The sequence below is a fragment of the Spiroplasma kunkelii CR2-3x genome, from assembly GCF_001274875.1.
In the GTDB taxonomy this organism is placed as follows: Bacteria; Bacillota_I; Bacilli_A; order Mycoplasmatales; family Mycoplasmataceae; genus Spiroplasma; species Spiroplasma kunkelii.
In genome coordinates this window covers 1,384,112-1,441,782 of sequence record NZ_CP010899.1, presented here as the reverse complement: position 1 = coordinate 1,441,782, position 57,671 = coordinate 1,384,112, and the positions used below count along the sequence as shown (strand labels likewise).

Here is a 57,671-nt window from a genome sequence, read left to right as displayed (position 1 = left end):
TACCTTACCAGAGGTATTAGGTACTTCAATGTTCTGAGCTTTTGCGCGATGAGATGAATTAACTAATACATATTATTTAACTGGTTGTAATTTTAGCAATTATTTAGAAAAAATTTTATTAATTATTGGTCCTAATACTTCAATTGGAAAAGTAATCTTAGACTATGTTGAAAAAAATCATCCACAATATTATGAAATTGTTAAAAAAAACATTGGAAGTAATTGAAAGCAAAGGGAAACAATTTATTGATGGCTTTGTTCGTGAGATTTTTCCTAATTTGAATGAACATATAACTTGACCAAAATATAGTGCAAGAGCACAACAAGTAATTTGTGATTTAGCAAATTTAAATTCATCAATTTTTCAAGTTCCAGCTCATATTCAAGGTTACCAATATTGTAAATATGGAATTGGTTTAGGAGAATTTTTTATAGCGATTTCAATGTTAGTTGGTGTTTTAATGCAAACATTTATTTTTGATCGTACTTGTCGAACAAAACAAGCTTGTTGATATCAACACTATTTTTTCAAAATTGTTACTAATGTTAATTACAACAGTACTTCAAACTACAATTCTTGAATTTTCATTAGCGGCATTGGGTTACAGTCGCAGTCGCTTGGGAATTAGTTTTTGTTTATTGTATGCCCGATTATTATTTTGTAGTATTACTTTTACAATCATTGAACATGTAATATGATTTGCTCCTAGTGATAGGGATGTTGGAAAATATTTAATTTTTATTTATTTAATTTTAAATTTAACGACAGGTTGGGGAACTTTCCTAACCTTTATGCAAGGAACATTCTTCCATTTTATTTCGTTTATTACACCGTTTAAATATGCAATTCATGGAATGGAAAATATTATTTATAGTATTGGGACAGGTGAAGGTTCTTTAGTACAATATCAAACGGAAATTTTACAAAATGATGACATTTTATTAATTTGAATTCCAATTTTATTAATAATTAGTTTAGGACTAACTTATTTATGATGGCAAAAAGAATTATATGGAACTTTCAAATTGAAAGTTTTACAAACTGTTTTATTTGAAAGAAAAATTCCAATTCAGAAAAATATTAATTTTACTTTAAGAAGAGTATCAAATCAAGAAGTTGAAGAAATAAAAAAAACAAATTTTAATTGATCAACAAAATATTTTTGAAAAGCAGCAACTTAAAAAGATTGATAAAATGCAAGCAAAATTTTAAGCAACAAAAGATCCAAAATATTTATATCTAATTAAAAAAAATAAAGAAAAAACTTTTACTGTTGAAGTAGAACAAACGGACTGGTATAGATCCAGAGATTCTAGATCCAAATAATCCGGATAAAACTGTTCCAAATAATATTTATGTTTTATAAGTACATAAGTTTTCAATTTGAGTTAATTTATTTAGAATGATTTTCTTAAATGCAATTTTATTAATGACTGTTCCTGTTGTATTCTTAGCAATTGCAAGAGCTGTTTCAAAACCAGAAAAAGATGAATCTTCACGAAGAGGAACAATTATTACAATTACTATTTTATTATTAAATGTTGCAGCAATGTTTATTATTACATTATTTATTGGGATTGCATTTAATATTGGTAGTGGATTTATAATTTCCGGAAGTGGGAATTATGAAAAAGATGTATCAAAGCCATTGCCAAAAATTATTTGGAATTATGTTCTGTTTAATTTTATATAATCATTTCTTTTAGCAATAATTATTCCCGTAATAGTAATGGCTGGTTTAATTGGGTTAGCTGTTAAAAAATTAACTAAGCGACATCCAGAAGATATGGAAAAGATTCGTGATGGTTTTGACCGTTGATGAACAGTTATTGTGTCATGTTTAATGTTTTTTATTAAATTAATGCGATATCCTGGTAATGTCAATGATAACTTATGCTATTATTTCACGACCAATTGGATACTTAGCACACATTGGAATTATTGTTGGAGTTGGTTATTTATGTTTAATTATTGTTTTAATTTGGAATTCATTATTATTAACATTATAAGGAGTAAATCCATTTAAATGATGGAATTTTGCTATCAAACCGGTAATTCAGGGTTTTACAACTCAATCTTATAATGTAACCTTACCGGTAAAAATGGAAGTTTTAAAAGATGATATAAAAGTAAAAGAGAATCTTGTTGGAATATTTGCTCCTTTAACTACAACAATGGGGTTAACTGCTTGTACACCTGCACAATCAGGAATTATTGTTTCTTTTATTTCAACAGCTGGTTTATATTATTTAACTGTTGCTAATTTCTTTATTGTTTTATTGAAGATATTGCACATTTATTAGCAAATGCTATTAGCAATTGCACATTTATTAGAAAATGATTTAGAAAAAATGAATTAAAATTAAAACAAATACCAAAGTAACAGAACTTGTTGTTGAAAATAATAAGGTAACAAAAATTAAATTATCATCGATGGCATAAATTATTCGGTTGATGATATCTTATTCTAATAAATATTTATCTACTAAAATAGAATTCCTAAGAAAAAGATAAATTTATCTTTTTTAATTAATTTAATCATAACATAAAAGTAATAATTTACAATACAAAAAATAATAATTCGCAAATTATTTAATAAATTTATTTTAAATTATTGATTTTTACTTTAAATTTTAGACAAAACCTTGTGCTTGGTGAGCAACATTTTTATTTATTAAAAATTGCTGATTATGTTTATCTTCATTTTTAAAATAATAATTATATTCTTTTTCATTTTTTTTGTTTAATTTATTAAGATAAAACTCAATTAAATTAACACCATTTTCTTTTGCCATTTTTATTGCAATCATATTTTTAAAAACTTTTTCACTATATGATTTAGCACCATATCCTTTTAATCATTTTACATTATGCGAAATTTGTGGTTCAGTACAAGACCCCATATATCAATCCTCTTTATAAACTTTAATACCCTCAGAATTATTTTTGATATATTTAATGAAATCTTTGATTTTATCTTTTTTATCTTTTAATAATGGATATTCTTTAATATTTTTTCTTGTAATTAATTTTTTTAAATATTTTATTGCTTCATCAGGATCGCCATTTTTAAATAATTTATTCATATCTCAATAAATTTGTTTTCTTATTTTTTCATTATCGGTTAAATTTTTAGTAAGTTTTCTTCTTCGATAAGGAAATATTGTTTTTAATTCTTTCATTAAATGAAATTGATCTAAAATAAAAATTGCACCAATTTCATTAGCAAATTTTTGGATTCATTTTGCTCCATCACCTGCTAGAGTTAACTTACAATTTTCAATATTAAAATTTTGATTTAAAAAATGTAAAAATTCTTTTTTATATTTTTTAATAAGATAGTATTTATTTTTTACTGATTTCATAACAATAAAAATTTTTTTATCTTTTAGAACATTTTTATTTTTAGTGCTTTTTATTTCATCATACCCAGTATGAAAATATGCTGTTCTAAACATATTTTTTTCTATTTTTTTATATTTTGTTAAATTACTAAAAGAATCGTCAACTCCAGCATACAAATATGGTGTTTGGACAATTATTTTTTCAGTCTTTGTTTTTAATTGTTCTTTAAATAATTTAGCAAAATCAACCTCTTTATTAATGTTTGTGATTGTCATCTTAGATATATTTAATTTTGGGTACATATCCATAATATCTCTTTGTCTTTTAGCACTATCCATTAATTTTCAAATTGCTATTTTAACACTTAAAATAATTGTTTGATTATTTTTTAAACCAATTTTTTTATTTAATAAAGTTGTTGTTTTAAATTTATTTTCTTTTTTATCATAATAACGAAATCTAGAAGCTTTAATTATAATATTGCCAAAGGGAGTTTTCATCATTTTATTCTTTTTTCCTCACAAAATATAACCATTTTGGCCATTACGGTTTTGCTTCCTTAATTCTTGATCAAGTTTTTCATATTTTTCTTTTAATTTTTGTTTTCCTATTAAATTAACATCAATATTTATTTCTTCAACAAAGTTTATATCTTTAAAACTATTAAAAACATTTAACATATGCTTATATTCCTTTTAAATCATTGCATGATAGTAAAATTTTATACTGCTTAAAATAATTTGTCAGCAGTTTTATTACATTATTTATTGTTAGAAAAATAAAGAAATTAAGTAATTTTTTTTCTTGTTTTATTAAAAATAAAAATTTTATTTCTAAAAAATCTAAAAAATAGTTTTCATATATTTTTTTAATAAATTGTGTATTTTTATATTTATTTTATATTAGTCTCTTAGACACTTCTTACATTACCTAATTAATTGTTGTAAATATTATTTTATATTTTCAAAAAATGCTTATTTTAAAATTTTATTTGATTAGTTAAATTTTAAATTTTTATTATTTTGTAGGTAATGCAAAAGGCGTCTAATATATAAAAGTAGTTTAATTTTTAAATTTTTTTAATTTACAATTTACACAATTAAATTCTTTAATTCATTAATTATTTTATCTTCACCATTAATTGAAATTGTTTTAATTCTATAAATTTTAATTCCATTTTTTTCAAGTGCTTTATCTTTAACTTTATCTCTTCATAATTGAATTGATTTATTATGTTGTTGACCATCAACTTCAATTGCTATTATTGGTTTTTTTGAAATTTTATTAAAAATTAAAAAATCTAAATGTGACCAAGGATGATTAATAAATTGTTTTTCTCTATCATTAAATCCTTCTTGATTTTTAACAACCAATTTTAAATTGTAATGCTTTATATATTTAATATCTATAATTTGATTTATTAATTTATCTAAAATTTTTGAAAATATATATTCTGATGTTTCTCCAATAAATCCATTAAATTTTTTTTCTTGTGTTTCTATTTCATAATTACTAGAAGATAATGCAGCAAAAACACCGATTGTCTGTTTAAAGAAAGTTTTTCCTTTATATAAAACATTAATATAATTAATTAGCCTTGTAATATCATTGTTTTTATTAGTTTCACAAATTCTTTTATTAACTACAACAACAAGCTCATCTTTAGCACGTGATACAGCAACATTTACCAAATTAGAATTTGCTGAAAATTCTAAATTTGAAACTTTATCTTGCGTTATACAATAAATAATCTTTTTTTTATCTCTTCCTTGAAATTTATGAACTGTATTAATTTCAATATCTTTTGCAATTGATAAAATTAAATTTTTAATTTTCTTTGATTGTTCTGCATAAGGAGAAATAACACCAATATCATTATAATTATATTTATTTTCTTGTTCTAATAAATTAGAAACAATATGAGCCTCAGATTCTGAAACTCAACTTCTATTTTGTCTAATAGCTCCAGAATTTGATTCAACTTCAATAACGCTCATTGCTTCATAATTATCTGGATATAAATTATATGTCATTGGGATTAATTTATTTTCATAATAAATTTCATTACAAAAATTAATAATATCAGGATGACAACGATAATGTTCTTGAAGTATAACATTGAGAACCCGATTACCAAATAATGAAGAAATTGCATTAATTGGATTATTATTACTAATTAATAATTCTTTATTATGTGGTTGAATTTGACTTTCTAATAATTTTTTATCAATTCTTTTAAAGTTTTCATCATCGATTTGTTTTAATTGTTTTAGATCACCAACAATAATTATGTTTCTTGCTCTTGCCATTGCTGGTAAACAACTTAAAAAAGTTGCTTGAGAAGCTTCATCAATAATCAAATAGTCAACTGTTTTATAACTTAAATTTGAATAAGTACCAATAGAAGTTATTGTACTCAATAAGAATGGTGCATAATTAAAAATATAAGATGATAATGATTGAATTTTTTCTTTATTATTTAATTCAACAATTAAATTTTGTTTTATTTTTATATTTTCAAATCTATCCTTAATTTTTTGATTTAACTTATTCATTGATATTTTTTTAATATTTTTAATAATATCGTCATAATTTTGATCATTAAGTTTATTTTGTAGTTGATAAATAGAATTTATAGTTTTTTTTAAATTAAGTTCTGCAAGTTTATAATTAAACCATTCATTTAAATGAGTTTGTCCTAATTCATTTAAATTTTTAACTTTAATTTTAAAACTTATTTTTAAAAAAAATCTTTGAAAAAAACTTATTTTTTCTTTTTTAAATATTTTATTTTTAACTAATTTCAATTTTTGAATTTTATTTTCATTTAATATTTTTTTTATTTTTTTAGAATAAGTAATTTTAGAAATATCCATATTCAAAGATTGTAAAAAATAAAGTAAATTATTAAATTCTTTCTTTTGTTTTTGTTCTTCGTTTTTTAGTATATTCAATTCATTAAAATCTTTTAATAAATTAATATTTTCTGCAATATTAATTTCAGATAATGAATTAATTTTAATATTATTAATATAGTTATTTTTTAGGATTTCTCAAGAATCAAGAAATTTATTTTTAGATTTATTTATATTGTCACTATTCCCAGCAAATGTACAAAGAAAATCAAGTTTCATTTCTTTTAACTTATCATAAATGTTTTTGACAGCTTCATTATTATTTGAAACAACTGCAACAGTTTTGTTTTTATTTTCTAATAAAATATTAAATAAAATATTAATAATTGTTTGAGTTTTACCAGTTCCAGGAGGGCCTTGAATTATAGAAAAGCTATTTTTATAAATGTTTTTGACAGCTTCATATTGACTTAAATTAATACCAACAGGAAAAATTAAATCTTTTTTTAAATTTTTATCTTGATCTAAGCTATTTGAAAATATTTTATAAAGTATAGTTTGTTTAAAAAAACTAGCATTTATTTCATTTTTTAACTTTGAAATTAAACCATATTTGTCATTTAAAAAATCATCACTTAATACTTTGAAAAATAACTTTTCTTCTTCATTTTTATAATAATTTGATAACATATTTATAAAATTTTTAAAATATTTATAATTTTTTAAAAAAATATCATTCATTATTAAATTAACCTCCATTAAATATGAATTAATACATAATTCATATGAATTTTTTTTTAGATTATATCATATACAATATGGAAACTGATATTGTTAAATAATTATATAGTTCTTATAAAATTTTAGATAATTATTATTTAATTAATCAATTAAACTTTGTTTTATTTTTGTTAGATAAAGATAGAAAAATTAAGAAATCTTCTTTACTTTTTTTCTCTTATTTTTTCTATTTATCAAATAACTTTATTGTTTTTTATCATTTAGGTAGAGTTTCCCTTAGGTGTGGTTTAGTTAATCACTTGCGACTACTCTTCTGCCCCATGTAGTACTAATTTAATTATAGTTGATTAACCTTACAGATATCCTCCCACTTCGTTTATTTTTTAGTGTTCCAGCTTGACCACTTTGTGAAATCTTACTATTTATAAAAAATAATTATTCCTTTTCAGAATAATTATTGGTTTATTGTCTTTTGATTAATTCTATTTCAAGGTTTTTGATTTTTTGTAAAAGTAAATTTATCATTGTTTTATTTTGAATAGATTTGTAATTTGTATTTTCATACTCTCTTAATTGCATTTTTAAATTATTAATATTTGTCTTAATTTCTGTTGTTGTTAAATTGACAAATTCATTAATTTCATTTTCTTTTATTTCTTTTTTGTTATTTTTAATATCATAAAAATATTCTTTATTAAAATTTATATAATTAATTTCTTTTAATTGAAATATGTTTGTTTTTTCTAATAAATTTAAATCTTTTCATAGTTTTAAATTTATTTTCATTGGATTATAACGTGCTATTTTAACAATTCCTTGTCCTTGTTTTAAATTTGCTAACTCACTAGTTAACATTAACGGATGACTTTTTAAATTTTTTGAAACACTAATATTCCTTTTGCTTTCATTAATACTAATTTGTTCGATTGTTTTTGTACCAAATAATTCGCTATAATACTTAATTGTTTCTAAATCATTAGTATGTAAGAAAATATGCATCCCACAGTTATTTAAAATAATTTTTGATATTGTATCACCATAATTTAATTTTAATTGGTTAATATCTTGTAAAATAAATTCAAAAAAAATGTTTCTACTACGCGAAATACTAACTCATTTTTCAATGTTGTTTATTTTTGTTAAATTAGCAAATTCATCTAATATAAAATATACTGGTTTTTCTAATTTTTGTTCGATTGTTTCACTTGCTTTATTTGTTAAAAATTGATAAATTTGACTAATTAATATTGCTATTAATTTATAGTAATTATCATTTTCGTCACTAAATATGATGTACAGAACTGTTGGATATTTGATAAAATCATTGTAATTAATATCATTTTGTGATGTTAAATTACGAATAAAATCGTTATTAAATATTTCTAAACTTTTTGCCACAGTCATTAAAATAGCATCTAGTGTTCGATTTTATTTACTATCAATTAAAACTTGACTTGCTGTTATTTTGGCAATACTGTTATTTTTCCGATTATTAAGTCATTCAACTAAATCTTTTTTAAGACTAGCAACGCCAGCGACCGAAGCCATATTAAATTTGTTTAAAAATAATTTTTGGTTCAAAATTTCTTCGATTTCTTTTGTTAAATTATTTTTAATTATTTTATCTTCATAATCTTCTAATATTGCCAAAATAATTCCTTGAATAATCATACTTGCTGAATCATTCCAAAATTCATCTTCAATATTTTTGTTAATTAACATACGACTAAGTGATCTAATTTTATCTTGATACTTTATTTTTCACTTTATTTTATCTTTTTCATTATCTGTTATGATCATTTTAATAAAGTCATCATAAATTAATTTTAATGGATTTCAAGTATTTCCTTTCTTTAAATTACGAAAATCAATAACTTTTATTTTATAACCATTTTCTGCTAAAAATCCACTAGTTAAATTATATAATTCTCCCTTGGGGTCGGTTATGATCATAGTTGGTTTTGCGGTTGATTTTCCGTTTAAATAAATTGTTGGTAATACTATTCCTTGTGTTTTTCCGCTTCCTGTTGAACCAACAATAACACTATGAATATTATTTTTTAAGTTAAAAAATAAATCTTTTTTGTTTTTATTACAGTTAAAAACAAAACCAGTATTTTTATAATTATCTTTGATATTAACTTTATCACTAATATTATCAATTTCTTTTATACTTAATCATTTACTATCCCCAAAATCTATTTTATCGGTTGATTTGATTGCCGTTTCTTTACCTTTCACTTTACTAAATAAAACAAAATAAAAAAACCAGCAATAAAAACCTAAACTTAACCCAAGTGTTATTAATAATCCGTATTTATTTTTAATTATATAACTTCATCAGAATAATATTTTAAATTGCTTAATTTCATTGATAAATATTGTCATTTCTTTTCAATTAATAAAAATTGAATAACCCATTCCAAATAATGTTAAACAAAAAATAAAAATAATTGGAACAAAACATAAACCAATCAATAAACTTATTTTTTTCTTTTTAATTTTATTTCACATATTTTTATAACTCTCTTTCTATACTACTCACTAAATCATAACCTTTTTGCATAATAGGATTAATTTTAAAAACCATTTCATTAAATTCTTGTTCAATTAAACTCATATTTTTAAAATCTAATTCTTTTGTACTAGGAATGGTGGTGATAATTTTGTAATATTTCATTTTTTCTGCTAAATCTAAATATTTAGTTAATTGGTTTATTTCATAATCTGTAAAATTATTTTCATATCTTAAATATTGTTTAATTTCATAAATTAAACTATCATAATCATCATTAATACTTTTAATTTTGTTAAATTCTTTAATATTGTCTTTGGTAGACTTGTATTGATCAAATAGATTATTAATTTCATTTTCTAATTTATTTCGTTCAAATTCTTTAACTTCTCGAAAATTCATTGCATTATAACTACCTTTACCACCAATTTCACCAGGTTCTATTTCATAACCTGCTTTTGTTAAATAATTAGCATGGTAATTATTGAATTTTTGTAGTTGTTTTTTACCTCCAAAAATACGATTATTACTAATTATGTATCTTTCTTCATTAAGTTTTTTTGAAAAAACTTTACTAATTGGAATAAAACCAAAATGAATATGGGGTGTTGTTTCATCCATGTGAACTGCTGAATACAAATATCCCATATCTGTTTTAAGATTATTTTTCATTCATTGTTTCATAAAATTTATTTCAATATTAGCTCATTCATTTAATTTATGATAATTTATACTTTCAGGAATTAATTGTCCCATTTTGCGCTTATCCGTTTTTTTATCTCATACTTGAATATCTGTAAATTGACATATTCCCATTTTTTCAAATCATTCTTGTCTTGTTGCTGGCAAAACAATTTCTATATAAGTATTATGTTTATTACAAAACTCTTTAAAAGCTGATTTTTGTGCTTCACTATATTTTTGTTGTTGCTTATTTCAATCTTCTTCTATATTTTTTAATAATTCAAATCTTTTATTATTTGTTAACTGAAAACCTTTGTCATTGCTAATTTTTGCTTTTGTATCACCAACATAATAAAAATTATATTTTTTAAATTCAGGATTAACATTTTCAGGTATTCCGATTCTAAAATTATGTCTTATTAGTTTATTAACACTTTTACTACTATATTTTTTAAAAGTTGCAATTGGTGGTGATGACCTAAATTTATATTCTTTTTCCATCTTTTTATCCTCCTTTTTTGGAAATTTTTACCTTTTAAAATTTATTAAATTTAGAAAGCCAAAATGCTTGCTCATCATACATTTTGGCTTTGTCAAAATATTTCAAAAATTTCATTTTTATTTTGTCTAATTAATAATCTTTTTTTGGAAATTTATTACTATTAAAATATTTTAAATTTTCTTGGTATATTTGTTTTTGTTCTGCTTTTTTAATTAAAACTTGCTTATTCATTTCTAATAAAAAAGGGTGCAGTTTTTCTCAATTAGCCTCACCCTCAATTTTTCCATCTTTATTTTTAATATAAAAGTTTTGATTTTTAAAAATTGTAATAAAACAATAATCTTTGTTATATTGTAATTTAAAATATTTGCTATTTATATTAATGCTTGCATAAGGATACAATAAATTTTTTATCCTTAACTCAATTCATTTATTACCTTTAATATCATAATAAGGTTTTGTTAAAATTAAATTATTTGTCATAACTTGATAACTTATATATTTTTCTGTTTCTTTCATTTTGATAGTTCCTTTCTCTAAAAAATTATTTTTAATCTTTTTTTAATTTTTAATGTTATAAAATAGAAAATTGGTAAACATATTGTGTTCATAATTAATATTCCGATAATTATTTGTTCTATATTTAAAACACCAAGATTTAATCAAAAAAGAACAAAATCAATCGGAAGATAAATAATTATGTTTGCTAATAAAATAAGAATAATTTTAATACTATGATTTATTTTTATTCAATTAATTAGTTTAATTAAAACTGCTAATAAACCTGTCCCAATATTTCAGCATAATGATCCCAAAGTAAAACTTCATAATGTTAAATCTGATAAAAAATGTCCCATAATTCCAATTAATAAACACCAATATCAATTTAAAATAATTCTACTTATAAAAATAGGAATTAAAAATAATGGAATTGATGTTCTTGGAATAATTTGGATTCGCATAGTTTGCGATAATACAACCATCATTGCAATTAAAACAGCAATATAATTTATCTTTTTGATTAATTGAAAGTTATTCATTTTTTAAAAATTTAATTTAAGTTGTATTTTCTTTAATCGCTTTTGTACCATTGCAAAGTAATTATTATTTATTTCACAACCTAATCATTTTCGATTTAATTGTTCACAAGCAATCGCTGTTGTACCACCGCCCATAAAACAATCTAAAATTAAATCATTTTCTTTGCTATGTTTTTTAATTAAATCGTAAAATATATTTAGTGGTTTTTCTGTTGGGTGTTCTGTTATTTTGTGTCCGATTGGAAAATTAAAAATTGTTTTTTTACTTTCATAATTATTTTTATAATTAGGAATTTTATGTTTTTTAGAATAAATTATCATACAATATTCTTTATCTTGCAAAATAAAATTATTAGTTGGCATTGGATTTGTTTTTTCTCAAAAATAAAAATCAAAATTCATATTATTTTTATAAACTCAATCTAAATAATCTTTAATTTGTCATCTATTCATTCAAATTAACATAAATTTAGTTTTTGAAATTCGGTAAAACTCATCTAAATAAGTACTTATATCAAATGAATTATGCAAATTATTATCATAGATAGCATTAATATACTTATTTATACTTTTTGATATATTATTTTCATTTATTTGCTCGTTTTTTCTTTTTGGCAAATTATATAAATAGGGTGGATCAGTTAAAATTAAATCAACGCTATTATTTTCTAAACTTTTAATAAAAGTTAATGCGTCACCATTTATTAATTTTCCTAAATTTGTTTTTAACATTTTTATCCTTCTTTTTTGAATTTTTTTGTTGTTTTTTACTAAAAAAGCAAAAATTTAACAAAATTCTTCATAAAAATTAAAAAAACAAGTAAATTTACTTGTTTTTTTAATTATCTTTTTTTCCAAATCCTTCTTTTTCTTTTTTGTTTGATTGAATTTCAATCCGATATCTTTCAAATCCAGAAACAAAAAATAACCCTTGTCCTTTTACACTACGAGCAATATAATCTTTTTCTGCTGATGTTAATCCGCCATAACTTTTATATAAATTAATAACTTTTTCTAAGTCGTTAGGTTTTAACCCCATAATAAATGAATATTGACTATTATTAATAATTGCTGTGGTTTTCTTTAAAACAGTTTCATTTTCTACAAAATCAGCGATGTTTTGTGTTGCCACAACCAAAGCACCATTATATTTTCTAATTCGCTTTGTCATTTGATACATAAAATTTAAGGCAACTGGATTATCTTTATCGATTGCTAAATGAGCCTCATCAACAATTATTACAATTTCATTATTATCTTTAAAACGATTTTCTTTTACTTCTTTTTTAATAATATTTAGCATTAAAATTAATTGTGCTGCGTTTGTTTTTTTGTCATCTAAATCAAACAAATTATAAACATCATAAACAATAAAGTTATTATTAAATTTTATTGTTGTGTGACCATTTCAAAGTGCTTGATATTTTCCATCATTTAAAAAATCAGTTGCTATTAAATCTATAAATTCTTTTAAAAGTTGATTTTCATTGTTCTTATATTCTTTTTCTAATAAATAATAAAAATCATTCATAATTGGAAAATCATTATTATTAATTTTATTAATGTCAATATTATTTGTAATTTTAAATTGATGATATAATAATTTCAAATACTTTGTTAATAAATTAATTTCTCGCCCGTTAAAATCAGGATAAAGCGTTTTGAATCATTGTTCTAAAAATCGTAAATGATTTGATAGGGGCGAGGAATTGGTATTTTCTAATTCATCAATAAAGTTATTATCTAAAATTTGTAAAGGGTTTATTTTTCCTATCGAAGCATCTCCTGCATCAATTCAATTTCCATCATAATATTTACATAATTCTTGGTATTCACGCTCAGGGTCAATAACAATAACTTTTCGTCCCATCTTGATATGGTGATTTATTATTTTTTTTAACAAATATGTTTTTCCCATTCCTGATGCACCAATTATAAACATATTATGGTTTGTTCTTTTACTTGTAATTTTAAATTGATCTCACAATACAACATTTCCCATATTATTTGTTCCTAATCACATTCCTTGTTTATCATATAATCCACTATCAATAAACGGAAATGATGCTGCTAAGGTACTTGTTGGCATTTCTCGGCCATATTTTTTTATTATAACCTTATTGTTATAGGGTATAAAACCTTTTAAACCATTAAATTGTTGATATCACAATGGATTAGGTTTAATATCCATTTCTTTTAGTGCTTTTGTTAATCGTGTTTGTGCCTGTGATAATGTTTTTTTATTTGTTCCATAATTTAAAAATAAAATATTAACATTTTTTAATAATTCACCATCACCATTAACCTCATCAATTAAATGATAGTATGTTTCTAATTCATAGTTATTTTCATTTGTATTAACATATGATTTTGTCATTACTTGTCTTGTTTGGGTTGTTTGAATAGCGCTATTGATTGCTTTTTTTGTTTCATCATAATTTAAAGGATTTATATTTCAAATAATAGTTTGCTCATTTGAAAATAAACATGCTCCTCATAAATCATTAATAAATAAAGGGTAGTCCTGAATAGTATTAATTGAATAATATAAATCATTTGCTATAAAATAATTTTTTTTAATATTTAGGTATTTAAATTGCAATAATTTTGCTAAATTATCTTTATTTTTATTAAAATTTGTTTTATTTAATGGTTTTTCATACGGGTTTCACATTAATTTTAAGATTTTTGTTATTTCGTAATTAGATAAAGTATTGCAATTAATTTTTCCTTTATATAATTTATCTTCTAAAAATAATATTTTTTCATTTAAATCTTTTTGACTATTTCCATATACAAAAATAAAAAAACATTTTTCAGTTTTAATTTCATCGTTTATTTTAATTAATTCTTTTTTTAAAAAAGTAATATTATTTTTAATTTGTTTTGTAATTTTTACAAATTGATTAAAACTAATTTCTTTGTTTTTATAACGAATTTGCGTTTTATTAATTTGTTTTTGTAAATATTTAATGTTATCATCAAAATTTAATGGTAATTCTAACTTTAAAAAAGTTATTGGAAAATTAGAAAATTTAATAACTTCTTGCAAATCTCGTAATCTTAATATTTGCTCTTCGCTACTTAATAAAGTGATATCGAATCCCTTTATTTTAATTGCTCCAATTAAAGTCTTTTTTAAAGTACCTTTTAAAATTCCGTGTGTTGCAATATAATTATCATTAATAACTTTATTATATGGCACTAGTAAAGTTGTTTTATTTTTACTGTATTTCTTACAACTAAATAAATAATTAATTTTATAATATAAATATTGTCATCCTTTTAAATTAGTTTTTTTATTTGTAATAATTAGCGGTAAACTAATTAAAATCATTATTGATGATGCTAATAATTTTATTCATAGTTTTCATTGAAAACCAAAGATAAACAAAATTGTTAATCCAACTCAAACAGCAATTATCAAAACATCTGTTATTGTTATATTGCGTCAAAAGCGATATTTGGCATCTTTTAATTTTTTTGGTATTACATTTTTCATATTTTGCACCTCTTTCTTTGAAATAAAAAATGGCATTTAAAATGCCATTTTAAAAACTATTTTATTTATTATATTTTTTTATTTATATATAATAAAATAACTTTTCATATCTAATTTAACCCTTAAAACGCGTTTTAAGGGTATTTGAATAAAAAAATAAACCGATATTTTATCTTTTTTTGCCTTCTTTATCGCTTTTATTTTTTTCAACTTTTTACCCCCAATTTTTTTATTAAATTGGTTTTTCAAAATAATTCAGGTTATAAAACCACCAACTATCCCACAACTAATAAAAGTCATAAAAAACAAATTAACTGGTTTTTGCAAAAACTTTTTTCATCCTGTTTCATTATTCTCATTAAGATTGGGGTCTGGTAGTTTATTTGGTTTTTCTGGTTTATTAGGATTATTATTCTCTCCATTCCCATTATTTTCGTTATTTCCATTTGGTTTATTAGGAGCGTTAGGTATTATTCCCTCTGTTGAGGGAATTTCATTCGGTTTGTTGGGGGCATTTTCTGTTATTGGGTTGTTTATTAATTTATATGAAACATTTCCAACTGCTTTTAAACTATTATCCAAAGCATAAATAGTAATTTTTAACTCGCTATATTTATTTTCTTGAATTTTTTTCATAAATTCTTGTAATTCATTATCATTAATATTAATCTTTTGGCCATTTAATCCTTGTAATGATATTTGATAATCAATGTCTTGTTTTAAGATTTCATCTAATTTATTAATTTTAAAACCTTGCTTAATATATTCCATAATATAATTATTAAAAATATAATCTTTTGTTTTATCTTTAAAATTATATTCTTGATTTTGATATTTAATTTTACTTAAATCAATAACTTTATTTTCATCATAATTTAAGTTATTAATAACTTTAAATTGGTTTGTTTCACCAATTAACAACATTGATGTATTTAGTGCTTTGATTTTTAGCATTATTTCTTTTGTTTGTTCTTGTTGATTAGTTATTAATTGGTTTAAATCATCATCAGTTAATTTCTGTCATTGGCTATTTTTATATATTTGAATAATATAATCTTTATTTATTGTTGCTAATAAACTAAGTTTATTTATTTCTTTTCAAACAAAGTTTTCAATTTTATTTCTAATAGTTTTCATATCTTTGGCATTCATTTTCAAAGCACTAATATTTAAATCATTTAGTGATTTAAAATTATTGATGCTTTCATTAACTGCTAAATGATTGCGAATATCTGAAACATAATCTCGTCAATATGATAAAACTGCTTCATAAGTTAATTTTGATAAATCATTATCTGAATTTCACTTTTTATAGTTAATCATATAATTTTTTAAATGTTTTCCTTGTATTGTGTTTCAAAAATCATTAGCGTTTTTGCTATCAACTGAATTTAAAAAATATCCATAATTTGAACTTTTATTTTTATCAACATAAATGAATTTGTGTTGATAAAATGGTGTTTGTGTATTTCCGTTTAAATCATTAAAACGTTTTTGTTGAATAATAAAATGAAACCACCCAGCACTAGTATTAACATCTCCCGTTTTGTTTTTTTCTAATTGATAGCCATTTTCAAATTTAGTCTCTAAATTTTCATTCGATAAATAACGAATAACTTTTTCAATATTTTCATTATTGTAAAAGTTTTCAAATCCTGCTCCAACTGCACTTGCCTCTGCTAAATAACCAATATCGTAATCATTAATATTGCTACTTTTTATTAAATTTCCATCTCTGTCAACTGGATCTAACGGAAATGGAGTGTTAGAATGATGGTGAATTCATATTAATTGTTTTTTTGTCCCTGTTTCTTTATTAACTTCTTGATCATAATTAAGGTTTTTAATTGTTTTATTTTCATTACTGGGATCTTTGATAAATTCACTTGTTAGTTTTTCATAGTCGATATTTTTTGACCCTCATCCCATTAATTTTAATTGTAATGATGGGGTAATTGTTTCAATTAAAATTGTTAACTTAAAATTACCACCAACATCTCCCTCAATTTTAGGGTTTGCTCGGTGGATAATTTCAATTTCATATTTATTAACTTTTTCTTTATCATCAAAAGTATATGTGTATAAACCATTAACAGCGTTTAAATTAACCCCATTTATTTTAACAATATCATAATCGGGATCATTGTTATTTTCTTTTGGTTCGATGTATTGAAAAAATGTTGTTGTATGATATTTTATTATTCCTTTATTATATTTATTTTCCTTTCCCTCACCGTTATTGATAACTTCTTCGATATAATTAATCATTGTAACCCCATTTTCATCACTAATTTTTCCTGGTGTTATTAAAATTCGTTCTTGTAATTTACTTTTTCAATATTTCGCACTTAATGAAAAATTGAGTTTTGTTTTAAAAACTCAATTTTCTCATTGTTCTGTTAAATGATTAAAAATATTAAAACTTGTTTTAAGATAATAATTATTATTTTCCGTTATTAAGGCGTAATTAGGTTTAATAAGTTTTTTTCATTCCGTTATGTTTTCATTTTTTCCTAAAATACTAAATATTTTATTATCTAAGATATTTTTAATTGCATTTCAATTACTTTCATCTAAAATATTGGTTGATGTATCACTTTGATAAATAATTGTATGTTTTAATTCATTTTCTATTCTATTTTTAGCATTAGCAATATTATAATCACTATCAAAATTTAGTAGCGTTTTAAATTCCCACATTTCATAATTGCCACTTTGATTATTATGGATGTTAATTATTGTTTTTATAAAATAACCATTATTGCTTTTTTCTAACTGATAATTTGGGTTTAAAAATTCAATTCATCCCTGGGTATCATTATTATCATTTAGTGCTTTTTTGATTTTGTTATCTACTTGTGTTTTAATTTGCTTTCAATTATGTGAACTTTGTGGATTATTATCAATATTAGAATAATAATTAATTTCTTTATTTAATTCACTTGTTAATTTACTTTTCATCTCATTAAAACTAAAACTTGTATTAAAAATTAGTTCATTAACTTTTAATCATGTTTTAGCTCATGTATTGCTTGAATTTCATCCGTTTTTTGCTCGTGCATAAACTAGAAAATCAACTTTAATTTGATTATTTTCTAATTGATATCTTACATCTGCTCAACCTCACTCTTCATTTTGAGTATAACCTTGATAGTGATAAAAAAGTCGCGTTGCTTTTGCCGTGCTACTTATTTGATTTAGATTGATATAGTGATAAGCGTTATAATCTACCTTAGCCGCCTGATTATGATCAACATAACCCTCAAAATCTATTTTGATCTGTTTGTATTTATTTTTAAAATCATTTCAACTACTAGCATAATCCAGTATATTAACATAATAATATGATGATTCTACTTTTTCTGTATAATCACCACCCCAAACCCCACCTGTTTCGGCATAAATATCATCATTTCAATTAATATTTTTTATAAAACTTGGGGATGTTGGATTAAAACTTTTCTTTATATTTTTGCTGATAGCTTGTTCTTGTTTTGTGATTGAAAAAATATCATTGATGGATGATTTGACAATAAGTGGTTCACTTACACCAATCAACGATGTTAATAAACATGATAATATATTTTTTTTCATAGTATATAGTCTCCTTTCTGGTTTAAAAATATTTTATAAATGTTAGAATATAAAAAATGGAGAACAATAAATATATGAATGCATGATTAGTTTTATTTCTTCCTTAATTACAATTATTATAATTTGGTTTAAATACTTTATTAAGAAACAAAACCTAAAATAATTTCTATAATAGCAAAAAGAAAAAATAATAATGACACAATTAATAAAATAAGTATTTTTTCCCACTTTTTTCTTTTTTAATAACAATAAATCCACTTATTATTTGTGATATAATAGTTATCATAAATAATATAAATATTGTTATAAGTTCAATTTTTCAGTTCAATAAATTATTATTTTCTATTTTAATTTTTTTTTCATTTTATTTCAAACTTGGATATATTAATCCAAACCATAATCCAATTACAAACAAAAATAACACAAAACAACTTATACTAACATATAATATTATTCGACAAGTTTTTTTGTATTTCGTTAACTCAATTTGTTTTTTCATTTTTTGCAATTTAATACCAAGAAATTTTCATAAACAACCAAATAAACCTATTACGGCTATTGTTCCCATCATTCCGATTATTGTGTTTAACATCATTTACACTTCCTTTCTTTATCTCTTATTTGTGGTAAATAACTTGTAAAGTATTCGTTTCAAAATTCTCATATTTTTGTTTGCATACTTTGTTTTGTTAATAACCAATATGCAAATCCCTCTGCCAATAACTCGTCATCATCACTCAAACCATAATTGCTATTGGCAAATATCTTTAACACTTTTTCTTTGTCTAATTCTGCGAATTTATTTAAGTTATTAATTTTCTGTCCTAAAAATTGTTTTAAATAAAAAATATGATTGATTTTAAATGTTTCTCAATCATAAAAATAAAAGATATGTCCTAATTCGTGGATTAAAATATGGAAAAAGTTATTGCTTGTAAATTGTCCTTTTTGTCATTCACTATTTATTGTTTGTTTAAAGACACAAGATAAAATCTTTTTGTTTATTAAAATAGTTTGGTAATTATTTGTTTGTCCTAAGACATTAGTATCACCATCAATGATATTTTTAATTTCTATTTTTCGTAAAATTTCATTGATATTTGTTTTATTTCAAATACTAGCAACAAAATTATAAAACAATAAAATAAGTTGTTTTAAATTATCTTGGTATTTTTGACAAATATTATTAAGTAAATTTTGTCAGTAATTTTGTTGTTCTATTTTTAAATATTCTTGTAATTGTTGATAAGTACTAAATTCTGTTTTAAATTTAATTTCTAAATTAATATCTGCTTTGCTTAAAAAAGCATCTGTTAAATTTTTGATTATATCTGTTTTATATTGATTAAAGAAAGTTCCTTTATAACCTCGCTGTTGCATTAAAACGGAGTGGGGCAAGTACATTTTTTCTAAATCAATATTTGTTTCTAAATTAACTTTTAAAACATTTTCTAAATTAGGATATAAATGTGCTTTATTATTTGCAATATTACAACAACTAATCAAATTTACTGTGTTTGTACATAAAAACGAAAATATTGCTAAAAAAATAAGTAATTTTTTCATACATTTTTATTTTTCCTTTCTATTTTAACAAAAAAATAGTAATTAACTAAAATTACTATTTTTTATTTTGTTTTTAATTTTTTAAATAAATTATAGTGATAAACTTTTTTTAATAAAAATTCAATTTCCTAAGCTAAATAAACCAGTTCCTAAAACAAACATAGTTGGTAATTGTCAACAAAAATCTAAACTTTTAGGTTGTAATGGTTTAGCAATAATAATATTTAAACTACTATTTGGTAAATCAGCAAAATTTAATGCTGAATTAAAAAATGAAATAATTGTTAAAAATTTAAAATATTTTAATTTTTCTAAACCTGAGTTTGAAGTGCCTAAAGTTTTTCCAATAAAAGATAAAATACCAAATAATAAAAACAATATTGAAATAAGTGATAATAATGAAATAGATAGTGCAGAATTATCAAAATAACAAGAAATAACTCAAACAATAAAAGATCATAATATCCATAAAAATAAAAATGAAAAACTTGTAAGAACTAAATTTATTTGATTTTGTTGATTAAAATCTTTGTAAACCAGAGAAAATAAAATTAATTGTAAAAATAAAGAACCAACATTTAAAATTATAATTGACGAAATTAATGTAAAAATTTTTGAGTTTAAAACTGTTTTTCTTGACATAGGCAATACTAATCAACAAGCAAAATAACCTTCTTTAATTTCTTTTGTTAATAAAATATGAGTTGTAATTATTGAATATGGAAAAATCATAATAAGACCACAACCATAACCATACATAATAAAACTAACAAAAGCAGCAGCTGAAACTGTTTTAATATTAGTAGCTGGACTAAAATATTTTACAGTTCCTGGCAGAATTGTTAATAAAAAAAACAAAATAGATCATATAATTAAAATTATTTTTATATTTTTAAACTGTAATTTTACAAATTTTAAATTAATCATTAAAACTTACCTCTTTTTCATAAAATTTAATAAAATGTTGTTCTAAATTAAATGGTAATTCCTTAAAATATTCTAGTTGATAATCTGTTATTTCTTTTAAAAAATTATTTATATTATTTTGACTGATTTCAACTTTTATTATTTTTGTTACTTTATTAGTATCAATTATTTTTCATTTTTTATTTATAAAATTATCATAATCATTAATAGTTATAAATTTTAATTCATAAATTTTATCAGCATTATTTTTAAGTTCTTTAATATTAGTTTCTGATACAATTTTACCTTTTTTAATAATTGCTACTTTATCACAAGTATTATCAATTTCACTAAAAATATGGGAACTCATAAAAATGGTTGTCTCTTCTTTTTGTAAATTTTTAATTAATGTATCAAATTTTTGTTGCATTAAAGGGTCTAATCCTGAAGTTGGTTCATCTAAAATTAATACTTTTGGCTTATGCATAAAAGCACTAATTATAGCTACTTTTTGTTTCATTCCTTTTGACATTTTTTTAATTTTCTGTTTAGAATCAAAATCAAAATATTCAATTAGTTTTTCTACATATTTCCAATCAACATTCCCTCTAATTTCAGAAATTGTTTTTAAATAACTAATTCCTGTCATATATTTTGGTAAATTAACTTCACCAGATAAATAGCCTAAATCTTTCATAATATTTTTAGTATCTTTTCACACATCATAACCTAAAATAGTACCTGTACCATTATCCGATTTAATAAATCCCACCATTTGACGAATAACAGTTGTTTTACCAGCACCATTGGGACCAAGAAATCCATAAACTTCTCCTTTTTTAACTGCTATATTAATATTAAAACAACCAATATTATTAGGGTTATATTTCTTTGTAATATTTTTTAATGATATTATTTCCATATTTCTCATTCCTATCTATTTTTTAAATTAAAATAATCTTACCATAAAAATAAAAAATACATTTTATCTTTGTTTATTTGCTTCTTTTAATTTTAGTTCCATTTCTAGAATTTCTTTTTTTAAGCGTAAATTTTCATTTTCAAGTGATAAGTCGGGTTGTGTTTGTATTTCTTTTGCTTTTAATGATTCCAATTCACTTTTTAATTTAGCAATTTCTGCCTTTCTTAAAGGAATTTTTTCTTCATAAGATTTAATTAGTTTAATTTGAGTACGATTTTTACCAAATTTATTAATTTTAGCTTTAAAATGTTTTAAATTTTCTTCCATTTCTTCTAATTCTTTTTCGCGGATTTGAATGCGATATTCGAGAAATGGAATTGTTCCTTTTTTATATTCGTCGTATCATTCTCATGCTTGATTTCATCTTATTTGATTATATTCAAATCTTCTGGAATGTAAATTTCCAATACCGTCAACTGGTTTTAATCATGGATATTTAGTAGTTGTTGGAACACTACGACCAAACTTTTCTAGCACTCACATGACATTATTTTTGTCATCGTCGTTTAATCTATCAATGCTTAGAGGGATATTATTAGTTCCCCCCCCGAGTGCATCAATAATTGAACTATGAATTTCTTTTAAATGTTCTTTATTTTGCATTTTGGCAACTCGTTCTCAGTTGACTTCGCCGCCTAATAATCGTCATAATCCCATAATTTATTACTCCTTTTTTACTTACATTATACCGTATTTTTAGTTTTTGTCATGTGTTTTTTAACTTATGCCTTTTTCTTTTCTGCTTTTTTAGCAGCTTTTTCATCTCATTTTTCTTTTCTAGCGTCAGATTTATTATTGTGTTTTTCAATAACTTCAACTATATTACCTTGTTTTCCAATTTTTTTGTTGTGCTTCATTTCCTTTTTGGTTGTTGGTTTAAAATATGAAAAACTATTTTTGCTAGTAAATTTTCTTTCAACTTTCCCTAGTTTTTTGTTTAAAGACTTAGTTTTTCAATCACTTAAATCTTTTGTATTTCTTTTGTTTTCTTGATTTCCTTTGCTAGCCAATTGTGGGTTAAATCTTTTACCAATTGCTTTAAATGGTGTTGCAATCCCATTTCCAATTTGGCGGAAAAATCCTTTTGCTCCACCTCCGCGAGCTGCACCAACTAGTTTACTTGTGGCAAGAGTTGTGACCCCAAGTCCAAAGCCTGCTAAACCAACAATCCCAGCTCTTGAACTCATTCCCTCAGTGGCGTGTCAGAAATGGCGAAAGTCAAGGGGTTTTTCTTGGCGAGATTGACTGCTTGCTGTTTCATTATCCCCTCAATCACCACCAGAACCCATCGCGTTCATTGTTTTTTCGTTCATTGCTCCGCCATTCATTAATGCTTGTTTGGCTCTTTTGCTTTTGGCAAATCCAAATGCTTTCCCTGCTATTTTTCCAGCACCCATTGCCATCATTCCACCAGCAACAGTTGATTTCATTGAACTCATACCTTCCCGAACACCAGCTGCTTCGCCAATCAGATTGGCAACAACATCTGAAAACGCCATTACAGCTAAACCACCACCACACATCATTAGAATTACAAACAATGATTTTCCAATTCCCTCAATGCCTAATCCTGCTAAATTAGTGCTTAAAATTGTTTGAATTGTCGTCATAAAAATAAAATATCCTGTTAAAGTAGCGGTTGATGCTAGAAATTTTGCAATTACCATATCTTTTCAAATAAATGCTCCTTTACCATTATCAACTGTCATAATAATCATTACTCATGGCGAAATAATAAATAAGAAAAACAATTCGATTATTTTTTGTACCAAAGCAATTCCAATCATAAACATTGCAAACAGCATAAATCACACTCCAAAAACTTCGGCAATCATATTAAAATCACCAATATTGTCAGGATAGGAATAATTGCTTGGTATATTATCACCACTACCATCTCAATTTGCGTTTCCGATATTGTATAGATAGTTTGCAATATTTCCGTTTTCACCACCAAATCCTGATGTAATCATTTTGGCAATGTTAGCGATTGCAAAATTAGCCAAAAAGAAAAAGATTGGAATTAAAAAGATAAAAACAAACGCTTTACTACCATTTTGTAAAGCAACAATAAATTTTGTTTTTGTCTCGGTGGCATCTTGAAACAAAATTTTAATTATTGTAATTGTAAATATTAAGGAAAATAAACACAAAGCCGTAATGACAAAATATCAGAATGCCATTGGGATATTTTGAAAACTAAATTCTTGTTTTGATCCAAACATTAAATCACCAACCACACCACCTGTTAAATAATTTAAGACGGTGTTAAATGATGCGATTAATTGCAATGGCCCTTTTACAAAAATTGATCATATTAGTTTATACAGTGCATTAACTATCATAATTTTTCACTTCCTTTCATTTTTTATCAACTATGTTCCAATACTAGGATTATATGTTTTAATAACTTGTAAAATAACATTCATAACAGCAATCACAACCAAAATTATAATAATTGCTATGATCGGTCATTTTAAAGCACTTAAATCATTTCCTCTCGCTTCAGGATTATCAGCATTTCGCATTATTGAAATTAAAATAATAATTAATTTTCAAATTGCAAAAATAACTGCTAAACCCATAAATACTCCTAAAACAACATTACTTCATAATATAACAACATCCATTATTCCGCTAAAATCTGCTGTGTTGTTTGATTTCATATTTTCACCCTCCTTTGTTATTTTAAAAATTTGTTTTTGTTAATTTTGTTTATTTGTCAATAAAAAATATTTTTCTTTTTTTGATAGTATTGTTGATGATTATTAAAGTAATTTTTAATATTGCTTTTCTTAGTCATTTTTTTTCCTTCCTTTCGGAAGGTAAACAAAATAAATGCAATAATAAATCACCAAGCATAAAATCACAATCAATTCCAAGGGTAATTAAAAATAAAATAGGGGAAATTACTAGCAACAAAATTCCAGTAATAATTGTTAAAGGATATAAAAGTCATTTTCACCAAACATTTCTTTTATTTTGCATCTTTAATTTTTTCTTTCTATTTGAAACATTGCTATAAACATTTTTTCTAACACATCAATAACAATGCTATTACCAGCTTGCTTATAAAGTTGGGTTTCTGAAACAACTTTACTTGCTTTATCAAAGTCTTTATTACTAAATCCCATTAATAATCAACATTCTCGTGGAGTTAATACTCGTAAAAAATATTCTTTTTCATCAATTAAAAAAGATAGTATTTTACTACTATCTTGTTGTTGTTTTTTATTATCAATCATAATTTTATTGACATTACTTGCTGCGATTGTTCCTATATAATTATTTTCTGTTTTTCAAAACCGATTATATGATCCATTAATTAGCAAACCATCTTTTGCTCGTGGTAAAACAATAAAATTACCATAATCCTTAATTGGCAATGCAATTTGTGGTGGTCTTCCGTGTGCTGTTGTAATGGTTGGAATAAGATTATTTTTTGTTATGTCATTAAAAATATTAATTTGATTATAATTTCTCAGATTAATCATTAATTTTCAATCATTAATTTTTTTTATATAATTTGGAATTGCAATAATTCCTGCGTTTCCTCATCGCATTTGTTTTGTTGTAATTGTATAAGCACATTGTTGGATAATTTTAAGTTTATTGTTCTCAACTGCTTTTTTCATTGATTCTTGCCGAATAAAATATTTTTCATTGACATTGTTTTCTAAAATATCTTTTACTCAAAATTTTAAATTACAAGGTTGTGGATATTTAAATTTAAAATCTTGCTTTAATGTTGAAATCATAAATAATCGTTTTCTGTTTTGGGGAATTCCATAATCCTTGGCATTCATTGTAAAATATTTATTATCATATCCTAATTTATTAAGTTGATTTTGTAGATTTTGAAATCCAACAAAAAACTTTTTACTTAATAAATTTGGTACATTTTCCATTAAAAGATATTGGGGTTTTATTGTCATTGTTTTTATTAAATCAACAACTTTATAAGCTAAACCACTTCGTTTACCTTTTAATCCTTGACCGTTATTATTAGCACTTGAAATATCTTGACATGGAAATGATCAAGTTATTAAATCAGCATACGGTAAAGTTTCTAGTTTAGTAATATCACCTAAATTAGGGGTTTCATAATCATTAAAAATCGCTCGATATGATTTTTCTGCGTATTTATCGTTATCACAAAAAGCAATTATTTTGTGGTTAATTTCAATCTTTTCTAATGCTTTTCTTTGACTTCCAATCCCAGCAAATAATTCAATTACTTTAAGCATAATAAACCATCATTCTTCTAATTTTTCTTTTATCTAAAATGATTCATGGATTGGGATATCTATAAGAACAAAAAAATAATATATGGATATTGTTTTCATTATAAATATTATGAATATATTTACAAAACGGACAATTAATCATTGCTGCACCTCTTTCTAAAAACAAGATATTAATTATCTTGTTTTGTGTTATTTTAATTATTATTTACATTATTTTTGTTTTCTTTTTTATTTTCAATTAGTTCTCAAATTAACAAACCAATCATATATATAATTCCGCCACTAATTACAATGTTAAAAATACAAATCACAAAATAAACATAAAGAACTGCACTATTATTTATTCATCCTCTACATAAAATTAAAAATGTTGTCATTAAACCGAACTCTATAACCCCAAGAACAATACCCATTAATTTTAATAAATTAATTTCTTTAAAAAATTTTTTCACATTAAATTCATCCTTTTCTTTTAAAATTTATATATAATTTAATTAGTTTTTTATTTAAAATAATTGATATAAGGTAGTAAAAATGAAAAATAAAATATGAGATTATTTTTGATATGCTTTTTTAATTTTTATATTTTTTTTATTAATTTTTTTGTTATCATTTGGTTTAATTGGAATAATTGGTTTATTTTCTATTTTAAAATTATTTACTTTTCTTAATTTTAAAAATTTGTCTGAATATATTATTCCACTTATGATTTCTTGATTTTCAGTTGCCAGTTGATTTATAATAAAAAGTAGATTTGGTTTATTAATTATTGATAAAATATGAATCTTGATTAAGGGTCAAATAATAACCATTAAACATCTAGATATGTATATCGAATTAAAAAATAAAATTATAAATAAATATAAAAATTATAATATTAATTACAAAAATCACTCTTTATATAAAAAAATAAATAAAATTATTATTATTTATTTAGAAAATAAAATAGTTATTTAGCTTATTTATATCATTTTAATTTTTATTTATTTGCTCATTTTTTCTTTTTTATTTTAATAAATTCTAAAATTTCACCAAAAACCGTAATTATAAACAAACTACTAATGATAATGTTAATTGCAAAAACAACAATATAAACCCAAAAACATTTACTATCATTTATTCATTCCCTACATAAAATTAAAAATGTAGTCATTAAACAACATGTTATAATTATTAAAAAACTAATAATTAATTTTAATAAATTAATTTCTTTAAAAAATTTTTTCACATTAAATCATTACCTTCTTAATTTCTTTTAACTTCATCCAAAATAATTTTTGTATTTTTAATCTTTGTTTTATTTTTTTCTAAATCTTTCTGATTAAAATCACTATTTTTAATTTCACTTAGTAAATTTAAAGCACTATTTAAGTTATTTATTTGTTTTTCTAACAACTTAATTGCTTGTTGTTTTTTTTCTGTAAACTTATTTTCTTTTTGACATAGTAAAATTTGATATTCACAATTATTTAGTTCTGATATTTTGATAAATTTTTCTGCTTGTGTTTGTTTTAGTTCTGTTTGATATTCTTCTTCATTTTCATAATCATTTTTACTATTTTCAATTTCTTTAATTACTTCATCATATTCTTTAATTTCTGCTGTAATTTCTTGTTTTAATTTTTCATAGTAAAAAACATCTTTTACTATTGGTAATTTTGTTTTTGATGGTGGCAATTTTGGTTTGTTATTTGCAATATTATCACAACTAATCAAATTCACTGTGTTTGTAAACGATAATGAAAATATCGCTAATAAACTAAGTAATTTTTTCATATTTGTTGTATCCTAAATAAAAACCATTATCTCAATAATTATTATTTTCAATATTTTCTAAATCTTTTAGTAATTGTTTTAATTCTTCTAATGTTAATTTTCTTTGATGAATTTTAGTATTTTCATAATTACTATTATATTTATTTAGTAAATCATTATTATCATCATTTTTGTTTTGCGAATTAAACTGTTTTTTGTTTTCTTGTTTTAATTTAGCAAAAGATAAAATTAAATTTTTTCCCAAAATATTACCATTTTTATTATTGATACTACGAACTACATAATTTTCATTTTCATCAATTTCTAAACTAAAATAATTTTTATAACTTGATAAACCTAAACCATTTTTATCTCAAACAACGCAATCTTTTTGTTTGTTTATTAAAATATGCGTTTTATTATTTATTTCTTGTGAAATTAAATTTTGGTTTAAATAAATTTTTTTTATCACATTTAACTACCCCCTTTATTTTTTACATTTTTGACATTTATAAAATTTATTAAGCGTTAATCATTCTAAATTTGAAATGGTGAATTCTTGTTAACATCTAATACAGTCAATAATTATATTCCCATTAAATCTTGCTTTTGGTTTTGAATAATCTTTTTTTATGATAATCACCTCGCTTTTTTTTTTTTGCTTTTAATTTTATTTTTCCTAAAATTAATATTCAGTAGTAGGTTAAAAATAAATAAAACGAAAAACCAATTATTAACGAACTGGTTCTATATTTTTGTCTGACTTTTTTTCTCAATTAATATCAGATAAATTTTTTGCCACTGTATAACCAAATTTATCTTCAACATAATTTTCTATAATTTCATTTCATGGTTTTTCTTGAAATTCTTTAAATTTTTTGGCTAAATATTTATCAATATCTTTTATATTATCTATCATTCCACTTGATCAGCAGTACCCTGTTCAATATTGTTCTAAACCAAATTTATATCAAAAGTTTTCTTTTTCTTCATGATCGATATTTTTTGAAATTAAATCCGTTATTTTATAATGATCTTTTATATTATCTGAATCTTTTATAACTAAATACATGTTTTATCCTCCTTATTAGGTAATTTGTCATATAATGAATTATCTTTTAATTCTCAAGTTGTGAAACTTGTATGACCTTTGGAACTAAAACTGGTATTTGCCATTTTCTTAAAATCTTCTTTATATAATTGTTGTTGTTGTAATTTATAATTATTACATACAATACTTTCCCACTGTTCTTCTAATTTTTTAATTTCTTTATCTTTTTCAGTAAGTTCTTTTTCGTAATATAACATTTTATTTCTAATTTCATATAATTTAATTAATTTATCATCTACATTTGTTTGATGCTTAGAACAAATAAAATCTATAATATCTTGTATTTGTTCTATTTCTTTAACTGTTTTTGTCATTATTCATCCTCCTCAATAATTAATTGGTCTAATTGTTTTTTTGTAATTTTAGCACCTTCTAAACAAGCATTCGTTAAATCAGCATGCCCTAAATTAGCAAAAGGTAAATTAGCATCATATAAATTTAATTTTTCATTTTCTAAATATAAATATATGTCTTCTTGCTCAACAGTAACACCTGTTAAGTCCGCAATCATATCTTGTATTGTTTTCATATTATTTATCTTCCTCAATAATTCTAATTTTTTATGGTTTTTTTAAAAAAATAAAAGTTTTAATAATCAGTATAATAAAAATCTTCAATTCATTTATTTCCATCACGATGATTAACTTTATGATACTTTTTTAATATTCCACATTTACTACATTTAATAATAGTATTTTTAGACATATTTTTTCATCTCCTTTCTTTTTTTTATTTATCAGAAATAATAAACCAACTAATTTTAATAAATAGTTGGTTTATTTTTTTTATCGTATTTGATTTAAAATATTTTCAATATTATTAACTTTGTCAATTAAAGCTTCCATAATTTGTTCTAAATTACTTAAATTATTTTCTGTTGTTGTTTTAATTTCGTTAATTAAATTGCTAATTGTATTTTTGATATTATTTTCAACCATATAATTTTTCCTTTCTAATTTTTGATATTAATAATTCATCATTTATTTTTTTTAAAAATTAATTTTTTAACAACTTGATGGTTATTTTGGCATTGTAAAGTCAAAAATCAAAGATTATAACTTATTTTTTGTTTATTAATAAATTCTAATCTTGCTAAGCAATGCCGAGCATACTTTTTATAATATCAGCCACCTTTTTTGTTTTTGGTTAATTTTGTAAAGTACTCATTGATATAACACTGACATTTATTAATCGATATTGCTTTATTTGCTAATTTAATTTTTAACTCTTTTCAACAGAGTTCTTTTAAAGACACTTTCAAATCCTCCTTATAAATATAGTAAGATTTCTAAATTTTTTTATTGTGGAACACTTACTCTTTAACCATTGCAGGTTAAAGATTTATCCCCAAACCACAATAACTCTTTTATATTGCCTAAAAGAATTGCCTGCATTATGTCGTAGCGGTACGGTGCCCCCTGTATTGTTTATCCTCGCTTGCTTGGTTTAACGACATTCCAAGTAGGAGAGTTTTATTCAGTTGGTTTTGCTGTTATTTTCTTAAACTAAGCAAGGTTAACGACAATTTTAACCTAATTAAAAAAGATAGAATTTTATATCTATCTTTTTCTTATTTTTTGGAAATTTTATACCAACCGAATATTTTACGCGGTCATTATCATCGGAAGAAAAAATTGTAACAGATTTAGTATTAGTTGCAATTGGGGTTACTTTGGTAACTAATTTTTTAAAAACAACAGATTTAAAAATGAATGAATTTGGGGCAATTTTAGTGAATAACCAATTTGAAACAAATATTAAAGATGTTTATGCTATGGGTGATTGTGTGATGACAAAAAATATTATTTATAATAAATTAAATTATATGTCCTTAGCAACAATTGCAGCCAAAAATGGTAAGTTTCTAGGTAATATTTTAGCAGGAAAGAAAGATCATTTTCCTGGTGGAATTGGAATAAGTATTATGCAGGTTTTCGAAAGTGAAATTGTTCGAACAGGATATACAAAAGAACAAGCAATTTTGAATGTTTTTAATGTGAAAGAGGTCGTTGTAAATGGAACAGATCATACACACTATGTTGCTGATACGAAGCCAGTAACAATTAAAATTATTTATGACCAAAAAGCTAAAATTATTGTTGGTGCACAAATTTTTGGTTATAATAAAGCTAGTTTAAGAATCAATCCTTTAATCCCAATTATTTGAACAAAAACTAAAATTGGTAAAATTGAGTTTTTAGATCTACCATATTCACCTCCTTTTGCAAAAAGTGTTGATGTATTAAACGTTGCTTTGACAAAAATTAATGAGTAATAAAAATTAAAGGAGATAATAATATTAAATGACAGTAAAAAATGCAATTAATTGACGAAAAACTATTAAAAAATATAATAGTGAAAAAATAATTAATCAAGAAGATTTAACAGTAATACTTGAAGCAGGGCGCTTAGCACCTTGTTCATTAGGAATTGAAGTAACTAATGTTGTTAGTATTACAAATAAAGAATTAAAAAAGAAATTTGCTGATGAAGCAATGTTTGGCTGAAATCAAGAAAAAGTCAAAAATGCTAGTTGTATAATGCTTATTACGGGTACTAATCCATCTTATTTAGTTTCAACTGAATTTTTAACAAAACGCTTAGAACGAGTTATCAATCAAGCATATGATTTAGAAAATGCAATTAAAAAATATCAAACTTTTTTGCAACAAAAAGAACATCTTTCTGCATTTGTTTCAGAACAAGCTCATATTGTAACTAGTTTTATTACAATTCAAGCTGCTGATTTAAGAATAGGAACTACTATTATGGGTGGTTTTGATGCAAAAAAATGTGATGAGTTATTAGCAAAACATTGTACGCTTGATCAAGGAAAATATCATACAGTCTTAGCTTTAGCGTTAGGATACTATGATGAAGATGATGATAAAGCAACAATGCCACGTGTTAGAATTGATTTTAATGAATTTGCAAAGATTATTAAATAATCTTTCTTTTTGTTTAAATATGTGTTATCATTATTTACGTGAAAATAATATGCAGTCATATTATTAAAAGTGAGGTGAGTTATATGGCAAGAGAAGGAATCCATCCAAAATATTTTGATACTAAAATTATGTGTACAACTTGTGGAAATGAGTACATAAGTGGTTCTACTAAAGGAGAAGAATTAAAAGTTGATACTTGTTCTTCATGCCATCCCTTCTATACGGGAAGTCAACAGTTTTCTAATGCAGCTGGACGTGTTGAACGATTTAAATCTAAATTTAATAAAAAAGAAGAGTTAGCAAAACAAACAGAAAAAGCATCAAAAGCACAAAAAGAACTTAACAAAAAAACAGCGAAACCAAAATCTGATGAACAAAAAGCAGAATAATTGGTAAACCTTTATCTTAAAAAGATAAAGGTTTTTTTGATATTTTGTAATGTAATTTTATTAAATTAGAAACATAATTTTTTAAAAATTAGCGGAAATATAAGTTTAACTTAACAATAACTATTTTTTATTATTTTTATTTGGGTATAATAAAATTAATTGGGAGCGTGGTATTTTAATGGGATTGAAAATTAATAATTTAAAGTATAAACGATATAAAAAAATTATTTTTAGTGATTTAAATTTTGGTGTTGATAGTCAAGAAATTTTGGGAACTCATTTTGAGAATAAGTTTTCACAATTATATTTTTTAAAATTGTTATTGGGAAAGAAAAAACCACGTAATGGAAAAATTTATTTAAACAATAGAAATATCACAACTTTATTATCAAAAGAACGTAGAATTGGTTATGTATCACCCGGCCCATTAAGATTAGCTTTTTTACCAACAAAACTACGTTTGGCTTATCATATTTTAAAAACACCAAAATTTTTACATGATAGTTTATTAAAATATAATAAAAATAAATATTTTTATAAAAATTTAGTTTTTATTTGTAATGATTTAAATAAACAAGATTTAATATTAAAAATAGATAAAATCATTAATGAATATTTTAATAATTCAATTCATATTAAAGAAGAATGAATTGAGACTTATTTAACTCAAATTAGTGAATTCCATAAAAAAGAAATTAGTAAAATTTTAGATGATGATAAAGATTCAATTTTTATTCAGAGTTTACATACTTATACTTACAAAAGAGAAGAAATTTGTGTATATGAAGGTTATCTTGCATTTTTACAAGCTTTATGAGATAAAATTTATTATATTTCTGACTTAGATTATTTGTGTGATTGTTATGAAATTGCTAAAAAAAGAAAACTTAAAGATAAAAGTTTTGGTTTTATTGGGGCAAAATTAGTTTGTGAAAAGTATTTAAAAATATTGCAGACTGAAATTACATATGAACGTTATCTTTTAATTAAAGCACGAAAAGCATTAAAAAAATATCGTATTAATGTTATAAAAATGGTTTTAAAAGATACTAAACATAAGAATGTTATTAAAGGAATTTTAAATAAAAGTAATTCCTCAAATATAATTACTTGAACAAAATTATCAGAAGATCAATGATTTAACTATAATCAAAAACAAGAACAATTAATTGCAAATTTATTACCAGATGAAGCAACAATTATTAAGGGAAAAGTTTTAGAATATTTTCATAAATATCATTTGGAATTATTAAATAATACATTAGAAACTCGTGAAAAAGATAATTCACTTGCTATTGAAGAAGCAAATGAAAAAGTTATAACAGTTTATAATCAAGCTTTTGAAGAAGTTAAAAAATTAATGAGTAATTTAAATATTAAAATGAATTGATTTAAACTTACTAAAAATTTAAGTAGTTTTGATCATACTAAAATTAGATTGATTAATGCCATTTTAAGTAAGAAAGAATTAATTATTTTACATAATACTTTTGACAATTTAACTCATAATGAAGCAAATGAATTAAATGAAATTTTACTTAGTTTAAAAAACTATAATCCACAGTTAACTTTTTTAGTTTTAACAAAGAACATTGAGAATATTAAAAATTATGTTACACAATTATTATTTTTTGATAAGGATAATAATTACAAATTGATGTCAAAAAATAATGCTGAATTTTTACCTAATACAATTAATTTATATCAAATAATGTATAATAGTTCAGAAAATGTTTTTAGTATGAAATATTCTATAGCAGAAAATGTTTTAGAAAATGAAAAAAATAAGATTAAATTACCTAAAGGAACTAAATTAATTGATCAAAAAGAATATTATTTAGCAATTAATCCAAACTTAATCTCATTCCAAAAAACAAAGGAATTTAACAAAGATTTACATTTATTATATAAAGGACATGTTAAGTCAATTAAAAAAGTCTTTAAATCAATTGTTTGCTTTTTTGAAGTTAATGATGAAGTTATTTTTAAAATTTTAGTGTCAGAAAAAGAACTAAATTTTAAAAAAACAACAACAATATATTTTGAAAAGAATGCATTATTAGTTTATGATAAAGTTAACAATAATTTAGTTGCTAACATATAAGCGAGGAAAACAAATGCAAGATTTAAAAGGAATTATTTTACAAAAAATTAAAGATTATAAGACAATTATTTGTTTACGTCATATTTCACCAGATGGTGATGCATATGGTTCAGCATTTGGATTAGCACAATTCATTAAAGATAATTTTCCAAATAAGATGGTATTAGTTGATGGTGCACCAAATGATTTTTTATCCTTCTTAGCAACACCCGATCTTCTTCAAGCAGAAAATTATAAAGATGCATTAGTAATTGTTACTGATACAGCTAACACTGAACGAATTGATAGTAAATATTGGCATAAAGCAAAAGAAGTTATTAAAATTGATCATCATCCTAATGTTACGCCATTTGGTGATATACAATGAATTGATGAAACTAAAATTGCAGTTTCAGAAATGATTGCTGAGTTAGTTTTAACATCAAAATTAATAGTAACACCAGAGGCAGCCAAATTAATTTTTACTGGAATTGTAACAGATTCAAATCGTTTTATGTATAATAAAACTTGTTACAATACTTTTATGTTAGCAGGGCAATTAGTTGCGACAGGTTTTGATTTGCAATCAATTTATCAAAATTTATATGAAGAATCATGAGTTAATCTACGCTTTAAAAATTATTTGTTATCGAAAGTAGTTATTTATGATAAAGAAATTAGTTATGTTAAGATAACTGATGAAATGTTAAAAGAACATAATATGAGTTATGAGACTGTTAAACCATGGGTTAATATTATGAGTAATATTAAAGAATTTAAAATTTGAATGTTAGTAATTGAAAATAAAGCAGAGGGTTATATAAACCTTAGCATTCGTAGTAATACTTATATTATTAATAAAGTAGCAGAAAAGTACTGTGGTGGTGGTCATCAGTTAGCAAGCGGTGCAAAAATTTATCAGTGAGAAGATTTAAAACAAGTTTTAAAAGACTTAAGTTTTGTAATTAAAAATAACATTAAATATATGGGAGGTTAAGAATGTATTTTTTAAATAGTAAAGCTCAAATAGGCTGAATAGAAGTTATCACTGGTTGTATGTTTGCTGGAAAAACCGAAGAGTTTATTCGCCGTCTAGTTCGCCTAGGTTATGCTAAATTTGAAATTCAAGTTTTTAAACCAACAATTGATAATCGTTATAGTGAAAACCAAGTTGTTAGTCATAGCAAAAAAGCAGTTGAAGCAATATCAGTTAAAAATTCTGAAGATTTATTAACAAACCTTAAACCAACAACAAATGTTGTTGGGATTGATGAAGTCCAATTTTTTGATAATAATATTGTTAAACTTGCTGATTCTTTAGCAGATAAAGGAATTATTGTTATTGTTAATGGTTTAGATAAAGATTTTCGAGGTGAAGCTTTTATTAATGTTGAACAATTAATGACACGAGCAGAAGAGGTTAAGAAATTGCATGCAATTTGTGTTAAATGTGGAAATTTAGCAAATAGAACCCAACGTTTAATTAACGGGAAACCAGCTAATTATTATGATCAAATTGTTTTAATTGGTGAAAAGGATAAATATGAAGCTCGCTGTCGTCATTGTCATGAAGTAACATATTAATAATGTAGGAGGAAAAAATGTTAACAAAAAGTGGATTAAATGTTGAAGTTTATTTTATTGTAAATAGTAAGCCCAAAAATATAAAAAAATTAAAGATTATTTTGTTGAAAATTTGCCAATTAATTCCATAATAATAATTTTAGAAGACTTATTAATTAATGAAAATGACAATGTGATTGTTAATGGTAATGTTTTTTAAATTAGCCAAAAATTATTCATAAACATTCCATTAAAAAAACATTTGAAAGTTGCGAATATCGTTTAACTTTAGTTGAACAATTAAAAAATTTACCCAAATTTCAAACATTAATTTTAAATTAGTAAAAAGTCATTAATTATTATGATTTTTTTATTATAATGAATTAAGTTAACCATTATTATTTAAAATATATTATAATTGTTAAGTGTCTAAAAAAAGAGGTGAAGCAAATGAATCAAAAAACAATTGAACAATTAGAAACGATGTTAAAGCGGTGAAATTTAATTAATGAAGAATTAACAAAACCAGAAATAGTTAATTATGTAAAAAAGTTAACTAGTTTAGCAAAAGAAGAAGCACAATTAGAGGAAACTGTTGCTTTATACTTAAATTATAAAAATGTTTTAAATAATATTAATGAAGCAAAATTAATTTTAGAGACAGAAAAGGATTATGAGTTAATTGAATTAGCAAAAGAAGAATTAAAAATCTCAGAAATAAGAAAAGAACAACTTACAACAGAGTTAAAAGTAATGTTATTGCCAAAAGATCCTAATGATGATAAGAATGTTATTTTTGAAATTCGTGGAGCAGCAGGTGGTGATGAAGGAAACATTTTTGCTGGTGATTTATATCGAATGTATATAAAATACGCAGAACAACAACATTGAAAAGTAGAATTAATTGAAGCAAATGAATCAGAAGCAGGTGGCTTTTCTACAATTTCCTTTATGGTTAAAGGAGATCGTGTTTATTCAAAAATGAAATTTGAATCAGGAGCACATCGTGTTCAACGAATTCCAAAAACAGAAAGTAAAGGGCGAGTACATACATCAACAGCAACCGTTGCTGTTTTACCAGAAATTGAAGAAGTTGATTTTGAAATTAAAACTGCTGATTTAAAAATTGATACTTACCGTGCTTCAGGAGCAGGGGGACAACATGTTAATACAACTGATTCAGCTGTTCGAATTACTCATCTACAAACAGGAGTTGTTGTAACTTCCCAAGATGGTCGTAGTCAACATGATAATAAGGCATTAGCAATGCAACATTTACGAAGTAAATTATATGAAGAAAAGCAACGTAAAATTAATGAAGAGCGTGGAACATTAAGAAAAAATGCAGTAGGAACAGGCGACCGGAGTGAAAAAATTCGAACATATAATTATCCTCAAAATCGGGTTACTGATCATCGTATTAATTTAACACTACAAAAATTAGACCAAATTATGGAAGGTAATTTAGATGAAATTGTAGTAGCATTAATTAATGAAGAACAAAGATTGAAAATGGAAGGAAACTAATGACAGTTAATGAATTAATTCAAAAGTCAGAAGATTATTTGAAAGACTCGAATAATGCTAATTATCTTGCCGATATTAAAATTTTAATAGCATTTTTTTTGAAAACTTCATTAGCAAAATTATATGCAATTCAAAATGATAAAATTAATTTTAAGATTGATGATTATTGGCAACAGTTAATAGCATATCGTAATGGAAAACCAATCCAACATATTACTAATTTACAAAATTTTTATGGATATGATTTTTATGTTGATTATAATGTTTTAATTCCTCGCTATGAAACAGAAGAATTAGTTGATAATATTAATATTATAATTAATGAAATATTGCTTAATAATGGTGATGAACCATTAACTTTAATTGATATTGGAACTGGGAGCGGAGCAATTGCAATTAGTTTAGGCTTAGAAAATCCAAGTTTAATAATTTATGCTAGTGATATTTCTACTGAAGCATTAAAAGTAGCAAAAAGAAATATTAAGCAGTTAAATTGCAAAAATGTTAAATTATTGGAAGGTAATATGCTAGAACCATTTATTAAAAATAAGATTAAAGTTGATCTGTTAGTTTGTAATCCACCTTATATTTTAAAGAATCAAAATATTAGTAATCGTGTTAAAAATTATGAACCACATGTTGCTTTGTTTGGTGATATTGATGGCCTATATTTTTATCGAGAAATTTTTCAAAATTGACAAAAGGTTGTTAAAAAAAATGGCATTTTATGTTTTGAACATGGTTATGACCAAAAAAAATATTTAGAAAAATTAGTAAAAGAATATTTTCCAAATCAAAAATATTATTTTCAAAAAGATATAAATAAAAAATGACGAATGTTATTTATTAATATTTTGTAGTAAAATAAAAGGAACTTAAGTGTGGGGTGCAGGATATGGAAGATAAACTTAAAAATATTAAAAGAACTCGCATTATTAGTATTGCTTTTTTATTAGTTTTATTTATTATGGTTCCATATTTTACTTTTATATATGTATCACATAGTGATCAACTTTTAAAAAAATACTTTAATTTTATTGCAACAGTACCTAAGGATGTGTTAACAACATTTACAACACCTAATCTACCAAATGAGTTTTTAATCTTTGGTTTGCCATATATTGCATTAGGAACATTAGCGGGTGCCATTATTAGTATTGTTTTTTACATTCATCATCAGAAACGAACAGTTAATTTTAATAATAGAATGTTATTAATTGGAACAGTTTTTATTATCTCTTTTTTATTTAGTGCTTGTTTATTATTTTCACTTGCAGAATATTATTATGATTTATTTACAGAGTGATGTCGTTCTTTAAGAGGTGGTTATACTGGTCCCGAGTTTGTTAAAAATATTCAAGATATGATTCATAAAGATATTTCAAATCGAGATGCAATTGTTAAAGCATTAATTAATTTAGCAACAGGTCCTTGTACAAACAATAAATATCCATTAACATGAATTGGTTTTAATGCTATTTGATGAATTACAGGATTACAAATGATTTTTATTATTTTTATTATGTTGAAAGTTAGTTTTAAATTAGAATGATTATTAAATGATAATATTAATCCAACTAAAAAAGAAGAATTATTTGTTTTAAAAGATACATTTAATCAAAGTCGTCTTAAAAAGTTTATTAGTCTATATTTAATTCCAAATGAATTTAATATTTCACTATGAGTCGTTTTTTTTTCAAGTATGGTTTTTATTCCCCAATTTGTTTATACAATTATTATTGGCAGTAGTTTTACTGATGCAAACCGGTTTTTTTTATTTTCTTACTTTTATCCACAATTAACAATTAATGCTATTATACCGAATACAATTAGTATTTTAGATAAACCAAATATTGATTATTTTGAGATGACAATGAATATGCCCGGATCAGGAATTTTTATTAGTGTTGTATCAATTGTTTCTTCTGCTTTAATTATTTCAATGTTATTTGCATTTACTTTTGTAATGTTGAAAAAACCAAATTTAACTAAAAAAGGTTTTATTAGTTTTTATGTTAGTTTTTTAATTGTAACTGGGACTTCACTAGTAATGTTTCTGGTTTCTCAATATGAATTAACAAAAGCAGTTGATTATTGAAATAGTCAAAGTGATAATTTTAAAGAAACAGTAATGGAGCCACTTTTTAAAACAACACATTTAGATTACTTTTGATTACAAGGAAATGAATTATTAGCAAGTGGTATTCTATTATCTGCTTTCATTACTGTTTTATCAATTATTGCTCTTTCACATATTTCAAAAATTAAAAGTAATCATATTAGCAATGAACAAATTAAATCAAATTCAAAGGGTTCATAAGAAAGGGGGCTAATTATATATGAAAGTATATACTGTAAAAGATCGCAAAGAGATTATTGCTGGTTATTTAGCAGAAAAAGTTATTATTGTTCCAACAGATACTATTTATGGTATGACGTGTATTATTAGTTCATCAGTAGCAAAAGCGAGAATTTTTAAAGTTAAAGGACGATCAGAAAAAATGTATTTATCAGTTATTGTTAGTTCAGTTCGTATGGCGAAGAATTTTATTGACTTGCCACGTGATGATTTAAAGCTCTTTAAAAAGAATGAAACTATTACTATAATAGCTAACATAAAAGATGATATTAATAAGCTTTATAACATTACAGAAGATAATACAATTGGGATTAGAATTACAAAATCAAAATGATTAAAAAAAATTATTAATAAGGTTGGGCCAATTTATGGGACAAGTGTAAATATTAGCGGTCAAAATTATGCTAAAGAATTTAATGATCTTCAAAAATTTAATGTTGATATTATTGTTGACGCTGGTTATTTAGATAATCGTCCTTCAAAGATTTTTAATTCTTTAACAAAAGAATTTATTAGATAAGGAGGCAAAAAATGGTAAAAAAATAAATGAAAAACAATGATTATGATATTGAATTATTAATGTTATTGTTTTATGTATCTTAATTTTGTTAACATGTATTTTTACTGTTTTATTTATTATTAATCAAGAAAAATATACTGTTGCTTTCTTAATTACAATCTTATTTTTATGTGTATAAGTTATTGGTTACTTTATGTGGCATTTCTTTTTTATGAATAAAGATAATCTTCAAATTGGGACAAGAAAAATAATGAGGTACTATCGTAAAAAAAGATGATGATGGTAGCAATCCATCCTTAGGAAACAAGGAAGAAAAAATTAAAAAATTAGAACAAAAACTTGCGGATTTAAAGAAATAACACAATGGTTAATTTTAGAAAATAATAATATCATACCAAATTACATTTCATAATGCAATTTTTTTTATATTTTTTTTAGAAATATGATATAATTTTAATATAAATAAACGAAGCAGGAGGACTACGCGATGTACATCAATCCATTCGAAAGAATGAAAAATATGAAATTAAATACTTATGAAACAAATACAATAAATATGAAAAGTAATGGCCGAAATATAAATTTATTACAAGGTAAAAATGAAGATGGGAAACTGACAGGAGACTTTCTAAAGAATAGTAATCATAATATTAAAACTGATGAACTTAAGATTGATGGAATTACATTATCAAGTTTTGAAATTATTCGTGATTTAATGAAAATTTTTAAAGAAAAAAATAACGAAATGCAATTTTTCTTAGCAATTATGGATAAAGGAAATTGTGATTCAATGTCTGAAATTGCTACTTCTTTTTTTTCAATGCCGTTTGTTAATATTGATTTATTACGTATTGAATTATATGCTTCACCGTTTTTATTTTTACTTAAAAAAATTATTAAGGGACTACCCAAAGTTAGTTTAGAGGATAAAAAAGTTTTATGAGATCGTGTTAAATTATTTGCACGAACTTTAAAACAAAGTGAATCATTAGAACAAGTTAATGATTTTAATTCAATTGTAATTGTTAATGAGTTAGAATTTGATGATCCATTAGAGTATATTAGAAGAGAATTTGAAGAAATTTTACGTGCTTATGACATCACAGAAAATATTGTAGTAATTTTTAATAATATTGATTTAGTGGGATATGTTAAATTTAAACAAATATTTATATTAGTACAAGCTATTTTTAAAGGAATTTTACAGTTTAAATTTATTGCTGGATTAAATCTACTTTTAATTGAAACTTATGTTAAACAGATGTATGGCAATTATGCAACAGACCAATTGGTTGCGCATGAAGTTAATGCTTATAACAAACGATATATTATTAAAAATGAAAATGATAGTGTCTTTACTAAAGAACCAACAAAAGAAGCAGCCGATTCTTACCATCTAATGTCACCTTTTGATTTTGTTGAAACAGAAGATAAAGATGATGAAACAATTGGCTTTGATTATTGAGCTATGCGCGGTGGAAAGTAGATAGAGGAGAGGATAATTAAAATGTTTGTGTTTTTAGTAATATTAGGATGAAGTTTAATTATAATTGGAGCGATAGTTCAAATTTTTACTGCTATTTTAAACTTTTTGGTAATACAATCTGTTGCGCTTCCATCAATTTTAAATTCAATGAATGATATTTTTCAAACATCAATTTTTAAACAAGAACAAATTTTAAGTTATTTGACAGGAGATATTTGAGGATACACAATTATTTCTTTAACAATTTTTGTTGCATTATTAGTTATTACACTAATATCACTTCAACTGCATCGTGTTAAAAAAGGACAATTAATTGCAAAGCCATATATTAAATTGATATTTGTTACATTAATTATTGCAGCATTAATTTATGGAAAAGTAGCAGTATTAATATTAGCAGCATTAATGTTTATTGGTTTATTGTTTATTGAATCATCATTATTTGATGTTGAGTCTTTACAAAATTTTGTTGAAGAACGAAATATGATTGTTATTTACCACCAAGATAAAAAACTTGAAAGAGAGGTAAATAAAGAGGGAAAGTATCATGGAAGCGCAACTTTGGAAGTTGACGCGACTATCGCAGGGATCGGAGAAACCGAAAGAGATTTCAAAAACAATGATTACGCAAAAGAGGATGATAGTAAAAAGTTATCTTATCAAAAATCAAATTCGATTTTTTCATCAAATGAATTAAATAATTTATTTAGTTCTAATAAAAATGATGTTGATGAACATGAATTAGCAAATTTAATTAATGATATGACACAAACTATGATAAATCCGCAGAAGCCAGCGGTTTTTGAAACAAAATTAAATACAACGGAAACTGATTTAAAACAAAGTAAATCAAAAGAATTATCAAAACCACCAGTTGTTAATGAATTTAAACAACAAGAAAAATCAAACTTGAAATCAGACCATTTAGAAGATCAAAATTCAGCAAATGATCCTCTACAAAATGAACGAGTTGAGGAAATTCCTGCTCCATTCTTGGATGTAAAACCAAATGATGATATTAAAAGTTTTGCTGATAAAATAAGCGCTGTAAATGAAAATGATGATTTTAATGCAGCAGAAGATGAAAAACCAAATTTTTCTTTTTTAGATGATGAATTTTTGAATTCATTATGAACATCAGAGAATCCAATGACAAGAAAACAAAAAAAACTTTATAATAAATGAAGTGAAATGTATCAACAAGCACTTAATATTAAACAAATGGTAGAAGAAGAATTAGAAATAGCAGAAGTAAAACCTAAATTTATTAAAAAGAAATCTAAAATTTATAATGTTCTTGCTAAACAAGCAAATGGATTAGTAAGAAAATTAAAGTTAGAACCAAAGCATGAATTAAAATTAATGCGTATTGATGAAATATTTAGTAATAATTCACAAGCCACAGTTGATTTTATTAATGATCAAATTTTAGCAACAGATAATAATTTAATTGATAATGTCTTGAATGATAACATTAATAAATCATCAGAAAATATTAGTTTAGAAATTAATAATTTTAATAATGTTGTAGATAATGGAAAAACAAAAAAAGATATAGAAATTATGAATAAGAATATTAAACTAGCAAACCAAGAATCACAACGGACAGGAATTATATTTATTCCATCTGATCATAATATTGATAAATTAAAAGGAGAATTATTACCTGATATTAAAACATCAGATGATGAAGAAACAAAAACAGATAATATACCAGATAATTATGATTATCATTTTGCCGAACTAGCCGGATTAGATGATTCACAAGTTGAGCATCTTGATGAAATTGGTTCATTTGCAAATGAATATAATTATGATGATGAAATACAATCTTCTGAAAACAATGAGCTTTCAGACCTATCAGTTGAACAACAAACAGTAGAACAAATAGAAAATAATATGGCAACTTTAGTTGAAGATGAAATATTAATAACTAATGAAGTAAAACCTGAGCATGAGGTAAAAAATGATGCAATTAATTTAGAATTAACTCCTGAGCCATTAGATACAACAGAACCAAACAATGTGGGAACAGATATGTTTAATATCTCAATGAATGAAAAACAAAATACTATTTTAACAGAAACAGAAGATAGTGTACCTGCAGAAATATTTACAACAGATGTTAAAAAAACAAATCAATTAGAAGTTAACGCAGATGAATTAAATAAGAATAAAATAGAAGATCATCAAGGTCATTTATTACATGATGTTGTTACAAATGAAACAAATAAATCGTTGCAATCAGAAATTCGACCAATTTTAAAAGACGAAGTATCGTATAGTTTAGATGAATTAGATGATAAAATTATGAATGGTGATTTTTCAAATTTAGATGATGAAGTAATTGAATATTTTAATCAGGAAAAGCCAGAGCCAATTAAGGAAACACCATTTGTAGAAGAACCACCATTACAACAAGTTATTTCAAATGATTTTGAATATCGTTTTGAAAAAATTGAACAATTAATTAAAGATTGAATTAACTTACACACAACACACACAAAAACATTAGGAGAAGTGCAAAATCACTTAAAAAATTTAACTTTAAAAGTTGAATCGTTAGAGGCAAAATCTGCTGATTTTGCAAAAAAAATTAACGATTTTGAAACTAAAAAATATATTAAGCATCACGGTGTTGTACCAATTGATCAATTTTATCCTCAAATTAGTGATATTAACTTAGTATCAACACGTTATAATTTATATAATAAAAAAAGTCATTTTAACACATATGGTGTTGCTAAATCAAGTGAAAGTTCATATGGTTTGGGTAATTATTATCGAACTAAAAATAGTAATTTATCTCAAGAAGAAATAAGTGCAAATAATAATCAATTTGCTGATTATAATCATCTTAATTTGCATAATATTTCTAAATATACTAAACAAGATATTCCATTTGAAACAAATTGTCCATTTTGTAAAAAAAATAACAAATAAAAATTATTATTTTATTGATTAATATTTAAATAAATTTATTAAATGAATTATGTAAAATGAAGTGCAACAAATCTTTATTAATTAAATAATATAATAAAATTTTAAAAAATCAATCATAAATTTAAAAAAATTAAAAATATTTTAATTTTTCTTTTATTTTATCCATATTTAAACACACTAAAAAATAATTTATTAAATTTTAATTAATAAATTTATTTAATATTCTGTAAAAATACTTCTTTTGCTGTTTTTCAATTTAAACACGGTCGAAATTTATCATTTATAACATTAACTACTGAATCTATTCTTTTCTGACTAACATTATTAAAATCAATTCCCTTAGAAAATGAATGTCTGAATTCACTATTCATATATTCAATTAAAGGTTTTTGTTGTGGTGAATCAGCATCACAAAAATACACTTGTTTTTCAGCAAATATTTCCAATTCTCTTCATTTGCTAAATTCTTTCCCTCGATCTGTTATTATTCCTTTAATTTTTCCAATTAAATTATTATTTATAACAATATCTTTAAACTTTTTTCAACTTCCCTAGCAGTATGATTTTCTAATTTTATTGCAAAGTATTTTTTTACTTGATTGTTCTACTAAAACTAAACAACTAGATTGATGGTTTTTTCCAACAACAGTATCCATTTCAAATCACCCAACATTAGAAACTTTATTTTTAATATCTCAAATTGACTTAAAATAAGTTAATTTACTACGATTATCAGATTTTCCTTTTGTTTTAAATTTTTTACCACGATATCGTATTTTTTTTAATCCAAATTTACTGTTGAACCTAAATTGTTATATTGTGTTGATGTCACATGAATTGCATAAATCGATAACTTAATAACCATAAAAAAGACTAAAAAATAAGCAATCGATGTATTTGTCATAGGTAATTTGTATTTCAAATTACATCAAAAATAAACAAAAATATATTAAAAACAAAACTAAAAATCTTGTATCAATTACTATTATTATTTTTAACTAATAATTTAATCATCTTTCCTATTTCCTTTCTCTTTTTTAGGTTTTAAATTCTTTTTCAGAATATCAATATCAAATAACTCCAATCGCTCTTTAACACTTAATTTTGTAATTTCCGACAAATAATAACTGATAACGAATTATCTCAAATAAATTGAACTAACCGAAAAGCGTTTAACTGATAAAAAATATTTTTTCACAATCATCACACAAAATAAACACACTGCAAAGCAAACAACAATCAAAATACTAAACCAACACAATACCAAGAAATTATCCAAAATAATAAATTAACCAAACTAAACAAAAGCATTGAACCACTAATATAACAATAGTTTTTAAAGAAAAATATAAACTTTTTCATTATTTAAAATACCCAACTATCTTAAAAACCATAAAATACTATTTAATTTTTAACAATAGTTATTAAAATATAAAATCATAAATTTATAATTAAGTTGATATTATTATGGTTTTCTATCTGTATAAATTATTTTAAGTAGAAAGGAGAAATAAAATATCGAAGAAATAATAAATTCATTTTTCTATTTAATAAATTCATTTTTTACAAATGTAATACCATCTATTTTTTGATTATCATTAATGGTATCACCAATTAAAACAATTATTTCACTAATAATAATTTTTAAATTTATTATTTGAATTTTTAATAAATTAACAAATTTATAAATATTTTTATACAGAGAGAAAACCATAATAATACCTTAAATATAATTAAATTGATATTTTTACACTATACACTTTTTACAATTTTTTAAAAAAGTAGGTGTATTTATTAAATCACATATAAAAACTAGTTTGCCACAGTTAAAATACATGATAAATAATAAATACTAAAATCATTTAACCATAACACGGAAAAAAATTTAAGATTTTAAATAATACAAAATATAGCAAATGGAATTAATATAATTCACACATCACCCAAAACCATTATCTCAGGTAAAATATTTGTTATACCTTCTTTAACTTTTCATAATGCACTAGATAAACCAGTTCAAATACCAGTCATACCCTCAGACATAGTTTTAGGTGTAGGTGCTGTTAAAAAATTAACCGCCGTTGTTTTAAATACATACCTAAAATTATTTTTTATCGTCCTTTCTTTAAATTTATTTTTTCTTTTTTTCCTTGAATTTGTTTATTTTTTTGAGAAATTGATAAACCAATTCAAACAAAAATCCCTAATAATAACAACACTAAATATTGTCGTTAATCAAGTTGGCATAATATATCTACTTTCAAAATTTTTAAATGTCGCGTCACGCTCTGCGTGTTCGCTACGCTCAAAATAAATAATATTGAATAAATTAACGCTAATAAATTACGTGGATAATTTATTTATTTTTTTTTACATTATTAATTATTATCTTATTAACAGTATTAATAACATTATCTTTTCCATACTTTTTACTAGCGACCTCAAAATAAAATAATGTTTCTTTTTAATAAAAAATCAATTCCTTTCAAAGTTGATTTATTGAACTTCGATTACACGAAGCCTTTAACTTTTTTTTATTTAGAGAAAATAGTTTTTTTCTTTTCATTCGTTTAAAAATATGTTAAAAATAAATTAGCAATGAGATATTACATTGTTAGGATATTAAACATAATAATTTAAGTATGAAAGGAAATATTCAATTGCGGAATAATAATTAATTAAAAAATATAATTTATTAGTAATAAAAGGGAGGAAATAAACAATGAGAAAATTGCTCAGTGTTTTTGTAGCAGCAACTTTGCTAAATGGTTCAAGTCTTTTTCTTGTTGCATGTGCTAAAAAATATTATTTTGATAGTAATATTTGAGTTATTACCGATGCTGGTATTGTGACCGATGCATCGTTTAATGAATCAGCATGAGATGGAGCAAGTAAGTACGTCATTTCACAAAAGGATAAAGAAATTTTACCATCAGAGTGAAAAAAAAGTCACTATAGAGCTAGTTATTATGAACCAGCAAGTCAAACACCATCTGACTTTAAAACAGCTTATTTAACAGCATATATTGCTGGCGCAAAAACATTAATTTTGCCAGGTTTTGCGCATGGTAATACCGTTGGATGAGCTGCAGAAATAGTTGATAATTTAATTTATATTGATGGAAGTAGCCAAAATATTCATTTAGGAATGGATCCCAAAAAACCATTAGCAAAAAATGTTGTTGGAATAAGTTATGAAGCTGAATCATCGGGATTTTTTGCAGGAATTGCAACAGCATTATGATTAAATGCTAATCAAAGCAAATATCCTTCAGGTTTAAAAATATCTACATATGGTGGAATGGATAATCCTGGCGCTGTTTCAAATTATATGTGAGGATTTTTAGTGGCTGCTGATATTTTTAATGCAATCATTAGTAATAGCAATTTGCCAAACTTATTTAACATTAGAACAGATCTTTTAGCACAAGTTAAAAAAATGAATCCAGCAGTAACTGCTTTACAAAAAATTGAAAAAGTACAAAATGTTATAAAAAATAATGAATCATGATTTTCACAATCATTTGAAATTGGACATGGGAAAGATATTTCAGATGAATTACTTTCTCGTGGAGCAAGTATTATTTTCCCTGTTGCAGGTTCTCAGACCCAAGATACTATTGGCCGAATTAAATATAATAAATCACCAGCTAAAGTTATTGGTGTGGATACAGAACAATCTAAAATTTATGGAGAAGACATAATCGTAACAAGTGCCTTAAAAGAAATTGCAACTTCAACTCAAGAAGCTCTCAAGAATATTTATTCAGATAAATGTGGTTATTCATCTAATAGTAATACTTGAGACAATAATCATGTGACAGCGGAATGTTGAATTAATACTGATCAATCATCAATTCAGCATCCAACTTGGACAGGGATTGAAACAACAAAATTAATTAATGAAGATACTGTTAATTTTATTCATAATAAAACTGATGATTTAACAAATGATACAGCATTTGATAAAATTATTAAAGTATTACAAGATGTTTATTCCCGAGGAATTGATGATGTGCCTCCTGTAGCAGCAAAGGTATTTACAACAACATTAGTAAATACTTATCAAAATAGTGATACATTGAAAACTTATATTTTAAATGCAATTGAAACCGCTTTGCAATAGAAGGAAAGGACATAATATGAAAAAAAATAATGAATATGCAATAGAAATGAATAATATTATCAAGGTCTTTGGTGATTTAATTGCAAATGATGATATTACCTTAAAAGTAAAAAAAGGTGAAATTCATGCTTTAATTGGCGAAAATGGAGCAGGAAAATCAACATTAATGAGTATTTTATTTGGTTTGTATGAACCAACAAAGGGAGAAATCCTTATTAATGGAAAACAAGAATATATTAATAATCCTATTAAAGCAAATCAATTAGGAATTGGTATGGTTCATCAACATTTTAAATTAGTTGATATTTTTACTGTACTTGATAACATTACATTAGGATATGAACAGTTAAAAGGGAAAGTATTTTTAGATCGTTCAAAAGAAGCACGTGATATTGCTCAAATTGCAATTAAATATAATTTGCAAGTTGATTTTCGTTCAAAAATTGCAAATATTTCAGTTGGAATGCAACAACGAGTTGAAATTTTAAAAATTTTATACCGTGGAGCAGATATTTTAGTTTTTGATGAACCAACAGCTGTTTTAACACAACAAGAAATTGAAGGCTTATTAAATATTATGTTAGATTTAAAAAAAGATGGGAAAACAATTATTTTTATTTCCCATAAATTAAATGAAGTGAAAAAAATTGCTGATCGGGCAACAGTTATTCGACGTGGAAAAGTTGTTGAAAATTTTAATGTGCAAGATAAAAATGAGAAAGAAATTGCTGAAGCAATGGTTGGCCGTAATTTAGTTGAAATTAAAAATTCAGGGCAAGCACCACTAGAAGAAGTTTTATTAAGAATTGAAAATTTATCAGTAAAGAAAAGAGGCCTAACGCGTTTGATGGCTTTAGATGATTTTAATTTAACCGTTCATGCAGGAGAAATTGTTGCAATTGCTGGAGTAGAAGGAAATGGGCAAACTGAATTAGTAAATGTTCTAACCGGATTAGAAAAAGGATCCTATGGAGAAATAATTTTTAATGATATTAATGTGACCAAAAAAAGTATTTATGAACGCTATAAAAATGGAATGTCTCATATTCCTGAAGATCGTCAAAAATATGGTTTAATCTTAGAATTCAATGTAATTGATAATGTTGTTTTACAAAATATTAATCAAAAACCATTTTCAAATTATGGTTTATTAGATAAAGGAGCAATTCAATTATATGCTCAACAAATTGTTAATAAATATGATGTACGAGGTGGAAATTCTGGTTTTGCTGTTACACGCAGCTTATCAGGGGGTAATCAGCAAAAATTAGTTATTGGGCGAGAACTATCACGACCACATAATATTTTAGTTGTTGTTCAACCAACAAGGGGTTTAGATGTTGGAGCAATTGAATATGTTCATAATAAAATTTTGGAAGAAAAAGCACATGGGAAAGCAGTCTTATTAGTTTCATATGAATTAGAAGAAATTATGAGTTTAGCTGACCGTATTGTTGTTTTACATAATGGACGCATTACTGGTGAAGTTACTGGAAATAAAATTAAACGTGAAGAAATTGGTTTAATGATGGCAGGAAAATATCATAAGAAAGGAATAAAAATTAATGCAAACACAAATTAAAAATTATGGATGATTATTAAAACAGAAAACAAGAATTTTCTTTCGTTCAAATGAATTTAAAACTAAAATAAACTATTTTAAGGCATCTATTTGTGCAATTATTGTAGGAGTTCTGATTAGTTTTATTATTATCGGTGCAAATTCATCAGACCCATTATTATTTTTTAGTTATGTTTTTCGACTAGCTTTTCACCCATTATTAAAAGATTCGACATTAACTTATTGAGCAATTTATATTGTTGCGGGATTATCTGTTGCGGTTGGTTTTAAAGCTGGATTATTTAATATTGGTGTTCCTGGACAAATGTTATTAGCAGGTAGTATGACAATTGTTTTAGGTTTAAAGAATCCCACAATTAGTCAAGTAGCTGGAGTAATTGGAGCTTTATTTATTTCAATTTTTGTTGGTGCAATGTTAGCAACAATTGCTGGGGCATTAAAAGCTTATTTTAATATTCATGAAGTTGTTTCAACAATTATGTTAAATTGAATTGTTTGGTATGTTATGAAATGAATGTTTATGAGTCCAGCGCATGGGATGTGAAATTCAAATCAAAATTCAACAATTGATATTGTTACAACAGCCCCAAATTTTAATTTAGCATTGAATGGGCAATTATGAATTATTCCATTTATTATTGCAATGTTATTATTAGGAATAATTATTTTTATTATGAATTATACTGTTTTAGGTTTTCGAATTAAAGCGGTTGGAAAATCAAAAAATGCTTCTTTATACGCTGGAACAAATGTTAAAGCATATACTATTGTTTCAATGGCATTATCAGGTGCTTTAGCAGGCGTGTTAGGAATGTTATATTATATGACACAATCAACAGTATTACAATTTACAACTGATGCATTACCGGTTGTTGGTTTTGATGCAGTTGCTGTTGCATTAGTTGCTTTTACAAATGGGTTTGCTATTTTACCAATTGCTTTATTATGAGGAATTATTAAAACAGCTGCTTTGCAAGCAACGCAATTACCTGATTTTCAAATGTCAAAACAAATGGGACAATTGATTTTCGGAATCATTATTTATATGTCTGCAATTTCTACATTATTTATTTACTTTAAATCGTTCTTTTGATTGCGTCGTTGATTAAATATTCAACACAATGTAGAATGAAAGCAAGAATATAATAAATATCAAAAACAAATTAAGAACTATCAAAAACAAATTAAAAATACTAATAAAATATATCGAATTAAAATGCAAGAATTAAAAAAAGAAGTAACTAAAGAAGAAATTAAAGCATATCGGAATGAAATTAATGATCAATTAACGTTATATGCCGGGAAAATTACCACTTTAAAAACAGAAATTTGTTTTTTTGAAAATTTAAAATATAAGGAAGCAACAAAAATTGGGCAACGTGGTCTTAAAACAAAATATAAATTAGCAACATTTATTGCCCTTGGCTCCGCATTAGACTATTTTGTACAAGTGAAAAATGAATATTTATTAAAAAAACAAGAAATTAGTTTTTTAAAAAATAATTATTATCAAGCCGTATGAAAAGTAAAAGGGCAAGCAAAACAAGAATTATCACAGTTTTATAATTTGCCGAAAAAAAAACTATATGCTAAATTATCACATTTACAGTCGCAATATGGTGATTTAGTTCTAAAGAAAGAGGAAGCTATTAAAAAATTACGTGAAAGTTATTATCCTATTTTTAATCAAATTCAACAAAAATATGAAAATGATTTTAAAAGATTGCAAAAAGAAGAAGCACTGATTACTAAAAAATTAAATCAAGAAATTAAAGCATTAAAATGCCAACAACGTCGTGAAATTTATCAATTTAAAATAGCAAATTATCAAAGTAAGAAAAAAATTAAATGGGAATTAAGAATAATTAATCGTCAAGTAAAAGCAGATGTTAAGATTCAACAGGAAGTGGCTTTGTTAAAACAAAATTTAAAACTGCAATTAAAAGATATGAAACAACAATTTAATCTTGAATATCAAGCTATGCGCAAAAAACATAAAAGAGAGATGCCACAGTGGAAAAAGGAATTAAATCAAAAATTAAAACATATTCGAAAAGTTGTTTCAGAAGATAATAAAATTTTAAAAGCAGAATATCATCGTCAAAATGCCGCTTATCAAATGCAAAAAGGAGGAAAAAAATAATGGAAGCAGTTTCACAATTATTTGCTAATGGTTCAATTCTTTTTGCAGTATTGTTAATTGCGGCAATGGCTGGTTTGTATTCAGAACGCGCAGGAGTTGTTAATATTGCTATTGATGGAATGATGATCATTGGTGCGTTAGTTTATGCGTTACTTGGTAAAGTATTATCACAATATGGTAATGGAATGCAAATTATTGCTTTATTAATTGCCACAATTTGTGGTGGGACTTTTGCCTTATTACATGGTTTTGCTTCAATTACTTTAAAAGCACAACAAGTAATTTCTGGAACAGCGTTAAATTTATTAGTAACTGGAATCGGATTATTTTTTGTAAGCATTCCATCCTTAGCGGCTGGAAATATGATTCAAACAGGTTTTAGTACAATTGGGGTTGATTCATATCAAATTATTAATATTTTCTTAATTATTGCAATTGTTTTAGTAGGCTTTACCTTTATTTTCTTTAGATTTACAAAAACAGGACTACGCTATGTTGGATGTGGTGAGAATCCTAATGCAGTTGATGCAGCTGGAATTAATGTAATTAAAACAAGATATAAGGCAGTTATTATTTCTGGATGCTTAGCAGGCCTAGCAGGGGCAATGTTTACTCATTATGTTTCTGGGCAATTTCGTGGTGATGTCCAAGGACAAGGATATATTGCCTTGGCAATTATGATTTTTGGGCAATGACGAATTCAATATATTACATTGGGAGCGGTATTATTCAGCTTTTTAATTGCTTTAGCAGGAACATTATGACGTTTTGCAGGTTGAAATATTGCTGATCCATCAAATCAGTTATTAAAAATTTTACCATTTTTCTTTGCATTAATAACAATGGTTATTTTTTCAAAATATTCAAAAGTACCAAAAGCATCCGGAATTCCATTTGATAAGTCATTACGATAAAAACAACCGATATCGGTTGTTTTTATTTATATTTTCTTATTTTTTCTATAATTAATGTATTCTGAGGATATATTCTGTAAAAAATAAGGAAAAAAACTATTTATGAAAAAACTATTCATTATTTTTAGTGTTCTAGGATTATTTACCACTGTGTAGTATACTATACTTCATACATTTTAAAGATTACAAGAAAACTAAAAATTAGTTTAAATACAAAAACTTAATAATTTAAAATTATTTAATTAAGCGGAGCTGCTGGATTCTTATTTGGAAAAATGAAAGAAGCAATGGTTGGTACAGTTTATTATGAAATTTTTATTTGTGATCGTCATAAGTAAGAATTAAATTAATATAAGGAAAAAAGCAGTTGATTTTTTTTAATTTTTGTAGTATACCACAGACATTTTAAAGATTACAAGAAAATAACAAAAATAATAAAAATATTTATTTATAATATAAAAATATCATAAAATAAATAAATAAAAATATAAAATTAAACAAACTAAAAATTAGTTTAAATACAAAACTTAATAATTTAAAATTATTTAATTAAACTATTCAAAAAGTTAAATGGTGTCTGAAAATTTAAAGACTTATGAACTCTTTCAAAATTATAAAAATAATAATAATCATTTAATTTATTCTGTAAACTAACGACATTTAATATTTTTTCTTCAAATACAAATAATTTAGTATAATTTTGATGAAATCTTTCAATCTTGCCGTTTGACTGTGGAGAACGAACGGGTGTTGTCTGATGAAAAATATTTTTATCTGTTAAAAATTGAGTAAAATTAGTTTCTTTAACATTATTTTTTTGATTATTCCGATAATTATTAATAAATTCAGAACCGTTATCAGTTCTAATCCGTGTTATTTTAACACCAAATATATTTTTAAAATCACTAATTGCTTTTTTAACAGAATCAATAGCATTATCAATACTTAATTTATCATAAACATATCTTAATGCTAATCTTGTTTTTTCATCAATAAAATCATAAACATAATACTTTTTATCAACTGGAAATTTACTTGGTACAAAATATTTAGCGTCCATCTGTAATAAACCTATTTCTTTAACTTCATATCTTGGATGTTGTTTTTTAATTTCTTTAATTTTATTTTTTATTTTTAATCATCTTTCATCTTTTTTAAGTCAACGAAAAAATGTTTTTAAATTTTTTGGTGCTTTATTTTTTAATTCTTCTCCATGAATTCCTTTTTTTAAATTATAAAACAAAGATAAAACACCACCAGCACACTTATTACAATATTCAAAATATAAATCACAAATATTTTGACGAACATCTTTACTATATTGATAATTAATATTATTAGGAATTGTTGACTTTAATAACAATTTATTAAAATCATTATTTTTATATGCAATTAAAATTCTATTCGCTCAATAATAAAAAGTTGAAAACTTATTTTTAAAATATTTTTTAATTAAATCTTTCAACAAAAATTTATCATTATTAATATAATAATCATTACACAAATTAATATATGAAAATATTTTTTGTTTTATTTTTTTATAATATTTATTTTTATAATTTTTACTTAAAAAATTTTTTAATTTTGCTTGTAAATCAAACAAATTAAAATTATTAATAATATATTTCATTAATTTACACCTACCATCAAAAATATATAAAATTAATATTTAATACAAAATAATTAATATATGATTGATATATAATAAAATCAATTATATATAAAACAATAAAAAGGAACAATATATATGAAAAAATGAATAAATATTTTAGGAACAATCGGATTAACAGCAACAATCACAACAACACTAATCAGCTGTGAAAAATCTGAAAAACCAAATAATAATAAAGAAGAAAATAAATCAATAACACCAAAGCCACAACAACCACCAGAAGGTAGTAATTGAAAATTAATAAATTATAATAATGTTGATATATATGATGAAAAATATTATTTTGGAATTGGAAATAATGGTCTTAATGATTGAATATCTTATGGTCCAATAAAAGGAAAAGAAATATGGAAAGTTGGTGTTAGTTTCTTTCTTTCTTGTAAAGCAATTTATCGTTGAGATGGTAATGGTGAACCTGAGACACCAACAATTAACGAAAACACTGGTGAAATTACTGACTGAAAAGAACAAAAAGGAACTAAATAACAGTTCCTTTTTTATATTAATCGCACAAATTTCATAAAAATAATTAATAAAAAGATATTTGTTATTGTACTATACAATGCGGGATTAAATTTTCATACTTCGAATATTTGACTAAAAAAACTATATACTGTCTCAAAAACCTTACCAACACCACTCGCTAACTCGTTAACTTGTTTAACACCAGGAATAGTATTAACAATTCAAATTACGGCATTTTTAATATGAGCACCAAAATCTCATAAACCCTCAGGCGTTACATATTGTATTTGTCATCATTGCTTATCAGGGAATAAACCACCACTATTTATCTCTTGTCAATTATAAATCCCAAAATTAAAATCATAATATCGGTACATATCATTCTCTTTTTGAGCTTGCAATTCAAAAACATTATAACCGATTTTTTGTTCTTCAATTTTTTTATATTGCAAACGATATTTATTTTGTAAATCACCACCAAAAACATAACCAGAATTTAACTTAATATCATAATTATTAGCAACTGAAAAATCATAATTAAAAATACTACCATAATTATTAATGGTATAAAACCGATTTTTAAATGCTGAATATAATTTAATATCTAATTGCTTATATTTATCCGAAAAATAAAAATATCGTGGATAAATTTTAAAACCATTATTTACTAATAAACCATATTTTTTATTATAACCTTGAACATAAGTATTATTTTCTAAATCAAAAATCGTACGTAAATAATTAGTATAAAATTTCTGTGAAATCTTAAACATACTATTTAATAATTTATCAAATTGTAATTTATCATCGATATTCTCACTCAATAAAATATTATTAAAATTTTGTAATTTCAAAGCAAAAAAGTTAACTAAAACAGTATCATACTGTAAATTATCAATATATCCATTTTCTATAAATGAACTACGATTTTGAAACACTGGCACCAAAGCACTTGCAAAAAAAGACTGCAAAAAATTAGACAAATCAAAACGACCGTTAAACTGTTGAAAATATCTTAAATCTTTATTATTTATAGATGAATAAATTGAACCATTAAAACTAAAAACTTCACCAGTTCCCGTTCGCATAAAACTAAAATTAAAACTTAAATCATCACTATTAACATTATTTAACTCTAAACTACCCGAAATAATTAAATTTGCTTCATCAACAGTCAAAATCATCCGATAAATTGCTTTTTTAATATTTTTAACATCTAATTCATCAACCGTCTCAAAATCAAAAATTATCCGCTTTGTTCCGACCTTATTCGGATTTTCATAATCCGCACTACCACCTTGTTGAACTCTAATATTTTCTTGCAAAACAGCAGTTAAAGAATAATTAATAAATTCTTTTACAAAATTTTGTTGATAAGTATTTCAATCAGTAATTTCACCAGTGTTTTCGTTGATTGTTGGTGTTTCAGGTTCACCATTACCATCTCAACGATAAATTGCTTTACAAGAAAGAAAGATACTAACACCAACTTTCCATATTTCTTTTCCTTTTATTGGACCATAAGATATTCAATCATTAAGACCATTATTTCCAATTCCAAAATAATATTTTTCATCATATATATCAACATTATTATAATTTATT

Annotated in this window: 53 protein-coding genes and 4 pseudogenes (2 of these 57 running past the window's edge); 23 read left to right on the top strand and 34 right to left on the bottom strand. The window is 23.8% G+C overall.

Features of this window, described 5'->3' with window-relative positions; translation table 4 throughout:
• The 4 genes from SKUN_RS11095 to SKUN_RS11080 form a co-directional block, all read left to right on the top strand.
• On the top strand, positions 1 to 277 hold the 3' portion of the coding sequence (locus tag SKUN_RS11095) for a hypothetical protein (RefSeq protein WP_235511114.1). It extends 44 nt beyond the left edge of the window; only the last 277 of its 321 coding nucleotides appear in the window; the start codon falls outside the window, past its left edge; the stop codon is at positions 275 to 277.
• On the top strand, positions 213 to 629 hold the full coding sequence (locus SKUN_RS11090) for a hypothetical protein (RefSeq protein WP_235511107.1): 417 nt from the start codon (positions 213 to 215) through the stop codon (positions 627 to 629). Before SKUN_RS11095 ends, SKUN_RS11090 begins: the two co-directional genes overlap by 65 nt.
• Positions 544 to 1,182: a hypothetical protein gene (locus SKUN_RS11085; protein WP_235511106.1), complete on the top strand. Its 639-nt coding sequence runs from the start codon at positions 544 to 546 to the stop codon at positions 1,180 to 1,182. Before SKUN_RS11090 ends, SKUN_RS11085 begins: the two co-directional genes overlap by 86 nt.
• Positions 1,183 to 1,403: 221 nt before the next feature.
• A complete protein-coding gene (locus SKUN_RS11080; RefSeq protein ID WP_235511104.1) occupies positions 1,404 to 1,694 on the top strand; it encodes a cation:dicarboxylate symporter family transporter in 291 nt (96 codons plus the stop codon).
• On the opposite strand, the gene SKUN_RS11075 is transcribed toward SKUN_RS11080, so the two are convergent.
• Positions 1,670 to 1,885, bottom strand: coding sequence for a hypothetical protein (locus tag SKUN_RS11075; protein WP_235511102.1), 216 nt, complete (start codon positions 1,883 to 1,885; stop codon positions 1,670 to 1,672). The two genes, SKUN_RS11080 and SKUN_RS11075, sit on opposite strands and share 25 nt — an antisense overlap.
• Between SKUN_RS11075 and SKUN_RS11505 the strand changes: the two genes are divergently transcribed.
• Positions 1,885 to 2,010: a hypothetical protein gene (locus tag SKUN_RS11505; protein ID WP_268794837.1), complete on the top strand. Its 126-nt coding sequence runs from the start codon at positions 1,885 to 1,887 to the stop codon at positions 2,008 to 2,010. The genes SKUN_RS11075 and SKUN_RS11505 overlap by 1 nt on opposite strands.
• 33 nt (positions 2,011 to 2,043) lie before the next feature.
• A complete protein-coding gene (locus tag SKUN_RS11070; protein ID WP_327196298.1) occupies positions 2,044 to 2,304 on the top strand; it encodes a cation:dicarboxylate symporter family transporter in 261 nt (86 codons plus the stop codon).
• Positions 2,305 to 2,634: 330 nt separating this feature from the next.
• Here the strand turns inward: SKUN_RS11070 and SKUN_RS07750 are convergent, their stop codons facing one another.
• The 26 genes from SKUN_RS07750 to SKUN_RS07615 all read right to left on the bottom strand — a co-directional run bounded on the left by SKUN_RS07750 (position 2,635) and on the right by SKUN_RS07615 (position 30,601).
• Positions 2,635 to 4,026, bottom strand: a complete 1,392-nt coding sequence (locus SKUN_RS07750) for an Mbov_0401 family ICE element transposase-like protein (protein WP_053391543.1) — start codon at positions 4,024 to 4,026, stop codon at positions 2,635 to 2,637.
• A gap of 411 nt (positions 4,027 to 4,437) precedes the next feature.
• Positions 4,438 to 6,942, bottom strand: a complete 2,505-nt coding sequence (locus SKUN_RS07745; RefSeq protein ID WP_053391542.1) for an AAA domain-containing protein — start codon at positions 6,940 to 6,942, stop codon at positions 4,438 to 4,440.
• 462 nt (positions 6,943 to 7,404) lie between these two features.
• A complete protein-coding gene (locus SKUN_RS07740; RefSeq protein ID WP_327196297.1) occupies positions 7,405 to 8,352 on the bottom strand; it encodes a type IV secretory system conjugative DNA transfer family protein in 948 nt (315 codons plus the stop codon).
• Between the two features lie 18 nt (positions 8,353 to 8,370).
• The gene (locus SKUN_RS07735; protein WP_053391540.1) at positions 8,371 to 9,456 is read right to left on the bottom strand and encodes a type IV secretory system conjugative DNA transfer family protein; all 1,086 of its coding nucleotides are present in this window, start codon (positions 9,454 to 9,456) and stop codon (positions 8,371 to 8,373) included.
• Between the two features lie 4 nt (positions 9,457 to 9,460).
• A complete protein-coding gene (locus tag SKUN_RS07730; RefSeq protein ID WP_053391539.1) occupies positions 9,461 to 10,642 on the bottom strand; it encodes a plasmid recombination protein in 1,182 nt (393 codons plus the stop codon).
• Between the two features lie 130 nt (positions 10,643 to 10,772).
• Positions 10,773 to 11,162 (bottom strand): hypothetical protein, encoded by a 390-nt coding sequence (locus SKUN_RS07725; RefSeq protein WP_053391538.1) that lies wholly within the window; start codon positions 11,160 to 11,162, stop codon positions 10,773 to 10,775.
• A 17-nt stretch (positions 11,163 to 11,179) separates the two neighbouring features.
• Positions 11,180 to 11,683 (bottom strand): ECF transporter S component, encoded by a 504-nt coding sequence (locus SKUN_RS07720; protein ID WP_053391537.1) that lies wholly within the window; start codon positions 11,681 to 11,683, stop codon positions 11,180 to 11,182.
• A 3-nt stretch (positions 11,684 to 11,686) separates the two neighbouring features.
• Complete coding sequence (locus SKUN_RS07715) at positions 11,687 to 12,415, bottom strand: DNA-methyltransferase (protein WP_053391536.1); 729 nt, start codon at positions 12,413 to 12,415, stop codon at positions 11,687 to 11,689.
• Between the two features lie 106 nt (positions 12,416 to 12,521).
• Positions 12,522 to 15,185 carry an Mbov_0397 family ICE element conjugal transfer ATPase gene (locus tag SKUN_RS07710; RefSeq protein WP_053391535.1) on the bottom strand — a complete coding sequence of 888 codons (2,664 nt, stop codon included), beginning with the start codon at positions 15,183 to 15,185 and terminating at the stop codon, positions 12,522 to 12,524.
• A 78-nt stretch (positions 15,186 to 15,263) separates the two neighbouring features.
• Complete coding sequence (locus SKUN_RS07705) at positions 15,264 to 18,779, bottom strand: hypothetical protein (RefSeq protein WP_053391534.1); 3,516 nt, start codon at positions 18,777 to 18,779, stop codon at positions 15,264 to 15,266.
• A gap of 585 nt (positions 18,780 to 19,364) precedes the next feature.
• Positions 19,365 to 20,345: a hypothetical protein gene (locus tag SKUN_RS07695; protein ID WP_053391532.1), complete on the bottom strand. Its 981-nt coding sequence runs from the start codon at positions 20,343 to 20,345 to the stop codon at positions 19,365 to 19,367.
• A 90-nt stretch (positions 20,346 to 20,435) separates the two neighbouring features.
• A complete protein-coding gene (locus SKUN_RS07690) occupies positions 20,436 to 21,272 on the bottom strand; it encodes a hypothetical protein (protein ID WP_053391531.1) in 837 nt (278 codons plus the stop codon).
• Positions 21,265 to 22,173 (bottom strand): ABC transporter ATP-binding protein, encoded by a 909-nt coding sequence (locus tag SKUN_RS07685; RefSeq protein ID WP_053391530.1) that lies wholly within the window; start codon positions 22,171 to 22,173, stop codon positions 21,265 to 21,267. The genes SKUN_RS07690 and SKUN_RS07685 overlap by 8 nt, the downstream gene beginning before the upstream one ends.
• 63 nt (positions 22,174 to 22,236) lie before the next feature.
• On the bottom strand, positions 22,237 to 22,890 hold the full coding sequence (locus tag SKUN_RS07680) for a hypothetical protein (RefSeq protein ID WP_053391529.1): 654 nt from the start codon (positions 22,888 to 22,890) through the stop codon (positions 22,237 to 22,239).
• 65 nt (positions 22,891 to 22,955) lie between these two features.
• Positions 22,956 to 24,578: an Mbov_0396 family ICE element transmembrane protein gene (locus tag SKUN_RS07675; RefSeq protein ID WP_053391528.1), complete on the bottom strand. Its 1,623-nt coding sequence runs from the start codon at positions 24,576 to 24,578 to the stop codon at positions 22,956 to 22,958.
• A 30-nt stretch (positions 24,579 to 24,608) separates the two neighbouring features.
• Complete coding sequence (locus SKUN_RS07670; RefSeq protein ID WP_047797199.1) at positions 24,609 to 24,899, bottom strand: Mbov_0395 family pilin-like conjugal transfer protein; 291 nt, start codon at positions 24,897 to 24,899, stop codon at positions 24,609 to 24,611.
• Positions 24,900 to 25,223: 324 nt separating this feature from the next.
• Positions 25,224 to 26,480 carry a DNA (cytosine-5-)-methyltransferase gene (gene dcm / locus SKUN_RS07660; protein ID WP_053391526.1) on the bottom strand — a complete coding sequence of 419 codons (1,257 nt, stop codon included), beginning with the start codon at positions 26,478 to 26,480 and terminating at the stop codon, positions 25,224 to 25,226.
• A gap of 194 nt (positions 26,481 to 26,674) precedes the next feature.
• Positions 26,675 to 26,932 carry a hypothetical protein gene (locus SKUN_RS07655; protein WP_053391525.1) on the bottom strand — a complete coding sequence of 86 codons (258 nt, stop codon included), beginning with the start codon at positions 26,930 to 26,932 and terminating at the stop codon, positions 26,675 to 26,677.
• Positions 26,933 to 27,034: 102 nt separating this feature from the next.
• Positions 27,035 to 27,292 (bottom strand): hypothetical protein, encoded by a 258-nt coding sequence (locus SKUN_RS08945; RefSeq protein ID WP_144416786.1) that lies wholly within the window; start codon positions 27,290 to 27,292, stop codon positions 27,035 to 27,037.
• 433 nt (positions 27,293 to 27,725) lie between these two features.
• Positions 27,726 to 28,256 carry a hypothetical protein gene (locus SKUN_RS08965; RefSeq protein WP_053391522.1) on the bottom strand — a complete coding sequence of 177 codons (531 nt, stop codon included), beginning with the start codon at positions 28,254 to 28,256 and terminating at the stop codon, positions 27,726 to 27,728.
• The gene (locus SKUN_RS07635) at positions 28,240 to 28,707 is read right to left on the bottom strand and encodes a hypothetical protein (protein WP_053391521.1); all 468 of its coding nucleotides are present in this window, start codon (positions 28,705 to 28,707) and stop codon (positions 28,240 to 28,242) included. Before SKUN_RS07635 ends, SKUN_RS08965 begins: the two co-directional genes overlap by 17 nt.
• A 261-nt stretch (positions 28,708 to 28,968) precedes the next feature.
• On the bottom strand, positions 28,969 to 29,307 hold the full coding sequence (locus tag SKUN_RS07630; protein ID WP_053391520.1) for a hypothetical protein: 339 nt from the start codon (positions 29,305 to 29,307) through the stop codon (positions 28,969 to 28,971).
• Complete coding sequence (locus SKUN_RS07625; RefSeq protein ID WP_053391519.1) at positions 29,298 to 29,660, bottom strand: hypothetical protein; 363 nt, start codon at positions 29,658 to 29,660, stop codon at positions 29,298 to 29,300. The genes SKUN_RS07630 and SKUN_RS07625 overlap by 10 nt, the downstream gene beginning before the upstream one ends.
• Positions 29,660 to 29,875, bottom strand: coding sequence for a pentapeptide repeat-containing protein (locus SKUN_RS07620; RefSeq protein WP_053391518.1), 216 nt, complete (start codon positions 29,873 to 29,875; stop codon positions 29,660 to 29,662). Before SKUN_RS07620 ends, SKUN_RS07625 begins: the two co-directional genes overlap by 1 nt.
• Positions 29,876 to 30,131: 256 nt before the next feature.
• Positions 30,132 to 30,284 carry a hypothetical protein gene (locus SKUN_RS09585; RefSeq protein WP_158500772.1) on the bottom strand — a complete coding sequence of 51 codons (153 nt, stop codon included), beginning with the start codon at positions 30,282 to 30,284 and terminating at the stop codon, positions 30,132 to 30,134.
• A gap of 14 nt (positions 30,285 to 30,298) precedes the next feature.
• Positions 30,299 to 30,601 carry a hypothetical protein gene (locus SKUN_RS07615; RefSeq protein WP_053391517.1) on the bottom strand — a complete coding sequence of 101 codons (303 nt, stop codon included), beginning with the start codon at positions 30,599 to 30,601 and terminating at the stop codon, positions 30,299 to 30,301.
• A gap of 300 nt (positions 30,602 to 30,901) precedes the next feature.
• On the opposite strand from SKUN_RS07615, the gene SKUN_RS07610 reads away from it, so the two are divergent.
• The 12 genes from SKUN_RS07610 (at position 30,902) to SKUN_RS07550 (ending at position 45,164) form a co-directional block, all read left to right on the top strand.
• Positions 30,902 to 31,621, top strand: coding sequence for an FAD-dependent oxidoreductase (locus tag SKUN_RS07610; RefSeq protein ID WP_327196296.1), 720 nt, complete (start codon positions 30,902 to 30,904; stop codon positions 31,619 to 31,621).
• A gap of 28 nt (positions 31,622 to 31,649) precedes the next feature.
• Positions 31,650 to 32,294, top strand: coding sequence for a nitroreductase family protein (locus SKUN_RS07605; RefSeq protein ID WP_053391516.1), 645 nt, complete (start codon positions 31,650 to 31,652; stop codon positions 32,292 to 32,294).
• An 83-nt stretch (positions 32,295 to 32,377) separates the two neighbouring features.
• On the top strand, positions 32,378 to 32,683 hold the full coding sequence (rpmE, locus tag SKUN_RS11065; RefSeq protein ID WP_053391515.1) for a 50S ribosomal protein L31: 306 nt from the start codon (positions 32,378 to 32,380) through the stop codon (positions 32,681 to 32,683).
• A 178-nt stretch (positions 32,684 to 32,861) separates the two neighbouring features.
• Positions 32,862 to 34,787: a hypothetical protein gene (locus tag SKUN_RS07595; protein ID WP_053391514.1), complete on the top strand. Its 1,926-nt coding sequence runs from the start codon at positions 32,862 to 32,864 to the stop codon at positions 34,785 to 34,787.
• 13 nt (positions 34,788 to 34,800) lie between these two features.
• Positions 34,801 to 35,763, top strand: a complete 963-nt coding sequence (locus SKUN_RS07590; RefSeq protein ID WP_053391513.1) for a DHH family phosphoesterase — start codon at positions 34,801 to 34,803, stop codon at positions 35,761 to 35,763.
• A gap of 2 nt (positions 35,764 to 35,765) precedes the next feature.
• Positions 35,766 to 36,350 (top strand): thymidine kinase, encoded by a 585-nt coding sequence (locus SKUN_RS07585; protein ID WP_053391512.1) that lies wholly within the window; start codon positions 35,766 to 35,768, stop codon positions 36,348 to 36,350.
• A gap of 429 nt (positions 36,351 to 36,779) precedes the next feature.
• Positions 36,780 to 37,856 carry a peptide chain release factor 1 gene (gene prfA, locus SKUN_RS07575; RefSeq protein ID WP_053391511.1) on the top strand — a complete coding sequence of 359 codons (1,077 nt, stop codon included), beginning with the start codon at positions 36,780 to 36,782 and terminating at the stop codon, positions 37,854 to 37,856.
• Positions 37,856 to 38,716, top strand: coding sequence for a peptide chain release factor N(5)-glutamine methyltransferase (prmC, locus tag SKUN_RS07570; protein WP_053391510.1), 861 nt, complete (start codon positions 37,856 to 37,858; stop codon positions 38,714 to 38,716). Before prfA ends, prmC begins: the two co-directional genes overlap by 1 nt.
• Before the next feature lie 35 nt (positions 38,717 to 38,751).
• Positions 38,752 to 40,176 carry a hypothetical protein gene (locus SKUN_RS07565; protein ID WP_053391509.1) on the top strand — a complete coding sequence of 475 codons (1,425 nt, stop codon included), beginning with the start codon at positions 38,752 to 38,754 and terminating at the stop codon, positions 40,174 to 40,176.
• Between the two features lie 19 nt (positions 40,177 to 40,195).
• Complete coding sequence (locus SKUN_RS07560) at positions 40,196 to 40,735, top strand: L-threonylcarbamoyladenylate synthase (RefSeq protein ID WP_053391508.1); 540 nt, start codon at positions 40,196 to 40,198, stop codon at positions 40,733 to 40,735.
• Between the two features lie 487 nt (positions 40,736 to 41,222).
• Complete coding sequence (locus tag SKUN_RS07555; protein ID WP_053391507.1) at positions 41,223 to 42,221, top strand: hypothetical protein; 999 nt, start codon at positions 41,223 to 41,225, stop codon at positions 42,219 to 42,221.
• A gap of 21 nt (positions 42,222 to 42,242) precedes the next feature.
• A complete protein-coding gene (locus tag SKUN_RS07550; protein WP_053391506.1) occupies positions 42,243 to 45,164 on the top strand; it encodes an ABC transporter permease in 2,922 nt (973 codons plus the stop codon).
• 212 nt (positions 45,165 to 45,376) lie between these two features.
• Here SKUN_RS07550 and SKUN_RS08635 read toward each other — a convergent pair.
• From SKUN_RS08635 to SKUN_RS09965, 5 genes and pseudogenes are all read right to left on the bottom strand, one after another.
• Positions 45,377 to 45,937: pseudogene (locus SKUN_RS08635) on the bottom strand (IS30 family transposase); the annotation flags it as partial.
• 20 nt (positions 45,938 to 45,957) lie between these two features.
• A pseudogene (locus tag SKUN_RS07540) lies at positions 45,958 to 46,178 on the bottom strand (hypothetical protein); the annotation flags it as partial.
• A gap of 105 nt (positions 46,179 to 46,283) precedes the next feature.
• A pseudogene (locus SKUN_RS08630) lies at positions 46,284 to 46,526 on the bottom strand (hypothetical protein); the annotation flags it as partial.
• Positions 46,527 to 46,707: 181 nt separating this feature from the next.
• The gene (locus tag SKUN_RS07535; RefSeq protein WP_235511089.1) at positions 46,708 to 46,878 is read right to left on the bottom strand and encodes a hypothetical protein; all 171 of its coding nucleotides are present in this window, start codon (positions 46,876 to 46,878) and stop codon (positions 46,708 to 46,710) included.
• A gap of 179 nt (positions 46,879 to 47,057) precedes the next feature.
• Positions 47,058 to 47,207, bottom strand: coding sequence for a hypothetical protein (locus SKUN_RS09965; RefSeq protein ID WP_200902997.1), 150 nt, complete (start codon positions 47,205 to 47,207; stop codon positions 47,058 to 47,060).
• A gap of 679 nt (positions 47,208 to 47,886) precedes the next feature.
• Here SKUN_RS09965 and SKUN_RS07530 point away from each other — a divergent pair.
• From SKUN_RS07530 to SKUN_RS07515, 4 genes are read left to right on the top strand one after another with little or no spacing between them, the layout of a single operon-like run.
• Positions 47,887 to 49,290: a BMP family ABC transporter substrate-binding protein gene (locus SKUN_RS07530; protein WP_053391504.1), complete on the top strand. Its 1,404-nt coding sequence runs from the start codon at positions 47,887 to 47,889 to the stop codon at positions 49,288 to 49,290.
• A gap of 16 nt (positions 49,291 to 49,306) precedes the next feature.
• Positions 49,307 to 50,872 (top strand): ABC transporter ATP-binding protein, encoded by a 1,566-nt coding sequence (locus tag SKUN_RS07525; protein ID WP_053391503.1) that lies wholly within the window; start codon positions 49,307 to 49,309, stop codon positions 50,870 to 50,872.
• A complete protein-coding gene (locus SKUN_RS07520) occupies positions 50,856 to 53,015 on the top strand; it encodes an ABC transporter permease subunit (RefSeq protein WP_053391502.1) in 2,160 nt (719 codons plus the stop codon). Before SKUN_RS07525 ends, SKUN_RS07520 begins: the two co-directional genes overlap by 17 nt.
• The gene (locus SKUN_RS07515; RefSeq protein ID WP_053391501.1) at positions 53,015 to 53,929 is read left to right on the top strand and encodes an ABC transporter permease; all 915 of its coding nucleotides are present in this window, start codon (positions 53,015 to 53,017) and stop codon (positions 53,927 to 53,929) included. Before SKUN_RS07520 ends, SKUN_RS07515 begins: the two co-directional genes overlap by 1 nt.
• A gap of 541 nt (positions 53,930 to 54,470) precedes the next feature.
• Here the strand turns inward: SKUN_RS07515 and SKUN_RS07510 are convergent.
• Complete coding sequence (locus SKUN_RS07510; protein WP_053391500.1) at positions 54,471 to 55,559, bottom strand: IS481 family transposase; 1,089 nt, start codon at positions 55,557 to 55,559, stop codon at positions 54,471 to 54,473.
• Between the two features lie 117 nt (positions 55,560 to 55,676).
• On the opposite strand from SKUN_RS07510, the gene SKUN_RS07505 reads away from it, so the two are divergent.
• Positions 55,677 to 56,087: a lipoprotein gene (locus SKUN_RS07505; RefSeq protein WP_053391499.1), complete on the top strand. Its 411-nt coding sequence runs from the start codon at positions 55,677 to 55,679 to the stop codon at positions 56,085 to 56,087.
• 11 nt (positions 56,088 to 56,098) lie between these two features.
• On the opposite strand, the pseudogene SKUN_RS07500 reads toward SKUN_RS07505, so the two are convergent.
• Positions 56,099 to 57,671 (bottom strand): annotated as a pseudogene (locus SKUN_RS07500) (spiroplasma phage ORF1-like family protein) (it continues 561 nt past the right edge of the window).